Below are 55,949 nucleotides of genomic sequence, written 5' to 3' on the forward strand. Positions count from 1 at the left end.
GTGTTCGACGGGAAGTACGTCACCGCCGCGGGGGTGTCCTCCGGGATCGACATGGGCCTGACCCTGCTCGGCCGGATCGCGGGGGACGACTTCGCGCAGGCCGTGCAGCTGATGACCGAGTACGACCCGCAGCCGCCCTACGACGCCGGCTCGCCCGAGAAGGCCCCGGCCGCCCTCGTCGAGATGCTGCGGGGCGGCGGCGCGCCCGGCTGAGGGCCGGCCGTCAGGGGGTCCAGGTGAAGCGCGGAGCGCGGCGCTCCAGGAACGCGGCGACCCCCTCCGCGGTGTCCTCGCTCCCGGCTGCCTGGTCCTCCCAGTACGCGTCCCGGTCGGTCCGGCCGTCCGCGAACTCCTTGGCGGCCGCCTGCGTCAGCGCTGAGCGCGAGGCCAGGATCCGGGTGAACTCGGCGACCCTCTTGTCCAGTTGGCCGGCCGGCAGCAGTTCGTTCAGGAACCCCGCGCGCAGCGCCGTCTCCGCGCCGATCAGTTCCGCGGAGAAGAGGAGGTACTTGGCCCAGGCCGGGCCGACCAGGGAAGCGAGCCTGCGGGTGGAGGATGCGCGGTAGACGATGCCGAGCCTGGCGGGGGTCACCCCGAAGGAGGCCCCCTCCTCGGCGAAGCGCAGGTCGCAGGCGGCCGCGAGCTGGCTGCCGCCACCCACGCAGAAGCCGCGGATCGCCGCCAGCGTGGGCTTGGGGAAGGCGGCCAGAGCCTCCTCCGCGGCCACGGCCAGGTCCCGCGGGTCCGGCGCCCCCGCGGCCCCTGTGGCCCCGGGGGCCGCCGCGTCCCCGGCGGTCCCGGTCAGCGAGGAGATGTCGGCGCCCGCGCAGAAGGTCGGTCCGGCTCCGGTCAGCACGAGCACCCGTACCGCCGGGTCGTCCGCCAGGCCCGTCAGCAGCTCCGGGAGCGCCCGCCACATGGCGGCGGTCATGGCATTGCGCTTGGCGGGGTGCGAGATGACGATCGTGGCCACCCCGTCGGCGACCGTGTGCAGGAGGGTTGCGTCCATGGCTGCGTCCATGCGCCGGATGCTATCCCGGGCGGTCATACCTATGATCAAGGGAGGTCTTCGGGGGTGCGAGGAGGTGGCACGTCCATGGGCGCAGACCGCGCAGACGGTACGAGGGCCAGGGCCGGCGGCCCGGAACCGCAGCGGGACAAGAAGAAGCTCAACCGCAGCTTCGCGCTGATGACGGCGCTCGGGGTGATCCTGGTGCTGGCCGGCCTGGTTGGCCTGGTCTACACGGGCGTGGCCACGCTCACCTCGATGTTCCTCTTCGGCTGGCTGCTGCTGATCGGCGGTGTGGTGGGCCTGCTGCAGGCCGTGCAGTGGCGCAGGAGCAACTACTTCTGGCTCGCCGTCGTCGTCGCCGCGATCAACCTGGCCGCGGGCTTCGTGATCCTGCGCCGCCCCGGGGCGAGCGCCGAGGCACTGACCATGTTCGCCGCGCTGCTCTTCCTCACGGGAGGGGTGTTCCGCCTGGTCGGGGCGCTGGTGGTGCGCGGTGCCAATCTCGGGCTCGCGGCCGTCCAGGGCGCGTTCGGGATCCTGCTGGGCTTCCTGATCCTCTCCAACTGGCCCGGCGACAGTCTGTACGTGATCGGAACCTTCTTCTCCCTCGCCCTGCTGTTCGACGGGCTGAGCCTGGTGGCCATGGGCATGGGCTCCCGTCGCATCCTGGGGTTGGTCAGGGAGGACGGGGCTCCGGCGGGGACCGCCGCGGGGGCTGCCGCAGGGGACGGGGCGGGCGAGGCGGACGTGAAGCGCCGGACAGAAGATCAGGAATAGTCGAACAACTGACTCTGTCATACGCCAGCGGTCAGAAAGTGTCCGATAGACGCTGACTTCTGGTCAGCAGTCCGGCCCGGAGCAGCCCGTTCCCCACTCTTGTCGCGTGGAGACGATCGAGCGTGAAGACGGGGGACGGAAGATGGACGTCAGCGGGAGCGTCCCGCCGGCCAGGGCGGGCGAGGCGGGGGCTCCGGCCGATCCCCTCGCGTACGAGGGCGTGTGGAGGTTCACCGCCCCCGCGGTTGAAGAATCCGTTCCGCAGGCCCGTCGTGCGGTCCGGGACCTGCTCGGGCGCCAGGGGGTGCCGGCCCACCAGGACCTTGTGTACTCCCTGCTCCTGATCGTCTCCGAGCTGGTGACGAACTCGGTCCGGCACGCCGCTCTGCTCTCGCCGGAGGTCGCGGTCGAGGTCGCGATCGGCCGTGCGTGGGTGCGGGTGGCCGTGGAGGACAACCACCCCTACCGCCCCAAGGCCCTCGAGGCCGACTTCGGTCAGACCGGCGGCCGGGGCCTGCTCCTGGTCCGGGAGATCACCCTGGAGGCCGGCGGGGTCTGCGACGTCGAGCACACCTCGACCGGCGGCAAGGTGATCTGGGCGGCCCTGCCGCTCACCGCCCCGCCGGCCGCCGGGTGAGCGGCGGCCGGCGGGGCTGCGGACAGCGGCGGAGCCGAAGAGCGGGACGGCGTACGGGCTACCAGCCCGCCGAGTCGCCGGTCAGCTCGCGGATCGCGGGCCGCGCCGCGTCCAGCACGGTCATGAACCAGGCCGAGAACGGCACTTCGGCGTGCCTCTTCGCCAGCTCCTCGGCGGTGACGAAGGCGGTGGCCTCGACCTCCTCCGGATCCGGCCGCACGACGGTCTGCGCGAGTCCCACGAACAGGTGATTGAACTCCTGCTCCACCAGGCCCGACGCGGGGTCCGGGTGGTTGTAGCGCACCGTCCCCGCCTGCGCGAGCAGCGAGGGCGACAGGCCCAGCTCCTCATGGGTCCGCCGGGCCGCGGCCGCGAACGGCGACTCCCCGGGGTACGGGTGACCGCAACAGGTGTTCGACCAGACGCCGGGGGAGTGGTACTTCCCGAGGGCCCGCTGCTGGAGCAGCAGCCGGCCCTGCTCGTCGAAGAGGAACACGGAGAACGCCCGGTGCAACTGGCCGGGCGCCTGATGCGCGGAGAGCTTCTCCGCCGTGCCGATGGTGTTGCCGGCCTCGTCGACCAGTTCGAGCATGATCGGTTCTTGAGTACCGGTGCCGTTGGACGCGCTGTTCGCGGCGGTGGCTGGTGTGGTCGGCATACCCATCCTTCGCTTCGGACTTCGGCCTTCAGTCTGCCGTACAAAGGAGGCTTGTCCCCACTTCGGAGATCCACGCATGTCCGCCCCCCGTCGCGTGCTACACGACGGGGGGCGGAACACACCACGTGTCACCACGCGCGACCTCGTCCGCGCGTCAGACTCCGAACGGACCCGGGTACGCGATCGTTCCCGTCGGCACCGGACGGGAACCATCCAGCACCAGCGCCATCATGGCCTCGTCGGGGACCTCGAAGGGGGCCCGGATCCCGAAGCGCGACGCCGGCAGGAAGCCGAAGCGCGGATAGTACGCCGGGTGCCCCAGGACGAGGACCAGCGACTCCCCGCGCTCCCGGGCCGCCGCGAGCAGGGCCCGAACGACGGAGCTGCCCGCGCCCGAACGCTGCAGCGCGGGATCGGCCGCCACCGGGGCGAGCGCGAGCGCCGGGGCGCCGCCGACCTCGCACCGGGTCAGCAGGGCGTGCGCCGCCACCGACCCGTCCGGGGCCTCGGCCACGTACGAGAGCCCGGGCAGCCAGGACTCGTCGGCGCGCAGCGCGTCCACGAGGTCGGCCTCCAGCGGAGTCCCGAAGGCCGCCAGGTTGATCTCCCGTACGGCCGCCGCGTCGGCCGCGGTCTCCGGCCGCGCGGGCCAGGCATCGCCGTCCCCGGCGCTCACCGGGCGCAGGACGTAGCCCGTGTACCCGTACTCGTGCCCGTGGCGGGCCCGTACGTCGAGCTCCTCGCGGGTCGCGGCCAGGGCCCGCGCCATCGCCGGGCCGCCGGCCGCGGACAGGGCACGGACCCGCTCGGCGAGCGGGCCGTAGTACTCGGCCCAGTCGGAGTCGGGCAGGTCGTGCACGCCGAGCACCCGGTACCCGGCGGCCTGGGCGGCCGCCAGATTGCCGGCGGTGGTGCGCAGCGCGCAGTGCGGGTCCCAGAAGGCGCGGGCGCCCGCGGACGGCCGGTCGACCGACCACTGGCACTCGGTCAGGACGAGGGTGCCGCCCGGGGCGAGCAGCCGCTTCCACCGCGCGAGCGCGGTGTCGAAGCCGAGGAGGTAGGCGGAGCCCTCCGCCCAGACGAGGTCGAAGGAGCCGTCCTCGAAGCCCTCGCCCGGGAGTGCGCCCATGTCGGCCTCCACGGCGCGGACCCGGTCGGCGAGCCCGCGGGCCCCGGCGGCCGCACGGAGCTCGTCGAGGAAGGGGGCGTGCAGGTCGACGGCGGTCACCTCGGCGCCGGTACCCGCCGCGCCCGCCTCGGCGGCGAGCAGCAGCGCGCTGCGGCCCGGGCCACAGCCCAGGTCGAGGACGCGCGGCCGCTCGGGCAGCGGTCCGCACAGGGACAGCAGGTGGCGGGTGCTCGCGTCGGAGCCCGGAGCCTGCCGGGGCAGACCGTGGTGCAGGGCGAAGAAGGCGTGCGTGAAATCGTCGGCGCCGTCGGTGTCGGAGGCGGCGTCGAAGGAATTGCTGTCGGTCAACGTGAACCCTTGGAACGGGGGCTCCGGCCGACGAGGCCCAGCTGTGTGATCAGGCCCGGCCGGATACCCGGAAGGAATGGGGGATGCACCGGAGTTCGCTGCGCATGGCCGCGACCACTACGACGGTCATCAACCCACCTCATTCCACTCGACACGTTCAGGGGCGTGTCCACCGTAACATCCGGGCCGTTTGTGGTATCGCGCCGTGATCGTCAATGATGATCGGAACCCGGCCCGGAGCCCGGATATTCGGCTTATCAGGGCGTAAACGGGTGGTGAACCCCTGCTTCCATTCATCCGATAGCCTCTGCCGACGTGCCGCCGCCCCATAAGGGCGCGCGTTCGGAATCCGTTACAAGGAGTGAGTTCGTCTGCCGACCGTCATCCTCACCGGCCTGCCGGTCCCCGGATCACCGCTCGCGGACGAGCTGCGCTCCCTCGGCTTCGACGTCCGCCCGGCCGCCGGTGCCCAGGACGCCGCCGCCGCGCTGGCGGGCGTCCCCGCCGACCAGCGGGTGGCCGTCGTGGACAGCGCCTTCGTCGGGCACGTGCACGCGCTGCGCCTCGCGCTGACCGACCCGCGCTTCGACGCCTGCGCCGTCACCGGTGCCCTCGCCGTCCAGGCCGGGGCCCGCGGGGCCCTCGACGAGGCCGCCGCCCGCGCGGCGGCCGACGGCGAAGCCGCCGGCCCGTACGCGGACCGGCTCGCCGCCGCCGTCGAGGCGGCCGGGACCACCGTCCAGCGCCCCGAACTGGGCACGCTCGTCGCCGCCGTCCCCGCCGGCCCGGCGGAGCGCGACGCGGCGAGCGCCGCCGTCGCCGCCGTCGACGACGAGGCCGTACGCCTGCGGACCGCGGTCAAGTCCCGCGACGGCTTCTTCACCACCTTCTGCATCAGCCCGTACTCGCGCTACATCGCCCGCTGGTGCGCGCGCCGCGGCCTGACCCCGAACCAGGTCACCACGGCCTCGCTGATCACCGCGCTCATCGCGGCCGGCTGCGCGGCCACCGGTGAGCGCTGGGGCTACGTGGCGGCCGGTGTGCTGCTGCTCGTCTCCTTCGTGCTGGACTGCACCGACGGGCAGCTCGCCCGCTACTCGCTGCAGTACTCGACGATGGGCGCCTGGCTCGACGCCACCTTCGACCGCGCGAAGGAGTACTCCTTCTACGCGGGCCTCGCGCTCGGCGCGGCCAGGAACGGCGACGACGTCTGGGCCCTGGCCGTCGGCTCCATGATCCTGATGACCTGCCGGCACGTCGTGGACTTCTCCTTCAACGAGGCCAACCACGACGCCACCGCCAACACCAGCCCCACGGCCGCCCTCTCCGACCGGCTCGACAGCGTCGGCTGGACCGTGTGGATCCGCCGGATGATCATCCTGCCGATCGGTGAGCGCTGGGCGATGATCGCGGTGCTGACCGCCTTCACCACCCCCCGGATCGTCTTCTACGCCCTGCTCGTCGGCTGCGCCTTCGGCGCGCTGTACACCACGGCCGGCCGGGTCCTGCGCTCCGTGACGCGCAGGGCCACCCGCACCGACCGGGCGGCCCAGGCTCTGGCCGACCTGGCCGACTCCGGACCGCTCGCCGAGCTCCAGGCCCGGCTGCTGCGCGGCCGCGCCGGGTCCTTCGGCTCCGTGTACGTGGCGGCCCTCGGCACGCTGGTGATGATCGCGGGCGCCGTGTTCCTGCCCTTCGGCGACCCCCGGCTGATCGCCGTCGCGGTGATCTACGTCATGGCGGCCGGGCTCGCCGTCGCCGCCCCGCTGCGGGGCGCGCTGGACTGGCTGATCCCGCCGCTGTTCAGGGCCGCCGAATACGTCACGGTCCTCGCGCTCGCCGCCGAGGCGGACGTCCCCGGGGCCCTCCCGGCGGCATTCGGCCTGATCGCGGCGGTCGCCTACCATCACTACGACACGGTGTACCGCATTCGCGGTGGCACCGGCGCGCCCCCGCACTGGCTGGTGCGGACGATCGGCGGCCACGAAGGCCGGGTCCTGCTGATCACGGTCCTGGCGGCCGTCCTCGCGACGCGCGAAGCGGACTTCCCCGTCGCGCTCACGGCCATGGCCGTGTTCGTGGCACTCGTGGTGCTCGTGGAGAGCATCCGATTCTGGGTCTCCTCCGGAGCACCCGCCGTACATGACGAAGGAGAACCAGCATGATCGGCCTTGTACTCGCTGCCGGTGCCGGACGCCGTCTGCGTCCCTACACCGACACCCTGCCCAAGGCGCTCGTGCCGGTCGGCCCCGAGGGTGACGAGGAGAGCCTCACCGTCCTCGACCTGACCCTGGGCAACTTCGCCGAGGTCGGCCTGACCGAGGTCGCCATCGTCGTCGGCTACCGCAAGGAAGCCGTGTACGCCCGCCGCGAGGCCCTGGAGGCCAAGTACGGCGTCAAGATCACGCTGATCGACAACGACAAGGCCGAGGAGTGGAACAACGCCTACTCCCTGTGGTGCGCGCGTGACGTCCTCAAGCAGGGTGTGATCCTCGCCAACGGCGACACCGTCCACCCGGTCTCGGTCGAGCGCACCCTGCTCGCCGCCCGCGGCAACGGACAGAAGATCATCCTCGCCCTCGACACGGTCAAGAACCTGGCCGACGAGGAGATGAAGGTCGTCACCGCCGACGGTGCGGGTGTCCAGAAGATCACCAAGCTGATGGACCCCGCCGACGCCACCGGCGAGTACATCGGTGTCACCCTCATCGAGCCCGAGGCCGCCGAGCAGCTGGCCGAGGCCCTGAAGACCACCTTCGAGCGCGACCCCGACCTCTACTACGAGGACGGCTACCAGCAGCTCGTCAACGACGGCTTCACCATCGACGTGGCCCCCATCGGCGACGTCAAGTGGGTCGAGATCGACAACCACGACGACCTCGCCAAGGGCCGGACGATCGCATGCCAGTACTGACGAGGCTCATCCCCTCGCCCGTCGTCGTCGACGTCAGTCGCGGGGCGATGGACGACCTGGCCGGCCTCCTGGCCGACCAGCGGATCTCCGCCTCCGGCAAGCTGGCCATCGCGATCAGCGGGGGCTCCGGCGTGGCGCTGCGCGCCAAGCTGGAGCCCGTACTGCCGCACGCCGACTGGTACGCGGTCGTCGACGGCACCATCGACTCCGCGGTCAAGCTGGCCGACGACATAAAGGGCCGCCGCTACGACGCCGTCGTGGGCCTGGGCGGCGGCAAGATCATCGACGTGGCCAAGTACGCCGCGGCGCGGGTCGGGCTGCCCATGGTGGCCGTCGCCACCAACCTCTCGCACGACGGCATCTGCTCGCCGGTGTCCATCCTGGACAACGACAACGGCCGCGGTTCCTACGGTGTGCCGACGCCGATCGCCATGGTGATCGACCTCGACGTGATCAAGGAAGCGCCGGTCCGGTTCATCCGCGCCGGCATCGGCGACGCGATCTCCAACATCTCGGCGATCGCCGACTGGGAGCTCTCGCACCGGATCAACGGCGAGCCCGTCGACGGCCTGGCCGCCGCCATGGCCCGGACCGCCGGCGAGTCCGTGCTGCGCCACCCCGGCGGATGCGGCGACGACGAGTTCCTCACCGTGCTCTCCGAGGCGCTGGTGCTCTCCGGCATCGCCATGTCGATCAGCGGGGACTCCCGCCCCTCGTCCGGCGCCTGCCACGAGATCAGCCACGCCTTCGACCTGCTCCACCCGGGACGCTCCGCGCTCCACGGCGAGCAGGTCGGCATCGGCGCCGCCTTCGCGATGCACCTGCGCGGGGCCGCCGAGCAGTCCGGCCACTTCGTCGAGGTGCTGCGCCGGCACGGTCTGCCGGTCGGCCCCGAGGAGATCGGCTTCAGCATCGACGAGTTCGTCGCGGCCGTCGAGTACGCCCCCCAGACCCGCCCGGGACGCTTCACGATCCTGGAGCACCTCAACCTGTCCGCCGCCGAGATCAGGGACGCTTACGCCGACTATGCCAAGACCATCCGTAGCTGAACTGAGGCCCGTCGTCCACCCCGCGGGCGTCAAGGACCGGGTCAGCGGCGAGCACTGGGGCGGGCGCCTCTACATGCGCGAGATCTCCCTGCGCATCACCCGCGTCCTGGTCACCACCAAGGTCACGCCGAACCAGCTGACCTACCTGATGACCCTCGCCGGCGTCCTCGCCCTCCCGGCGCTGCTGGTACCGGGCGTCTGGGGCGCCGTCCTCGGCGTGATCGCGGTCCAGATGTACCTGCTGCTCGACTGCGTCGACGGTGAGGTCGCCCGCTGGAAGAAGCAGTTCTCGCTCTCCGGCGTGTACCTGGACCGGGTCGGCGCCTACCTGTGCGACGCCGCGGTCCTGGTCGGCTTCGGCCTGCGTGCCGCCGACCTGTGGGGCCCCGGCGGCGCCGACTGGCTGTGGGCCTTCCTGGGCACCCTGGCCGCACTCGGCGCCATCCTGATCAAGGCCGAGACCGACCTGGTCGGCGTCGCCCGTCACCAGGCCGGCAAGCCCGTGGTCAAGGACGCCGCCGCCGAGCCGCGCGCCAAGGGCATGGCGCTCGCCCGCCGGGCCGCCGCCGCGCTCAAGTTCCACCGCCTGATCCTCGGCATCGAGGCCTCGCTGCTCATCCTGGTGCTGGCCGTCGTGGACCAGATGCAGGGCGACCTGTACTGGTCCCGCGTCGGGGTCGCCGTGCTGGCCGCCATCGCGATGCTCCAGACCGTGCTGCACCTGGTGTCCATCCTCGCCTCCAGCAGGCTCAAGTGAGTGCCCCGCTGCGGCTGGGCGCCGTGATCATCACCATGGGCAACCGGCCCGACGAGCTCAAGGCGCTCCTCGACTCGGTGGCCCGCCAGGACGGAGCCCCCGTCGACGTGGTCGTCGTGGGCCAGGGCGTTAAGGTCACCGGTCTGCCCGAGGGCGTCCGCAGCATCGACCTGCCCGAGAACCTGGGCATCCCGGGCGGGCGCAACGTCGGCATCGAGGCCTTCGGCCCCGGTGGCCGCGACGTGGACGTGCTGCTCTTCCTGGACGACGACGGTCTGCTGGAGCGCACCGACACCGCCGAGCTGTGCCGCCAGGCCTTCGCCGAGGACCCCGCGCTCGGGATCATCAGCTTCCGGATCGCCGATCCGGAGACCGGTGAGACCCAGCGCCGGCACGTGCCGCGGCTGCGCGCCTCCGACCCGATGCGCTCCTCCCGCGTGACCACCTTCCTGGGCGGCGCCAACGCTGTCCGCACGACGGTGTTCGAGCAGGTCGGAGCGCTGCCGGGGGAGTTCTTCTACGCGCACGAGGAGACCGATCTGGCCTGGCGGGCGCTCGACGCAGGGTGGCTGATCGACTACCGGTCGGACATGGTGCTGCTGCACCCGACAACTGCCCCCTCCCGGCACGCGGTCTACCACCGTATGGTTGCTCGTAACCGGGTGTGGCTCGCCCGCCGCAACCTGCCCGCCCCGCTGGTTCCGGTCTACCTGGGCGTCTGGCTCCTGCTGACGCTCGTGCGCAGGCCGTCGGCTCCCGCGCTCAAGGCCTGGTTCGGTGGTTTCCGGGAGGGATGGACCACTCCCTGCGGACCCCGCCGCCCGATGAGATGGCGAACGGTCTGGCGGTTGACCCGGCTGGGCCGACCTCCTGTCATCTGACCAGCCCGCGTCTGGGAACATGACGCGATCACGGGCCTCGAGCCACCAGCCTGATGCCCACCTGGCCGCATCTTGAAGACGAAAGTTTCAACTTGTGAGTGACACAACCCACGACGGCGCCCTCGCCACGAGCAGGCCGCTGTCCGACGACGCGGGGCTGAGCCCCGCGGAGCTCGCCAGGAAGTACGGCCTGTCGGTCAGCGGCGCCCGGCCGGGCCTCGGCGAGTACGTGCGGCAGCTCTGGGGCCGGCGCCACTTCATCATGGCCTTCTCCAGGGCCAAGCTGGTCTCGCAGTACAGCCAGGCGAAGCTCGGCCAGGTCTGGCAAGTGGCGACCCCGCTGCTCAACGCGGTCGTCTACTGGCTGATCTTCGGCCTGATCCTCAAAGCGGGCCGGGAGATGCCCAAGGACGTCTACATCCCGTTCCTGGTGGTGGGCATCTTCGTTTTCACCTTCACCCAGAGTTCGCTGATGGCGGGCGTCCGGGCGATCTCGGGCAACCTCGGCCTGGTCCGGGCGCTGCACTTCCCGCGCGCCTCCCTGCCGGTGTCCTTCTCGCTCCAGCAGCTCGGCCAGCTGCTGTACTCGATGATCGTCGTCTTCGTCATCGCCATGTGCTTCGGGAACTACCCGAAGCTCTCCTGGCTCCTGGTGATCCCGACGCTGGCGCTCCAGTTCGTGTTCAACACCGGTCTGGCCATGATCTTCGCGCGGGCGGGTTCCAAGACCCCTGACCTGGCGCAGCTGATGCCGTTCGTGATGCGGACCTGGATGTACGCCTCCGGCGTCATGTTCCCCATCGGGGTCTACCTCAAGGAACAGCCGCAGTGGATCAGCGATCTGCTGCTGTGGAACCCGATCGCGATCTACATGGACCTCATCCGGTTCGCCCTGATCAACGACTACACCGCCGACAACCTGCCCCCGCACGTGTGGGCCTTCGCCGTGGGCTGGGCCGTGGTGATCGGCCTCGGCGGCTTCGTGTACTTCTGGAAGTCCGAGGAGCGTTACGGCCGTGGCTGACAACACCCAGGGGCGCGTCCCCACCGTGATCGCGGACGGCGTCCACATCGTCTACCGGGTCAACACCGGCAGCAGCGGCAAGGGCGCGGCCACCGCCGCGCTCAGCAAGATAGTCCGCCGGAAGAAGGGCGACGCCCCGGGCGTCCGGCGCGTACACGCCGTGCGCGGTGTCTCCTTCACCGCCTACCGCGGCGAGGCGATCGGCCTCATCGGCTCCAACGGCTCCGGCAAGTCCACCCTGCTGCGCGCCATCGCGGGCCTGCTGCCCTGCGAGGAGGGCAAGGTCTACACCGACGGCCAGCCCTCGCTGCTGGGTGTCAACGCGGCCCTGATGAACGACCTCACCGGCGAGCGCAACGTCGTTCTCGGCGGTCTCGCGATGGGCATGAGCCGCGAGCAGATCAAGCAGCGTTACCAGAGCATCGTCGACTTCTCGGGCATCAACGAGAAGGGCGACTTCATCTCCCTGCCGATGCGCACCTATTCCTCGGGTATGGCGGCGCGCCTGCGCTTCTCCATCGCGGCGGCCAAGGACCACGACGTCCTGATGATCGACGAAGCCCTGGCCACCGGTGACCGCAGCTTCCAGGTGCGTTCGGAGGACCGGATCCGCGAACTGCGGCAGAAGGCCGGCACGGTCTTCCTGGTGAGCCACAACAACAAGTCCATCCGTGACACCTGTGACCGGGTGCTGTGGCTGGAGAAGGGCGAGCTCCTGATGGACGGGCCCACCGACGAAGTCGTCTCGGCATACGAGAAGGCCACCAACGGCTGACCTCCGGGTCGCGCGGCGCCCTCTTCCGGCGCTTTTCCGCTTCACCCGAAGGCCCCCGCCGCTCAGCGCGGCGGGGGCCTCAATCGTGTTCTCGCATTTCGCGGCGACATTCGGTGGCGGAGCGAATACCCGGGCGGGCTCCGCGACGTTCTACAGCGTAAGCTGAGGCGGTCCCCAATCGCGGCAAGAGGGGACGATTCCCCGCAGGTGAAGGGTCTTGGGGCAGCCCGGGGAATCCCCCGGCGGCGTGTCCGAAATAGGATGTAATGGGTCGGCAGTGTAGAACGGGAGATGTGACGGCAATGGCTACGGGAATTCTCCGGCCCCCAGGCACGACGGCCGTCCCCGCCCCGGGCGGCGGGCGGTGACCCCGGGGCACGGCATCCGACCCCCGGCCGACACGGTCCACGTGAGTGCCACGCTCGACAAGGCGGCGGCGGAGAACTTCCCCGTCGCCCCCGTGTTCCTGCCCCGTGCCTGGCGCGACGGGCTGACGGCCGTCTACGGGTACGCCCGCCTCGTCGACGACATCGGCGACGGCGACCTCGCCCCCGGCGGACACGACGCCGTACTCCTCGGTCTCGACCCCGCCGCGGTCGACGACCGGCCCGCCATGCTCGACGCCCTCGAAGCCGACCTGATGCGCGTGTTCGGCGCCGCCGGCGGCGCGCCCCGGCACCCGCTGCTGCAGGCCCTGCGGCCCGTCGTCCGCGCCCACGGCCTGACCCCCGAGCCGTTCCTCGCCCTGATCGAGGCCAACCGCCAGGACCAGAAGGTCGCGCGCTACGGGACGTACGCCGACCTGGCCGGCTACTGCGAGCTGTCCGCGAACCCGGTCGGCCGCCTGGTGCTCTCCCTCACCGGCACGAGCACCCCCGAACGGATCCGCCGGTCCGACGCCGTCTGCACCGCCCTGCAGATCGTCGAACACGTCCAGGACGTCGCCGAGGACCTCGGCCGCGACCGGATCTACCTGCCCGCCGAGGACCTGCGCCGCTTCCACGTGACCGAGGCGGAGCTCGCGGCCCCGTCCGCCGGGGCGTCCGTACGCTCCCTGATCGCGTTCGAGGCCGAGCGCGCACGCGAGCTGCTGGACGAGGGCACCCCGCTCGTGGGCAGCGTGCACGGCCGACTCCGGCTGCTGCTCGCGGGCTTCGTCGGAGGGGGGCGTGCGGCTCTGCGAGCCGTCACCGCCGCCGGTTTCGACGTACTCCCCGGCCCGCCCAAGCCCACCAAGAGCGGCCTGCTCCGCGAGGTGGCCGCCGTCCTGCGCACAGCGCCGAGAAAGGGGTGAGCCCGACCGTGGAGGGCCCCACACACGTGTCCGCACCGGTCCAGGCCGCCTACAGCTACTGCGAGGCCGTCACCGGTTCACAGGCACGCAACTTCGCCTACGGCATCCGGCTGCTGCCGACCGACAAGCGGCAGGCGATGTCCGCGCTGTACGCCTTCTCGCGGCGGGTCGACGACATCGGAGACGGCACGCTGGCCCCCGAGGCCAAGTTCGCCCGGCTGGAGGAGACCCGCGCCCTGCTCGGGCGGATCCTCGCCGAGGAGGTCGACGAGGACGACACCGACCCGGTCGCCGTCGCCCTCGCGCACGCCGCGCGCCGCTTCCCGATCCCGCTCGGCGGCCTCGACGAGCTCATCGACGGGGTCCTGATGGACGTCCGCGGCGAGACCTACGAGACCTGGGACGACCTCAGGACCTACTGCCGCTGCGTGGCCGGGGCCATCGGGCGGCTCTCGCTCGGCGTCTTCGGCACGGTGAACGGCCCGGGCCTCGCGGCGGCCGACGCCGCGCGGGCCGGGGAGTACGCCGACACCCTCGGCCTCGCCCTGCAACTCACCAACATCCTCCGGGACGTTCGCGAGGACGCCGGGAACGGGCGCACCTACCTGCCCGCCGAGGACCTCGCCAAGTTCGGCTGCGAGGAAGGCTTCCACAGCGACCGGATGCCCGCCGGCGCCGACTTCGCCGGGCTCGTCCACCACGAAGTCCGCCGCGCCCGCGCCCTGTTCGCCGAGGGCTACCGGCTGCTGCCGATGCTCGACCGGCGCAGCGGCGCCTGCGTGGCCGCCATGGCCGGCATCTACCGGCGCCTGCTGGACCGCATCGAGCGGGAGCCGGAGGCGGTGCTGCGCGGCCGCGTGTCGCTGCCGCCGCACGAGAAGGCGTACGTCGCCGTGCGCGGCCTGTCCGGTCTCGACGCGCGGACCGTCTCCCGCCAGAACACCCGGAGGCGAGCCTGATGGCCACGACCAGCCGCCCTCCGCGGGCGGTGGGCCGTCCCGGCGGGGACCGCGCCCGTGCAACCACCGCGGCGGCCGCCGCGTCTCATCCGGCGGGCTCCGGCCACGAAGTCACCGCGGGGGAGGGCTCATGACCGGATTCGAACAGCACGCCGTCGTCGTGGGCGGCGGACTCGCCGGAGTCACCACCGCCCTCGAACTCGCCGACGCCGGGCTGCGCGTCACCCTCCTGGAGGGCCGCCCCCGGCTCGGCGGCCTGGCCTTCTCCTTCAAGCGCGGCGACCTCGAGGTCGACAACGGCCAGCACGTCTACCTGCGCTGCTGCACCGCCTACCGGTGGTTCCTCGACCGCATCGACGGTGCCGCGCTCGCGCCGCTGCAGGACCGGCTCGACGTCCCCGTCCTGGACGTCGCCCGCCCCGGGGGACCACGCCTGGGCCGGCTGCGCCGCAGCGCCCTGCCCGTGCCCCTGCACCTGGCCGGAGCGCTCGCCCGCTACCCGCACCTCTCCCTCGCCGAACGGCTGAGCGTCGGCCGCGCCGCCCTCGCGCTGCGCCGCCTGGACCCCGCCGACCCGGCGCTGGACGGCGTGGACTTCGCGACCTGGCTCGGCCGCTACGGGCAGTCCGCCCGGACGATCGAGGCCCTCTGGGACCTGGTAGGCATCGCCACCCTGAACGCCACCGCCGAGCAGTCCTCGCTGGGCCTGGCCGCCATGGTCTTCAAGACCGGCCTGCTCTCCGAGAAGGGCGCCGCCGACATCGGCTGGGCCCGGGTACCGCTGGGCGATCTGCACGACACCCTCGCCCGCAAGGCGCTGGACGCGGCCGGTGTGCGCACCGAGCTGCGCGCCCGCGTCACGGACATCTCCCGTATGTCCGAGGGGGCGTGGCGGATCGACACCGAGGAGGAGTCCCTGGAGGCGGGCACCGTCGTCCTCGCCGTCCCGCAGCGCGAGGCGCACGGACTGCTGCCCGCCGACGCACTCCCCGACCGGGACAGACTCCTGGACATCGGCACCGCGCCCATCCTCAACGTCCACGTGGTCTACGACCGCAAGGTGCTCAAGCAGCCCTTCTTCGCGGCCCTGGGCTCCCCGGTCCAGTGGGTCTTCGACCGCACGGAATCCTCCGGACTCCCCGACGGCGGCCAGTACCTGGCCCTGTCCCAGTCCGTCGCCCAGGACGACATCGACGAGCCCGTCTCGGTCCTGCGCGCCAAGTACCTGCCCGAGCTGGAGCGGCTGCTGCCCGCCGCGCGCGACGCGAAGGTACGGGACTTCTTCGTCACCCGGGAGCGGACGGCCACCTTCGCCCCCACCCCCGGCGTCGGCCGGCTGCGCCCCGGGGCGCGCACCGACACGCCGGGGCTCTACCTCGCCGGTGCGTGGACTGCCACGGGCTGGCCCGCGACCATGGAGAGCGCCGTCCGGAGCGGACTGAGTGCGGCCCAGGCCGCACTCGCCGCGCTCGGCCGCCACCGCGAACACCCTCTGCAGGAGGCGGCATGACGAGCACCATCAGCAGCACCGGCACCACCAGCACCACGAGCACAGCACGTACAGGAACAAGAGGAGAGCCAGTGAACCCGGGGAATCCGGCTGTCGAGAACACGGATGCCAGTGCGGGCACAGCCGGAAGCGGCGTGGAGAAGGCCGACACCGTCGCCCTCCTGGAACGCGGCCGTACGATGTCCACCCCCGCGCTCCGCGCGGCCGTGGACCGGCTCGCCGCGCCCATGGACACCGTCGCCGCCTACCACTTCGGCTGGATCGACGCCCAGGGCAACGTGGCGGACGGCGACGGCGGCAAGGCCGTGCGCCCCGCCCTCGCGCTGCTCTCCGCGGAGGCCGCGGGCGCCGCGCCGGAGGTCGGGATCCCCGGCGCCGTCGCCGTCGAGCTCGTGCACAACTTCTCCCTGCTCCACGACGACCTGATGGACGGCGACGAGCAGCGCCGCCACCGCGACACCGTGTGGAAGGTGCACGGACCGGCGCAGGCCATCCTGGTCGGCGACGCCCTCTTCGCCCTCGCCAACGAGGTCCTGCTGGAACTCGGCACCGTCGAGGCGGGCCGCGCCACCCGCCGCCTGACCACCGCCAGCCGCAAGCTCATCGACGGCCAGGCCCAGGACATCTCCTACGAGCACCGCGAGCGCGTCAGCGTCGAGGAGTGCCTGGAGATGGAGGGCAACAAGACCGGCGCCCTGCTCGCCTGCGCGGTCTCCATCGGCGCCGTGCTCGGCGGCGCGGACGACCGTACGGCCGACAAGCTGGAGGAGTACGGCTACCACCTCGGCCTCGCCTTCCAGGCCGTCGACGACCTGCTCGGCATCTGGGGCGACCCTGAGTCCACCGGCAAGCAGACCTGGAGCGACCTGCGCCAGCGCAAGAAGTCCCTGCCGGTGGTCGCCGCCCTCGCCGCCGGCGGTGAGGCCTCCGAGCAGCTCGCCGAACTCCTCGCCGCCGACGCGAAGAGCAGCGACTTCGAGAACTTCTCGGAGGAGGAGTTCGCGGCCCGCGCGGCCCTCATCGAGGAGGCCGGCGGCCGCCAGTGGACCGCGGACGAGGCACGCCGCCAGCACGCCGTCGCGATCCGGGCCCTGGACGACGTCGACATGCCGCAGCGGGTGCGCGAGCAGCTCGTGGACCTCGCCGACTTCGTCGTCGTGCGCAAGAGGTGACCGCCACCCGACAGCGGATATGAATCGCGAGTCGCCGGCCGGCGCCGCCACCTGAGCGTGGCGCGCACCGGCCGACGGCAGACCCCAGCACAGCACAGGACACTGTTCTAAGGGGAAGCCATGACAGCGACGACCGACGGCAGCGCCGAGGGCGCCGGCGCCGGCAGCGAATCCACCCCGGGGGCCCAGGGCTTCCCGGCGGGCGCCGGCGTGGGGCGTGCCCGTGGTCCGGCCGCGGAACCGGGTCCGCCCGCCCCGTCCCGTGCGGGCCGGGCAGGCCCGCGGGCCGAGTACGGCCCCCCGGGCACGGCCGGCGCGCACGGCGCCCGCTGCGCCCCGCCGACGGCCGAACCGGTGCCGTCGGCCCCGCCCGCAGGCCGGCAGGGCGTGGCCACGATGACGCCCACGGCGAAGCCCGGCGGCCCGCCCGCGCCGCACACCGGCCGCGGCGGCCACGCCCTCACCGCGGACCTGCCCCGGCCCCCGGACGGCACCCGGCCGGGGGTGTACGAGGCCGCCGCGCGCGCCACCCGCAACCTGCTGGACCGCCAGGACCCCGAGGGCTGGTGGAAGGGCGACCTGGAGACCAACGTCACCATGGACGCGGAGGACCTGCTGCTGCGGCAGTTCCTCGGGATCCTGGACGAGGCCACCACCCAGGCCGCCGCCCTCTTCATCCGCGGCGAACAGCGCCAGGACGGCACCTGGGCCACCTTCCACGGCGGACCGCCCGAACTGTCCGCCACCATCGAGGCCTACGTCGCGCTGCGCCTCGCCGGGGACGCGCCCGACGCCCCGCACATGAGCCGTGCCTCGGCCTGGATCCGGGCCCACGGCGGGATCGCCGCCGCCCGCGTCTTCACCCGGATCTGGCTGGCCCTCTTCGGCTGGTGGAACTGGGACCACCTGCCCGAACTCCCGCCCGAGCTGGTCTTCCTGCCGCCCTGGGTGCCCCTGAACATCTACGACTTCGGCTGCTGGGCCCGCCAGACCATCGTCCCGCTGACCGTGGTCTCCGCCCTGCGCCCGGTCCGCCCGGCCCCCTTCACCCTCGACGAGCTGCACACCGACGCCCGCACGCCCCACCCCGCCCGCAGGCTCGCCCCGCTGACCAGCTGGGACGGTGCCTTCCAGCGGATGGACAAGGCCCTGCACGTCTACCGGCGGTTCGCCCCGCGCCGGCTGCGCAGGGCCGCGATGGCCACCGCCGGCCGCTGGATCGTCGAACGCCAGGAGAACGACGGCTGCTGGGGCGGGATCCAGCCGCCCGCCGTGTACTCGGTCATCGCCCTGCACCTGCTCGGCTACGACCTCGGGCATCCGGTGATGCGCGCCGGACTGGAGTCCCTGGAGCGGTTCGCCGTATGGCGCGCGGACGGCGCCCGGATGATCGAGGCCTGTCAGTCCCCGGTGTGGGACACCTGCCTCGCCGCGATCGCCCTGGCCGACGCGGGCCTGCGCCCCGACCACCCGGCGCTGGTCAAGGCGGCCGACTGGATGCTCGGCGAGGAGATCGTCCGCACGGGCGACTGGGCCGTGCGCCGGCCCGGTCTCGCCCCCGGCGGCTGGGCGTTCGAGTTCCACAACGACACCTACCCCGACATCGACGACACGGCCGAGGTGGTCCTCGCCCTGCGCCGGATCAAGCACCCGGACCCGGCCCGGGTCGAGGCGGCCATCGCCCGCGGGGTGTCCTGGAACCTCGGCATGCAGTCGAGGAACGGGGCGTGGGGCGCCTTCGACGCCGACAACACCAGCCCCCTGCCGAACAAGCTGCCCTTCTGCGACTTCGGCGAGGTCATCGACCCGCCCTCGGCCGACGTCACCGCCCACGTGGTGGAGATGCTCGCCTTCGAGGGCCGCGCGGGAGACGCCCGGACCCGGCGCGGCATCGCCTGGCTGCTGCAGGAACAGGAGGCGAGCGGCAGCTGGTTCGGCCGCTGGGGCACCAACTACGTCTACGGCACCGGTTCGGTGGTCCCGGCCCTCGCCGCCGCCGGGATCCCCCCGGGGCACCCCGCGATCCGGCGGGCCGTGCGCTGGCTGGAATCCGTACAGAACGAGGACGGCGGGTGGGGCGAGGACCAGCGCTCCTACAAGGACCCGTCCTGGGCCGGGAAGGGCGCCTCCACCGCCTCGCAGACCGCCTGGGCGCTGATGGCCCTGCTGTCGGCAGGTGAGCGCGAGGGCAAGGCCGTGGAGCGGGGCATCGCCCACCTGGTGGAGACCCAGCGGGAGGACGGCACCTGGGACGAGCCGTACTTCACCGGCACCGGCTTCCCCTGGGACTTCTCCATCAACTACCACCTGTACCGGCAGGTGTTCCCGCTCACCGCCCTCGGCCGCTACCTGTACGGGGAACCGTTCGCCCCTGCCGCGGCGCACCCGGCAGCGGCCGGGGAGGCGTGATGCCCGCCGCCGACCGGGACCGGGACCGCGGCCCCGACCCGCTGCTGGTGGCCTGCGCGCTGCGCATCGAGCAGGCGGCGCTGCGCAGCACCTGCCGCGGCCCCGGACGCGGCCCGGCCGGCGGGCACGTCCTGCTGCGCACCGGGATGGGCCCGCGCGCGGCCGAGCGGGCCGTCGGCCGGGCACTGGACCGGCCGGGAATGGGCCTCGCCGCCGTCCTCGCCACCGGGTTCTGCGCCGGACTCGTCCCCGGCATGCACCCGGGGGACCTCGTCGTCGCCGAGGAGACCCGGGACCCGCTGGGGACCGTCACCTGCACCGGCAGCGCCCTGCTCGCCGAGGCGCTGGCCCGGGCCGTACCGGGCCGGACCGTCCACCGCGGCACGCTGACCGGGTCCGACCACGTCGTCCGCGGCCAGGAGCGCGCGCACCTGCGCGCCACCGGCGCCATCGCGGTCGACATGGAGTCCGCGGCCACCCTGTGGACCGCCAGCCGGGGCCGCGGCCGTCCGGTTGCGGCCGTCCGGGTGATCGTGGACGCTCCGGAGCACGAGCTCGTCCGTATCGGCACGGTACGCGGGGGAATATCGGCCTTCCGTGTCCTGCGTGCCGTACTGCCCGCGTTTCATGAATGGCACCGTTCGTTGCTGCTCCCCAGGAGGTGAGCCAGATGGCCATGCCGCTGCGCCAGTCCATCAGGGTCGGGACGTATCTTCTCGAACAGAAGCTCCGCAAGCGCGAGAAGTTCCCGCTGATCGTCGAACTGGAACCGCTCTACGCCTGCAACCTGGCCTGTGAGGGGTGCGGGAAGATCCAGCATCCGGCCGGGGTGCTCAAGCAGCGCATGCCGGTCGCCCAGGCGGTCGGCGCCGTGCTGGAGTCCGGTGCGCCCATGGTGTCCATCGCGGGCGGCGAGCCCTTGATGCACCCGCAGATCCACGAGATCGTCCGGCAGTTGGTGGCGAGGCGGAAGTACGTGTTCCTCTGCACCAACGCGATGCTGCTGCGGAAGAAGATCGAGAAGTTCACCCCCTCCCCGTATTTCGCCTTCGCCGTGCACATCGACGGCCTGCGCGAGCGCCACGACGAGTCGGTGGCCAAGGAAGGCGTCTTCGACGAGGCGGTCGCCGCCATCAAGGAGGCGAAGAGGCGCGGCTTCCGGGTGACCACCAACTCCACCTTCTTCAACACCGACACCCCGCAGACGATCATCGAGGTGCTCAACTACCTCAATGACGACCTCCAGGTCGACGAAATGATGATCTCGCCCGCCTATGCCTACGAAAAGGCCCCCGACCAGGAGCACTTCCTGGGCGTCGAACAGACCCGGGAACTGTTCAGGAAGGCCTTCGCGGGCGGCAACCGGCGGCGCTGGCGGCTCAACCACTCCCCGCTCTTCCTGGACTTCCTGGAAGGAAAGGCCGATTTCCCCTGCACGGCCTGGGCCATTCCGAATTACTCACTCTTCGGCTGGCAACGCCCCTGCTATCTGATGAGCGACGGCTACGTACCGACGTACCGCGAGCTGATCAACGACACCGACTGGGACAAGTACGGCCGCGGAAAGGACCCGCGCTGCGCGAACTGCATGGCGCACTGCGGATACGAGCCCACCGCCGTCCTCGCCACCATGGGCTCCCTCAAGGAGTCCCTGCGCGCGGCCCGCGAGACGGTCGCCAGCAACCGGGACAAGTCGGCATGACCGGGCGGCCACGGGAGGAAGGGGGCGGCCGGGGCTTCGACCTCGGCGCCCTGCTGGCCGAGCGCGGCGCCGAGCGCTACGAGCTGCACGCCCGGCACCTGAACCACCAGCTGCCCCGCATGCTGCACACCATCGGCTTCGACAAGGTCTACGAGCGGGCCCAAGGGGCCCACTTCTGGGACGCGGAGGGCAACGACTACCTGGACATGCTGGCCGGGTTCGGGGTGATGGGCCTGGGCCGGCACCACCCGGTCGTCCGCCGCGCCCTGCACGACGTCCTGGACGCCCAGCTCGCCGACCTGACCCGGTTCGACTGCCAGCCGCTGCCCGGTCTGCTGGCCGAGAAACTGCTCTCGTACAGCCCGCACCTGGACCGGGTCTTCTTCGGCAACAGCGGCACCGAGGCGGTGGAGACGGCCCTGAAGTTCGCCCGGTACGCCACCGGGCGCCCCAGGATCCTCTACTGCGACCACGCCTTCCACGGGCTCACCGCGGGCTCCCTCTCGGTGAACGGGGAGGGCGGCTTCCGCGACGGCTTCGCACCGCTGCTCCCCGACACGAGGATCGCGCTCGGGGACCTCGCGGCGCTGGAGCGCGAGCTCGGGCGCGGGGACGTGGCCGCCTTCGTCGTGGAGCCGATCCAGGGCAAGGGGGTCCTGGCCGCCCCGCCCGGATTCCTGCTCGCCGCACAGGAGATGCTGCACCGGCGGGGGGCGCTGCTGATCGCGGACGAGGTGCAGACCGGCCTCGGACGTACCGGGGACTTCTACGCCTACCAGCACGAGCCGGGCGTGGAACCGGACCTGGTGTGCGTGGCGAAGGCGCTGTCGGGCGGCTACGTGCCGGTCGGCGCCACCCTGGGCAAGGACTGGATCTTCAAGAAGGTCTACTCGTCCATGGACCGGGTGCTCGTGCACTCCGCCAGCTTCGGTTCCAACGCCCAGGCCATGGCGGCGGGCCTCGCGGTGCTGTCCGTCATGGAGGACGAGGAGGTCGTGGCCAACGCACGGGCCATGGGCGACCTGCTGCGCGGACGGCTCGCCGTGCTGGTGGGGGAGTACGAGCTGCTGCACGAGGTGCGGGGGCGCGGGCTGATGATCGGCATCGAGTTCGGCCGGCCGTCCTCGCTGGGCCTGCGCAGCCGGTGGACCATGCTGCAGGCGGCCCGAAAGGGGCTCTTCGCGCAGATGGTCGTGGTGCCGCTGCTGCAGAAGCACCGGATCCTCACCCAGGTCTCCGGGGACCACCTGGAGGTGATCAAACTGATCCCGCCGCTGATCGTCGACGAGGCGGACGTGGACCGGTTCGTCGGGGCCTTCCGCGAGGTCATGGACGAGGCGCACGGCGGGTCCGGGCTGATCTGGGACTTCGGCAGGACGCTGGTGAAGCAGGCCGTCGCCACGCGCTGACGGCCCGCCCACCCCGTGGGGAACCGGCCCCCGCCGCGTCAGACCAGCAGCCGGTCCCGCAGCCGGTCGAGGGTCTCGGGCGTCAGCCCGAGGCCCTCCGCCAGGTAGCGGTCCACCCCGCCCCAGAGCTCGTCGATGGTGTCGAATGCGGCCACCAGGTACTCGGCGCGGGCGTCGAAGAGCGGCGCGAGCAGCTCCATCACCTCGGGGGAGCGGGCGCCCTCCGACTCGTCGGTGCGGCGCACGCGGTAGCGGCGGTGCGGGGCGTTGGACTCCAGGTAGTCCGCCACGATCGCCTCCCGCTCGACGCCCAGCGCGAGCAGGGTGACGGCGATCGACAGGCCGGCCCGGTCCTTGCCGGCCGCGCAGTGCATCAGTGCGGGGACGCTGTCCTCGGCGAGGGCGTGCACGACCCGGCTGTGCTCGGCGGTGCGCTGCCGGATGATCCCGCGGTACGAGTTCGACATCCGGGCGGCGGCCCTGCCCTCGCCCAGTAGCTCGCGCAGCTGCGCGAGGTCGCCGTCGCGGACCAGCCGCCAGAACTCCCGCCCGTCGGCCGGGTCGGAGAGCGGGATGTTGACGTTCCGGACGCCGGACAGTTCGACGTCGGGCCCCTCGAGCGCGTGGTCGGCGGCGTTGCGGAAGTCGAAGATGGTGTGGAGACCGAGCGAGGCGAGGAACTCTGTATCGCTTTCGGTGGCATGTGCGAGATGTCCGCTTCGGAACAGTCGTCCCGGCCTGACCGTTCGTCCGTCAGAGGTAGGCAATCCGCCCACATCGCGGAAATTGCGCACTCCGGACAGCTCCGGCTCCTGTATCTGCTGGGTCAAAGCAACTCCTCCGCCATATCCTGGGCCTTCTGTCCGAATTGCACTGCTTGGCGCCAACTTGCCATATCCGGAGGCGAGATCGGGCACGTCCCCGTGAGCCAGATCATACGGTGACCGTGAGTGCCTGATCACTAAAGGCGAATGGCCCCGTCGGGGCGGTCGTTGGGGGTGCGGAATGGACGGAGTGTGACGGTAATTCCGGCGGTCCCTCACTCCTGTTATTCCGTCAGGGAATTCACGGCTTGTTCCGTGCGTCCGCAAGGGATTACCTTCGCGATCGATCCGGGTGGACCGCCAAATCCTGCCGCCTCCCGGAAACCGCATCCGACCTATTCGCGCGGCAGGAGCGGGGGAACCAGGTAAGCCGCCGACCCGGAGATCATTTCGCCGGGACGGCTCGGGGTGAAGTCGTGCGTGTCCCGTACACGTACGGCCGGACATCTCCAGTCCGAACCCGACAGCTCACCTCGCAGGCGCCGGAGAGGAATTCGTCATGCCTGCAAAGGGTAAGCACCGCCGTCCCAAGTCCCTTTCCCTTTCCCGCGGTTTCGCCGTCGCCGGAACCGGTGGCGCGGCCCTCGCTCTGCCGCTGATCGGTGCCGCCGGCGCCCAGGCGGCCGGCGCCCCGGCCACCGCGGCCGCGGCGACCCCCGCGGTGGCCCCGCAGGCCCCCGCCGCCCCGCAGGCCCCGGTCGCCGCCGTGCAGGCCGCGCCGACCGTCTACACCGTCGTGCCGGGCGACTACCTCTCCAAGATCGCCGCCGAGCGCCACCTGTCCGGCGGCTGGGAGCGGCTCTACGCCGACAACCGCGAGGCCGTCGGGGCCAACCCGTCGCTGATCCACCCGGGCCTGAAGCTGACCCTCGGCGGTCCCGGCGAAGCGGCTCCGGCCGAGGCCGAGGCCGAGGCCGAGGCCGAGGCCGCCCCGGCCCCCGAGGCCGACGCGAAGCCGGTCCGCGAGCGGCCCCGGGCGGCCGCCCCCGCGCAGCGGGAGTCCGCCGCCGAGCCCCGGGCCGAGGTGCAGGCCGAGCCCCGGGCCGAGGCTCCGGCCGCCGCGCCGCAGTCCGCGGGCGGCTTCGTGGCCCCGGTCGGCGGCGGCATCTCCACCCAGTACAAGGTCGCGGGCGCCATGTGGTCCTCCGGCTACCACACCGGCGTCGACTTCATCGCCGCCATGGGCACCACCGTCAAGGCCGTCGGTGCGGGCACCGTGGTCTCGGCCGGCTGGAGCGGCTCGTACGGCAACGAGATCGTGATCCGGCACGCGGACGGCAAGTACTCCCAGTACGCCCACCTGTCCCAGCTCTCCGTCTCCTCCGGCCAGAGCGTCACCGCCGGGCAGGCCATCGGCCTCTCCGGCTCCACCGGCAACTCGACCGGCCCGCACCTCCACTTCGAGATCCGTACGACCCCGTCCTACGGCTCGGACATGGACCCGATCGCCTACCTCCGCTCCAAGGGCGCGAGCCTCTGACGGCACCCGCCGCAGGAGCACCGACACGCGTGGGGCCGGGACCCGAGGGGGGTCCCGGCCCCACGTGTACTTATTCCTTATCCCCCGCGTGGTATAGATCACGGTCCGTCAACCCCTCATTACGTTGGCGTAGGTTGGTTACGGGAGTGAAGTATGGGTTCTCGTGGCAGCGACGACGACGAAACTCAAGACCATCGGCTCGTACGCGGCGATCGGGGACAGCTTCACCGAGGGCGTGGGGGACCCGGGACCCGGGGATTCATTTCTCGGCTGGGCGGACCGGCTCGCCGTGCTCCTGGCCGATCAGCGCGAAGAGCATGACTTCCGGTATGCGAATCTGGCGGTGCGGGGGAAGCTCCTCGACCAGATCGTGGCCGACCAGCTCCCCAGAGCCAAGGCCCTCGCGCCGGACCTGGTGACCTTCTGCGCGGGCGGCAACGACATCATCCGTCCCGGGACCGACCCGGACGACGTGGCGGAGCGGTTCGAGGCGGCCGTGGCCGACCTCACCGGGGCCGTGGGCCAGGTCATGATCACCACGGGCTTCGACACCCGGGGCGTACCGGTGCTCAAGCACCTGCGCGGCAAGGTGGCGACGTACAGCGCGCACGTCCGCGCCATCGCCGACCGCTACGACTGCCCGGTGCTCGACCTCTGGTCGCTGAAGTCCGTACAGGACCGGCGCGCCTGGGACACGGACCGGCTGCACCTCTCGCCCGAGGGGCACACGCGGGTCGCGCTGCGCGCCGCGCAGGTGCTCGGGCTCGACGTGCCGGCCGACCCCGACCAGCCGTGGCCCCCGGAGCGGCCGCGCGGCTCGGTGGACGTGACCCGGGACAACATCCAGTGGGCACGCGAGCACCTCGTGCCGTGGATCGGCCGGCGGCTGCGCGGGGAGTCCTCCGGGGACCACGTGGAGGCGAAGCGTCCGGACCTGCTGCCTCTGTAGCAGGCACGGGAGCCGGAAGCGGAATCCTTCGGGGCCGGTGTGCGTTGGGATGGTCGTAGAGCGACGACCGTCCTGACCCCATCCTCCCTGGAGGCGCTTTGACCGGCTCCCGTCCCCTGCGTCCGCGGCTCCGTGCCCTGCGGCCCGAAGCCTTCGGCGCGGACCCGTCCGGTGCCCGGCTGGAGCGGATCCGCCGCTCGCCGAACTTCGCCGACGGCGTCTTCCAGAACCCGGTCGGGGCCCGGAACAGGCCCTCGGGGTCGATGGCCGAGTTCGCCAAGATCTACTTCCACCGGGAGCAGCGGGTGCGGCGCAGCCCCGCCGCGCCCATCCCGGTCCACCCGACGACCCTCGCGGACCTGGCGAAGCCGCCCGTGAGCGGGCTCCGGCTGACCTGGATGGGGCACTCCAGCGTGCTCGCGGAGATCGACGGGCGCCGGGTGCTGTTCGACCCGGTGTGGGGCGAGCGGTGCTCCCCCTTCCCCTTCGCCGGCCCCAAGCGGCTGCACCCCGTACCGGTCCCGCTGGCCTCGCTGGGCACGGTCGACGTCGTGGTCATCTCGCACGACCACTACGACCACCTCGACCTGCCGACGATCAAGGCGCTGGCCGGTACGGACACGGTCTTCGCCGTCCCGCTGGGCGTCGGCGCGCACCTGGAGCGCTGGGGCGTACCGGCCGGCCGGCTGCGCGAGCTGGACTGGAACGAGAGCACCGAGATCGCCGGCCTCTCGCTCACGGCCACCCCCGCCCGGCACTTCTGCGGCCGCGGCCTGCGCAACCAGCAGCACACCCTGTGGGCGTCCTGGGTCGTCGCGGGCGACGAGCACCGGATCTTCCACAGCGGGGACACCGGCTACTTCCCGGGCTTCGAGGAGATCGGCGCCGCGCACGGGCCCTTCGACGCCACCATGATCCAGATCGGCGCCTACTCGGAGTACTGGCCCGACATCCACATGACGCCCGAGGAAGGCATGCGCGCCCACCTCGACCTCCAGGGCGGCACCCCCCGCGGCACCATGCTCCCCATCCACTGGGGCACCTTCAACCTGGCCCTGCACCCGTGGGACGAGCCGGGCGAGGGCACGCTGGCCGCATCCGAGGGCGCGGGCGCCGCCATCGCGCTCCCCATCCCGGGGCAGCCCTTCGAGCCCGGCTCGGCGGACGCGCCCACCGCACCGTGGTGGCGGCCCTTCGTCGCCGGAGCGGCGGCCGGCGGCCCCCCGGGCGGCCGTGCGTCCGTGCCGCCGCTCGGGGCGGGCGCGGCGGCTCCTGCCCGGGTGAAGGCCGCGGCCGTCGACGGTCAGGAGAAGTCGGAGTCCGTCGGCTCGTAACGCACGGGATCCGGGCGGGAACCGGCCGTCGCCGGCCCGGCCGCCCCCGGACACACGGAAGGGCCCCCGCCGGACGTACCCGCGGGGGTCCTCCGGGTCCGGAGCCCGCAGGGCGATGGCGACGACGCTCCGGCGACCGCCGCCACCGGGCGAGAGGTCGTCGCCGGGGCGGTGCTCGGGGTCCGACCGGCGCAATCGGGCTGCTGTACGAGCGCTCCACCGGGAGCGGGAAGCACCCCCGCGAAGTTGGCCAACTGGCGGTCCGGGGTGCTGCGATGGGGTCTAGCGTGGGTATCCGGTGATCAACACCGGGCCCCGGGAACGCTGGGGGCCGGGCCCCACGTACCGAGGACGCCCACATGTCCGGACTCCGCACCGCCCGCCATGCCCCGTCGAGACAGGCCACCACCGGTCCCGCCCGGCAGATAAGGCCCCAGCTGGTGCGCGCCGCCCTGCTGCCCACGCTCGCCGCCGGGCTCAGCGGCGCCGCCGCGGTCATCTTCACCCTGCAGCTCGGCGGGGGAGCAGGCGACCGCGACGCCCGGCTGTGGCCGGTGCTCACCGGCTGCGCCCTCCTCGTGGTCGGCGCCCTCGCCGCCGCCCTGCTCGGGGCCCAGCGCGCCGCCAAGGCCGTACGGGACCGGTGCGAGGCGCTGCGCCGTTCCAGCGTGCGCGGCCGGGGCGAACTGCGCACGGCCGCCGACCGGCTGGAACGGGGCGAGACCCCGCCCCGCCCGGTGCGCGGAGGACCGAGCTCGCCGCTGCCCGGCGCGGATCCGGCCGGGATGGACGAGTTCTGGCTGCTCTCCCAGGAGCTGAGGGGTGCCCGGGAACAGGCGCACACGACCCTCCTGCGGCTGGCCGGACCGGCCGCCCCGACCGACAGCGAGCGCAAGGTCGAGGTCTTCGTCAACCTGGCGCGCCGGCTCCAGTCCCTCGTGCACCGCGAGATCTCGCTGCTCGACGACCTGGAGGACACGGTCGAGGACCCGGACCTGCTCAAGGAGCTCTTCCACGTAGACCACCTCGCCACCCGCATCCGCCGGCACGCGGAGAACCTCGCCGTACTGGGCGGCGCCGCGTCCCGCCGGCAGTGGACCCGGCCCATCGACCTCAGCGAGGTGCTCCGCTCCTCGGTCGCGGAGGTCGAGCAGTACACCCGGGTCAAGGTCGTGCCCCCGGTCGGCGGCAGCGTCCGCGGGCACGCCGTCGCGGACGTGGTGCACCTGCTCGCCGAACTCGTCGAGAACGCCACGGTCTTCTCCGCCCCCGACACCGATGTGGTGCTGCGCGCCGAGCGGGTCACCGCCGGGATCGCCGTCGAGGTGGAGGACCGGGGACTCGGCATGCCGGCCGAGGAACAGCACCGGATGAACGCCCTGCTCGCCGACCCGGACCAGATCAGCGTCCGGCACCTGCTGGCGGACGGCCGGATCGGCCTGTTCGTGGTGTCGGCGCTGGCCCGCCGGCACGGGATCGCCGTCGAGCTCAAGTCCAACATCTACGGCGGCGTGCTCGCCGTGCTGGTGCTGCCGCAGGAACTGCTGGGTGCGGAGGCACCCGGTGCGGCCGACGCCGCTGGCGGCTCACGCGCCACCTCGTGGGGTACCGGGCAGGGCTCGGCCGTGCCGCCGCCGCTGGAGCCCGTACGGGTGCCCCTGCCGACGCCCCCGCCGGAAACCCGGCGCGCAGCCGGGGGCCCGGTGGCCGCGGCCCCCGGCGCCCCCGAGCCGCACCCCGTGCACGACCCCGTCCCCGTGCCCGCCGCCACCACCGGTACGCGGCCGGGACCCGGAGCGGCGAGCCCGTCCGAACCGGCCTCCCGGCCCGTGCCCCGGCCCCGGCCCGAGCACCGGCCCCAGCCCCGTCCCGCGACCCTGCCCGCACCCCGGTCCGGGTCCGCGGAGACGGACGGGCCCGGAGCGGTCGCCTGGTCGGCGCCGGCCGCCGATCCCCGGGTCGGTCCCGTGCCGGGTCCACCGGACGGGGCGGTGGCCTGGTCGGCGCCCGCACCCGAACCGGCACTCGCCGCCGATCCCGTACCCGGCGCGCCCGCCGGGGGCGACCGGCCGCGGCTGCCCCGGCGCCGCGCCCAGGAGCACCTCGCGCCCCAGCTGCGCGAGGCCCCCGCCCCCCGGCGGGCCCCGGACCCCGAGCAGCCGGTGCACGACCCCGGCCTGATGGCCGCCTTCCAACGGGGCTTCGGCCTGGCCCAGTCGGAGAACCAGGTATGACCCCGACCCCTCACCCCAGCAGCAAGGAGCGCACCCCCATGGGCGGCGAAGTGGCGACGCAGACCGGCGTCCGGCTCTCTGACCTCGACTGGCTGCTCAGCGGCCTGGTGCAGCGCGTGCCGTACACGCGGAGCGCCGTACTCCTCACCGCCGACGGGCTCGTGACCTGCGTGCACGGGATGGACGCCGACAGCGCCGACCACATGGCCGCCCTCGCCTCCGGGCTGTACTCCCTGGGCCGCAGCGCCGGAGCCCGCTTCGCGGCCGGCGCCGAGGTGCGGCAGGTCGTGGTCGAACTCGACAGCGCGCTCGTCTTTGTCTCCGCTGCCGGATCCGGAACCTGCCTGGCCGTCCTCGCCGACCGGGAGGCCGATGCCGGCGTGCTCGGCTACGAGATGGCGATGCTGGTCAAGAGCGTACGTCCGTACCTCGCGGCCCCGCCGCGGCGGCCCGTCGCCGACGCGGAGCGATGAGGACCCGCGGGACGGGGGCGTACGCGAAGGGGCGGGACACGCCGTGGCTCGACGACACGGCGGGCCGCGTGATGCGCCCGTACACCGCCAGCGGGGGGCGGACCAGGCCGGGCTTCGCGCTCGACCTGCTCTCGCTGGTGAGCGCGACCGGGGTGCGGCCGCACGTCCCGCTCGGGGCGGAGCACGCGCTCGCCCTGCGGATGTGCGCGGGCGCCACCACCGTCACCGTCGCCGAGGTGGCCGGGCAGCTGCGGCTGCCCGCCGTCGTGGTGAAGGTGCTGCTGTCCGATCTGATGGAACACGGGGCCGTCATGGCGCAGGCGCCGCGGTTCCCGGGCGGGAGTTCGTTCGCCGCCGACGACCGGTCCCTGCTCCTGGCGGTGCTCGATGGCCTGCGCAAACGACTGTGACACCCCGGCCCCTGCCCCTGCCGGGGCCGGGGCTCCGCCCGCGACCCTGAAGATCCTGGTCGCGGGCGGGTTCGGGGCGGGCAAGACCACGTTCGTGGGCGCGGTGAGCGAGATCGAGCCGCTGAGCACGGAGGAGCTGGTCAGCGGACTCGGCGCGGGCCGCGACCCGCTGCACGGCGTCCGGGAGAAGACCACGACGACCGTCGCGCTCGACTTCGGCCGGATCACCCTGGACGAGCGCCACGTGCTCTACCTCTTCGGTACCCCGGGCCAGCACCGCTTCTGGTTCCTCTGGGAGGAGCTGTGCGCGGGCGCGCTCGGGGCGGTGGTGCTCGCCGACACCCGCCGCCTGGCCGACTGCTTCCCCGCCGTGGACTTCTTCGAGCGGCGCGGAATCGGCTTCATCGTCGCCGTCAACGAGTTCGACGGCGCCCACCGCTACGGGCCCGACGAGGTCCGCGAGGCGGTCGGGATCGGGCCCGAGGTGCCCGTCGTCCGGTGCGACGCGCGCCTGGCGAGCTCCGGGACGGGGGCGCTGGCCGCCCTCGTCCGGCACCTGCTCTGCATGTCCACGGCCAGCTCTTCGTCTTCGGAGTCGGGGGAACCGCCATGACGTACTACGAATCGAACGGACACCTGCTGCTCACGCCGGTGGACCGGGAGGCACCCGCACGTGCCGTCCGGCTCCGCGAGCTGGGCCTGGGGGAGCGTACGGACGCCGAACTGGACGCCTTCGCGAGGCGCGCCGCCGACGCGCTCGGAGCGCCGTACGCGGGGGTGAACTTCATCGGCGAGGAACGGCAGTTCTTCGCCGGACTGCACCACGCCGCCGAGGCCCCGGCGAGCGGGTACCCGGCGCGGGTGCTGGCCCTCGACCACGGCTACTGCCCGCACGTCGTGGTGCGGCGGCGGGCGCTGGTACTGGAGGACGTGCGGGACTTCGCGCGCTTCGCCGGCAACGCGGTGGTGGACGGCAGCGGGGTGCGCTCCTACGCGGGCGCGCCGCTCACGGACCGGCGCGGGATCGTCCTGGGCACGGTGTGCGCGGCGGACGTGGTGCCCCGGAAGTGGGGGACGGAGGGACTCGCCACCGTGAAGGCGCTCGCGGCGGACCTGGTGGCGCTGGTGCACGAGCGGGAGGACCGGCGCGGGTGAGCGGCTCTGTCGGTGGCCGGGGCTACGGTCGTCGGACAAGGGTGTACCGGTGGCTGGAGAGGGGAATCGGGGATGGCCACGACCGCGCAGGACGTCCGCCTGATCGCGCTGTCGCTTCCGGACAGCAGCGAGAAGCCCGCCTGGGGGATGCCGACCTTCCGGGTGGGCGGAAAGATCTTCGTCTCGCTCGCCGACGACGACGCCTCGATCGGGGTGAAGTGCCCCAAGGAGGAGCGGGCCGAGCTGATCGCGGCGGAGCCCGGGAAGTTCTTCCTGCGGGCGGGCCACGACGACAACTACGCCTGGATCCGGGTCCGGCTCGCGGCCGTGCGCGACGCGGCCGAGCTGCGCTCCATCCTGACCGATTCGTGGCTCCAGGCGGCTCCCAAGCGCCTGATCGCCGCGCATCCCGAGCTGACCGGGGACGCGGGCTGAGGGCGGCGGAACGGCCGCGCGGACCCGGAGAGGGAAAGGTGCGCGCAACCACCCCACGAAGTGCGGTATCGTTCTCCTGCGCGTTCAACCAGGGGAAACCCCAGGTCAGCGCGCATCGGGACGTGGCGCAGCTTGGTAGCGCACTTGACTGGGGGTCAAGGGGTCGCAGGTTCAAATCCTGTCGTCCCGACTCGTGAGAGTCGTGAATCGAAGGGCCGCTCCGGAGCAATCCGGAGCGGCCCTTCGATCGTTTTCCGACCTCCCGGGGTGTTTCGCCCGAGGTCAGGCGGTCATGCCCGTATCGGCCTCCCGTTGCATGCCCGCGCACAGCGCCCAGACCACGAACAGGTTGACGGCGATCAGGATCACGGCCCACCAGGGGTAGTACGGCAGCCACAGGAAGTTGGCGATCGCGCCGAGGCCGGCGATGGCCACGCCGAAGAAGCGCGCCCACAGGGCTCCGGTGAACACGGCGCAGCCGGCCAGGACCAGGACGATGCCCAGGATCAGGTGGACCCAGCCCCAGCCGGTCACGCTCCACTGGAACACGTAGTGCCGCGTCACGACGAACAGGTCGTCCCTGGCGAGGGCCGCGATCCCTTCGAAGATCGCCATTGCGCCCGCGAAGACCATCAGGGCGCCTGCCGTGATGGTCGTACCCGATGTGGGTGCGGTCCAGGAACTGGGCTGCGATTGACTGGTCCGGGCCCTGCCGGCGTCACTGGCCATGTCGGTCTCCTCGGTGGCAGAGCCGACCCGGCGCGCCGGAGTCGGCGTTCCCCCGATTCAGCGTGGCACGGTCACCCTCCGTCGGCACTCCGGCCGCAGGAAGGGCTGGTTCCGGAGGGATCCGGAACCAGCCCCCTGGTCGCCGGGGGCGCGGGCTGGCGCGGTCCCGCCAGGGCGGGGTGCGGGGCCCGGGAACCCGGCGGGCGGGCGGGACACTCGCGGTGCGGCCGGGCCGCGGCGGCCGGCCGCCGGGACAGGTTTGCGCTGATCATCGCCGCCGCCCGGGCCACGGACCCGCCGAGGGAGGCGATCTGCCCGGCGTCCGGACTGGTCGCCGCCACGGCGGCGATCACCTGCCCGGACGCGGAGAGTACCGGCGCCGACACGCACGAGAGGGAGCTCACGCACTCCCCGTACTGGAAGGCCACTCCCCGCTCCCTCGCCTGAGCGACCTCACGGGCCCACGAGGCCGCCGCCCGCCCCTCGGGCGGCTCCGCCGGCGGGGCGGAGACCGCCAGGATCAGCTCGGCCGCGCTCCCGGGCGGCAGCACGACCCCCGCCCTCAGCGGAAAGACGTCGTCCGCCTCGCCGCGCAGACCCGCGACGACGATGGTCTGCCCCGCCTCCGCGACCGACAGGCTGAGGGTCAGCCGGCCGTTCGCCGAGGCGAGCTCACGCAGCGGCCGGGCCGATGCCGCGCACAGCGCCCGCGCCGGATGCCAGGCCTGCCCCAGACGGAAGGCCCTCGCCCCGAGCCGGTAGCGGCCGGAGCGGCTCTGCACCGCACCCAGTGCCACCAGCTGGCCCAGCAGCCGGTGGGCGGTGGCCTTCGGTAACTCGGCGTCCGTCGCGAGGCGGGTCAGGCCCACCTCCTCGCCCTCCGCGAGCACCTCCATCAACGCGAACGCACCTTCCAGTACGCCCCGCCCCTCTGCGCCGGATCTGGCCATGGGCGGTCCCCCTTTCACATCTGGCCCCATCGGTCGGACGGAACCAGAACTCCCCGTTCGCACCGGATCGCCGGAGGTATCGGCGACGCCTTCCCCCGTTCACCGGTCCGTTGAATGGACCAGATCATTGCCCGTGCGATCGCGTCGCGCCATTGTGTTCTCGTCCAAGTGACGGAACGTTACGGCGACTTCGCGGGAGCCCGAGGGACCGTCCGCCCGGAACGAACAAGGAGGATCCGATGAGCGCGATCAAGACGAGCGCCAAGCAGTTCAAGTACGTCATGGGCGCCATGACGGCGGTCTTCTTCGCCAACTGTTCCGCCAGCTGACGAAGAAGCAGTGAGGGGTGGGGGCGGCGCGTCGCTCCCACCCCTCCGCCACATCCCAGGGAGGCATGAGTGCTGGAGACCGGTGTCCGCCAGGTACGGGTGGCCATGGCGATGGTGTTCGGCCGGCGGCTGAACGTACGGGCCGTCGAGCGACTGGTCGCCGACGCCCTCCTCACACTGGAGGAGTTCGGTTCGCTGGGCGACGACGTGGACGAACTGGCCGACGGACCGTTCGCCGATCCCGACGAGCGCCGGGACCTGCAGAACCGCGCGCTCCAGCGGACCGTGCGCCGACTGGCCGGGCAATCCCCCTTCTACCGCGAGCGGCTCGCCGGCATCGACCTCGACGGCCTGACCGCCGAGACGCTCACCAGGATCCCGGTGACCCGCAAGGCCGACCTCGTCGAACGCCCCGCCGACTTCCTGTGCGGCACCCCCTACCTGGCGACCCAGACGACCGGGACCACCGGCCGCCCCGTGCAGATCTGGCTCTCCCGCTACGAGATGGAACTCTGGCCCGCGCTGATCGCGCTGTCCCTGGTGCTGCGCGGCGACCTCGGGCCCGGCGACCGCATGCAGATCAACCTCAGCTCCCGGGCGACGGCCGCCGTGCAGGAGGACGTCGAGGTGTGCCGGCTCGCCAACGCCTCGTGCCACGTCGTGGGACAGATCCCGCCGGACGAGTCCGTCGAGCACCTGCTCGGCCGGGGCGGCGCGGCCCGGCCCACCATCCTGACCGGCAATCCCAGCTACCTCGGCCAGATGGTCACCGCCGCCCGGCACCGCGGCTACGGGCCCGGCGACTTCGCGCTGCGCGCGATCTATGCGGGCGGGGAGATGCTCTCGCGGCGCCTGTCGGACGCCCTGCGCGAGACCTTCGGTGCCCCCACCGTCGGCGACGCCTTCGGCATGACCGAGCTGCTGCCGGTCAGCGGCCGCACCTGCGGCCGGCGGCACCTCCACATCGACCCCAACATGGGGTACACCGAGGTGCTCGACCTGGCGACCGGCGAGCCCGCCGCCCCCGGCCGGCTCGGCGAACTGACGATCACCCCCTACTTCCCCTACCGGGACTGCATGCCGGTCCTGCGGTACAACACCGGTGACGTGGTCCGCACCCTCGAGGGCGAACCGGACTGCGAACTGGCCGCGGTGCCCGCGGTCTCCCACATCCTCGGCAAGGCGGGCGCCCTGCACCGCACCATCGACGGCATCGTGACCCCGCGCGACCTCGTGGAGGCGCTGGACGGCACGCCCGGCCTGCCGTTCCCGCTGCGCCACCGGGCGGAGGTCGGGTCCGACGGTCTGCTCCACGTGGAGGTCGCCTCCAAGGAGGTCACCGAGGCCGAGGTGACCGAGCGGCTGCGGGCCGAGGGCATCCCCGCCCGCGTCACGGTGCTGCCGGTGGACGGGGAGGAGGCCGCGCGCCTCTTCCCGCTCCGCTGCGACCTGTCGGAGCACACCTTCACCCGGAGCCACACATGAGCGTCTTCTTCCAGCTCGCGGTCACCATGGTCCTCGCGGTCGGGGTGTGCGCCGGCGCGGTCGCCTACTTCCGGGCCGTACGCACGCCGAGGCCGCCCGTCGGCGTCTTCAACGGCAGGGACATCTTCATGATGATGGGCTTCGTCCTGGCGCTGCCGTACATCTACCTGGCACTGCCCGGAGCGGTCCTTCCGGTGGTGCTCGCCCTCGTCTTCGCGGGCGGGCTGTCCGTCGGATACCAGCCCGTGATCGGCAACGGCCGGCTGCGCTGGTCCCTGATCGCCGTACTGATCGCGAGCGTCCTCCTGACGCACCTGGCGTTCGGCGAGACCGCGCCGCCGTACTGGGTGGCGAACAGCGCCGTCGTCGCGCTGATCGTCGTCTCCGCCACGAACCTCAACGTGCAGGGCGGCATGCGGCTGAGGAACGTCGCGTGGTTCCTGCTGGCGCTCACCGCCTACGACGCCTTCTTCGCCTGGGTCGTACCGCTGACCCAGCAGTTGTCCGACGCCGTCCAGGGGTATCCGTACGCCCCCGCCGCGGGCCTGCGCATCGGCGAGGACCTGGGGGCGGTGGTCGGCATGGGCGACCTGCTGGCGTACGCCCTGTTCACCACCACCGCCTACAAGGCGTACGGGAAGCCGGGGCTGCGGACCGGGATCGCGCTGGTCACCCTCTTCGGCGCGGTGGCCCCGGTCGCCGCGCTGCACCTCCTGGCCGCGGTCACCGGCCACGCGCCGACCCTCGTCCCGGCCCAGGTGTTCTTCGGTCCGGCGGCCTTCCTCGGCTACCGCTACCTGCGCCGCGGCGGCCCGGAGCGGCGGATGGCCGACGTGCCCTTCCGCGGGACCGGCCGCCCCCGGGGGACCGCCGCCCGGCCGGACGCGGCGCGCGGAGCGGCCGCCGAACCCGTGGGCTGAGCGGGCCCCGGCCCGCGGATGCCACTAGCCTGGGACTGCGGTACTCCAGCACGATCGGAGGGCCGGAGTCATGACCCGCGCCGACTGGCTTCTGGAACACGGTGAACGCGGCAACCCCGCGACGCGCCTGGACCGGCGCCGCCCCGACGGCACGGCCTGGTCCACGGGCAACCGGGTACGGCCCCTGGTCCACGGCGCCGTCTACTTCGCGGAACTCCTCGAGGCCGTCCGTGCGATGGGTCCCGGCGATCTGCTGCTGTTCACCGACTGGCGCGGGGATCCGGACGAGCGGCTGGACGGACCGGGTACGGAAATCGGCTCCGTCCTGTGCCGGGCGGCCGAGCGCGGCGTCGTCGTCAAGGGCCTGCTGTGGCGTTCCCACCTGGACGGCCTTCACTTCAGCCAAGAGGAGAACCTCCACCTCGGCAAGGAGCTCGCGCGGGCCGGCGGTGAGTGCCTGCTCGACATGAGGGTGCGGCCCGGGGGCTCCCACCATCAGAAACTGGTCGTGCTGCGCCACCGCGACCGCCCGGAGCTGGACGTCGCCTTCGTCGGCGGGATCGACCTCTGTCGCAACCGCAACGACGACGCCTCGCACCGCGGTGACCGCCAGTCGCTGCCCCTGGCCGCCGCCTACGGGCCGCACCCGCCGTGGCACGACGTCCAGCTCGCCCTGCGCGGGCCGGTCGTCGGCGACGTCGAGGCCGTCTTCCGCGAGCGCTGGGAGGACCCGGCCCCGCTCAGCCGGAGCCCGCTCACCCGCCTGCGGGAGCTGATGCACAACGAGGACGTCACCGCGGACCGGCTGCCACCGCAGACACCCGATCCGCGGTCCTGCGGCACGCACACCGTCCAGCTGCTGCGGACCTATCCGAACCGTCTGCTGTACGGCTATCCCTTCGCCCCGGACGGCGAGCGCAGCATCGCCCGCGGCTACACCAAGGCGCTGCGGCGGGCCCGGGCGCTGATCTACCTGGAGGACCAGTACCTGTGGTCCCCCCGGGTGGTGGACTGCTTCGCCCGGGCGCTGACCAGGCAGCCGGGGCTGCGGCTGATCGGGGTCGTCCCCTCCGTCCCGGAGCAGGCCGGCCGGCTCACGCTGCCCATGAACCTGATCGGACGGATCAACGCCCTGGCCGAACTGCACCGGGCGGGCGGCGACCGGGTCGCGGTGTACGGGCTGGAGAACCCGGCGGGAACACCGGTCTACGTCCACGCCAAGGTGTGCGTGATCGACGACGTGTGGGCCTCGGTCGGCTCCGACAACATCAACCTCCGTTCGTGGACCCACGATTCCGAGCTGAGCTGCGCCGTGTACGACGAGCACCCGGACCCGAGGCGGCCGGCCGATCCGGGAGGGCTGGGGGACGGCGCACGCGCCTTCGCCCGGGAGCTGCGCCTGGAGCTCATGGGCGAGCACACCGGGACCGGGGCGGCGGACGGGCTGTGCGACCCGGTCTCCGCCTTCCACGCCTTCGCCGCGAGCGCGCGGGCCCTGGACGCCTGGCACGCGGGCGGCCGGCCCGGCCCCCGGCCACCCGGCAGGCTGCGCCGGTACGTGCCGCCGGACCTGACCGTGACGCAGCGGGTGCTCGCGGCGCCCCTGCATCACCTGCTGGTCGACCCGGACGGCCGCCCGCTCGGGATGAGGTTCCGCGGCAGGTTCTGAGGCACGATCTCTCGGCAAACCATTGAAAAAACGTACAAATTGATGTCACATAGTGCCCGTTCCCGACACGGTGGGTACCGCTTAAGTGACCAAAATGGCGGCGGGTTAGCATATGAGCACCGCCTAGCTCGAAAGATAATCCTGTGACTGTCAATGAGGACTCGTTCACCAGCTGGAAGAACCGCGAGGAGATCGCGGAGTCGATGATCCCGATCATCGGGAAGCTGCACCGGGAGCGGGACGTCACGATCCTGCTCCACAGCCGCTCCCTGGTGAACAAGTCGGTGGTCAGCATCCTCAAGACCCACCGCTTCGCCCGGCAGATAGCCGGTGAGGAGCTCTCGGTCACCGAGACGCTGCCGTTCCTGCAGGTGCTCACCACGCTCGACCTGGGCCCGTCCCAGATCGACATCGGCATGCTCGCCGCGGACTACAAGAGCGACGACCGCGGCCTGTCCGTGGCCGAGTTCACCGCCGAGGCCGTCGCCGGTGCCACCGGCGCCAACAAGCTCGAGCGCGGCGACGGCCGCGACGTCGTCCTGTACGGCTTCGGCCGCATCGGCCGCCTCGTCGCCCGCCTGCTGATCGAGAAGGCCGGCTCGGGCAACGGCCTGCGCCTGCGCGCCGTCGTCGTCCGCCGGGGTGGTGACCAGGACATCGTCAAGCGCGCCTCGCTGCTGCGCCGCGACTCGATCCACGGCCAGTTCCAGGGCACGATCACCGTCGACGAGGCGAACAGCACGATCATCGCCAACGGCAACGCCATCAAGGTGATCTACGCGAACGACCCGTCCGAGGTGGACTACACCGAGCACGGCATCAAGGACGCCATCCTCATCGACAACACGGGCAAGTGGCGTGACCGCGAGGGTCTGTCCAAGCACCTGCGCCCCGGTATCGACAAGGTCGTGCTGACCGCCCCGGGCAAGGGCGACGTCCCGAACATCGTGCACGGCGTCAACCACGACACCATCAAGCCGGACGAGCAGATCCTGTCCTGCGCCTCCTGCACCACCAACGCGATCGTCCCGCCGCTCAAGGCCATGGACGACGAGTACGGTGTCCTGCGCGGTCACGTGGAGACCGTACACTCGTTCACGAACGACCAGAACCTGCTGGACAACTACCACAAGGCCGACCGTCGTGGCCGTTCCGCGCCGCTGAACATGGTCATCACCGAGACCGGTGCCGCCTCCGCCGTCGCCAAGGCGCTGCCCGAGCTCAAGGCGCCGATCACCGGCAGCTCGATCCGCGTCCCCGTCCCGGACGTCTCGATCGCCATCCTGAGCCTGCGCCTGGGCCGCGAGACCACCCGCGAAGAGGTCCTCGACTACCTCCGCGACGTCTCGCTGCACTCGCCGCTCAAGCGCCAGATCGACTTCACCACGGCTCCCGACGCGGTCTCCATGGACTTCGTCGGTTCGCGCCACGCCTCGATCGTCGACGCGGGCGCCACCAAGGTGGACGGCGACAACGCGATCCTCTACCTGTGGTACGACAACGAGTTCGGCTACTCCTGCCAGGTCATCCGTGTGGTCCAGCACGTGTCCGGCGTCGAGTACCCGACCTACCCGGTGCCGGCGGTCTGATCCGTCGCACCACCGCTGCACCGTTCGACCGGCTGATCCGACAGGCGGGGCGGCGGTGGGCGGGCCCCCGATGCCGACCGGCACCGGGACGCCCGGCCCATCGCCGCCCCGCCTGTCGTGCGCCCGGCCCCTGCGGCGCCACGAGATGCCGGGCCACGGCAGGTCCTCCACCGCCGCAGCCCGATCGGGAACGAACCGAGCGGCCGGGGGCCCCGCACACTCAGGCGCTCGCCCGCGCGGGTCGGCGCAGCAGGTAGCCGGCCGCGGCCGTGACCAGGACCGCCATGCAGGCGATGAACACCAGCCCGGCGCCCTCCAGGCCGATCGGGCCCACCAGCAGGCCCACCCCGATCACCGGCAGCGAGATGCCCGTGTACGCCACCACGAACAGCATCGAGATCACCGCCGCGCGCCGGTCCGGCGGCGAGGCCGCGGCCACCGCGGCCAGCGCCCCGCGGAACGCCAGGCCCTGCCCGGCCCCGCCGACCACGGCGCTCGCCACCACCAGCGCCAGCAGGTCCCACCACAGTGCGCCCGCGAGCAGCGCCAGCCCGGCGAGCAGCCCCGCGCAGCCCAGCGGCAGCGACCGGCCCACCCCGACCCGGCCGACCGCCAGTTGCCCGGCGGTCGAGGCGAAGAAGGCCAGCGCGACGATCAGCCCGCTCACCGCGCGGTTGTGCACGTCGAGGGACTGCGCGAGGAAGGCGGGGCTGACCGAGGTGAACACCCCGAACAGAGCGAAGCCCACGAAGGCGGCGATGGCCGCCGGCACGAACACCGACCGCACCTGCGGAGGCAGGCCGGGCCGCTGCGGCCGCACCGTACGCAGCGGCTGCCGGTCGCGCACGGTCTCCGGGAGCCCTGCCAGGACCACGGCCGACACGGCCACCAGCGCGAGGTGAACGGCGAACGGCAGGTACAGCGGCCAGGCGGCGTACTGCGCGAGCACTCCGGCGAGCAGCGGGCCGCAGCCCAGCCCGCCCATGTTGGCGGCCGTCGCCACGAACGTGGCCCGCGCGGCGCCGCCGCTCGGCGCCAGTTCCATCACGTAGGCCGTGGCGGCCCCGGTGAACAGCCCGGCGGACAGCCCCGACAGCAGCCGGCCCGCGTACAGCCAGCCCATGCCGGTGGCGCACAGGAAGCAGACGGCGCTCGCCGCCGAGAAGGCGAGGCCGGCCAGCAGCACGGGCCGCCTGCCGACGGTGTCCGAGGCATTGCCCGCGAGCAGCAGCACGCCGATCACCCCGAAGGCGTACACGGCGTACACGACGGTCACCACCAGTTCGGAGAACCCGAACTTCTCCTGGTAGAGCCCGTACAGGGGGGTGGGCAGCGTGGTGCCCGCCATGCACACGGCGAACACCGCCCCGCCGAGCAAGCACTGGCGCCACCGTAGGCGATCACCGTCCATGCCGCCGACGGTAACCCGGCCCCGGCGGCCCGGCGCGGCGGCGGCCGGGTCCGCCGGTCAGGGGCGGCCCGCGTGGAGTTCCAGCGGGCCGGCGCCCGTGGCGCGGGCGGTCAGGCAGGCGGTGATCTGGCGCCGAAGGGCGGGTTTGACCAGGCCGGGGAGCTCCTCGGGGGTGACGGTGCGCCACTGGAGCAGCTCGGCCCGGTCCAGCCGGATCCGGGCGAGGGTGCGGGCGTCGAGGACGCCGCCGTCGTAGAGGAAGCGGATACGGGCCGGACGGCCGGGCTTGTGGGACCAGTTCACGGCGAGCAGCCGGCCCGGGGCGAGGTCGAGCCCGAGTTCCTCCTGGACCTCCCGCCGGGCGGCGGCGCGCGGGATCTCGCCGAGGTCGCTGTCGATGCCGCCGCCGGGCAGGTTCCAGCGGTCGGACCTGCCGTACGCGGGCTGCACCAGCAGGATCCGGCCGTCGGAGCCGGTGAACAGCACGCTCGCCGCGGTCACCGCCTTGGGGCGGCTGGCCCGGTGGCTGGCCGGATCGAGGGTGCCCGAGTGCTCCAGGGCCAGCCGCCGGGCCGGGTCCAGCCCGGCCGGGGAGCCCGGCTGGGGCACCCCGTCGACGAGGTGGGCGAAGGACCCGGTGTGCAGGGCGGCCAGCGCGGCGCGCAACCGGGGCGCGAGCCGGGCGGGCAGCAGCGCGCAGGCCGCCTCCGGCGGGAGCCAGCGCGCCTCGGCCGGATCCCCGGCGGGCAAGGCGATCGCCGCGGCCGTCTCCGGCGGGAGCGGGCCGACGAGGTGGACGTGCGCGATCTCGGAGCGGCCGGGCGGGCCCGGCGGGCCCGGCGGCCGGGAGTCCACCGCCAGCAGCCGGCCGGCGGGAACGGCCAGGCCCAGCCGGTCCCGCAGCGCCCGGGCGAGCCCTTCCTCGGGGGCCTCGGTTGCGTGGACCGCGCCGCCCGGCAGCTCCGGGTCCGTCCGGCCCGGGGCGGTCAGTACGAGGACCTGCCCGCGCGTGTCGAGGACGACCCCGGTGGCGGCCACGAGCGGGGAGGGACGGTCGGGCACGGCAGGCTCCTGTGGATCGGGTCGGCGGCACCAGCACTATGTCCCGGCCCCGGCGGGCACCCGGCGCCGACATGCGGACACGACCTGGGCCGTCTCTTTCGGATCTTGTCGGCCGAGCCCGCGGCGTCCGGTGCCGTGCCCGGCAAGGCGGAGGTGCGCACCGTGTACTGGACGTACTCGGGCGCCCCGACAACGCGGCCGGGTGCGGTGCCGGACGCCGCGGGCCCGGCAGGATCCGGAAGGGACGGCCTAGGCGCGGGCCAGGAGCAGGCCGCCCATGGTGACCATGGTCGCAGCGACGAGCCCGTCCAGGACCCGCCAGGCGGCCGGGCGGGCGAGCAGGCCGCTCAGCAGCCGGGCCCCGTAGCCCAGACCGGCGAACCAGGTCAGGCTGGCGAGCACGGCCCCGATGGCGAAGGCCCAGCGCAGGTCGCCGCGGTCGGCGGCGAGGGAGCCGAGGAGCAGCACGGTGTCCAGGTAGACGTGCGGGTTGAGCCAGGTCATGGCCAGGGCGGTCAGGACGGCCCGGCGGGCGGACCCGCTCGTCGCGCCCTCCGTGGTGAGGGCGGCGCCGGGGGCGGGCCGCAGTACCCGGCGCGCCGCCAGGACTCCGTAGCAGATCAGGAACCCGCCCCCGGCCAGCCCGACCGCCGTCAGGGCGGCCGGCCAGGCGGTGACGAAGGCGCCGACACCGGCGACGCCGAGGCCGATGAGGACCGCGTCGGAGACGGCGCAGATGGCGACCACGGCCAGGACCGCGTGGCGGCGCGCGCCCTGGCGGAGGACGAAGGCGTTCTGCGCGCCGATGGCGACGATGAGGGAGAGTCCGCTGCCGAAGCCGGCCAGGGCCGCGGTGACGATGCCGTAGTTCATGCCGTCGACGGTAGGCAGCGGGGGTCGATTCAGTACAGCTAAAGATTTTTACGTACCATTAGCGCTCGTGATGGATGAGCTTCCGCTGGACCAGGTGCGCACGCTGCTCGCCGTGGTGGACGAGGGCACCTTCGACGCGGCGGCGGCCGCCCTGCACGTGACCCCCTCCGCGGTCAGCCAGCGGGTCAAGGCGCTGGAGCAGCGGACCGGGCGGGTGCTGCTGATGCGGACGAAGCCGGTGCGGGCGACCGAGTCCGGGGAGGTGGTGGTCCGCTTCGCCCGGCAGCTGGCGCGCCTGGAGCTCGACGCGCGGGCCGAGCTGGGGATGGCCGCCGGGACGGGCCCGGTGCGGCTGCCGATCGCGGTGAACGCGGACTCCCTCGCGACCTGGTTCCTGCCCGCGCTCGCGCGGGTGCCGCAGGACCCGCCGGTGTGCATCGAACTCCACCGCGAGGACGAGTCCCACACCACGGCGCTGCTGCGGGAAGGGCAGGTGATGGCGGCGGTGACCTCCTCGCCCGACCCGGTGGCCGGGTGCAGCGTACGGATGCTCGGGCTGGTCCGGTACCTGCCGACGGCGAGCCCGGCCTTCGCGGCCCGCTATCTGACGGGGGAGCCGGAACGGGACCTGCGCGAGGCGCCGACGATCGTGTTCGACCGGAAGGACGACCTCCAGGACGCCTTCGTCCGTGCGCTGACGGGGGACCCGGCGGCCGGGGCGGGGCCGCTGCGGCACTACATACCGACGTCGGAGGGATTCCGCGACGCGGTGGTCGCGGGGCTCGGGTGGGGTCTGGTGCCGGAGCAGCAGTCGAGACCACTGGTGCGGACAGGGCAGCTGGTGCTGCTGGAGCCGCTGCGGCCCATGGACGTTCCCCTGTACTGGCAGCAGTGGAGGCTCGACTCGCCCGCACTGTCGATGGTCGCCGAAGTCATCGCGGCGGCGGCCCGGGAGTCGCTCCGGCACCCCACTCCCTGATCCGGCCCGATCGGCAGGACACCACCTAAGCTGCGCCCATGGAGTCCTACACGATCGGCCAGGCGGCCCGGCTGCTCGGCGTCAGCGTCGACACGGCCCGGCGCTGGGCGGATGCCGAACGGTTCCCCACTCACCGCGAGGGCACCCGGCGGATGGTGGACGGGCCCGACCTGGCCGCCTTCTGCGTGGAGGCGGCACAGGAGGGCACCGAGGGCGAGGAGACCCCGTACACCTCGGCCCGCAACGCCTTCCCCGGCATCGTCACCGGGGTGAAGCTGGGCACGGTCGACGCGCAGGTGGAGATCCAGGCCGGGCCGCACCGGATCGTGTCGCTGCTCACTCGGGAGGCGGTGGAGGAGCTCGGGCTGGAGGTGGGCGCCCGCGCCACGGCCCGCGTGAAGTCGACCAGCGTGTTCATCGACCGGGTCTGACGCGGGCGGCGCGGTCCCCCCGGGCCGGTGAGCCCGGACGCGGGTGTTCCGGTGGCGATGGCAGACTGGCCGCTGATCCGCCGAAGGGGAGTACGCCGTTGTCCATGTTCAGCAATCTGCGCCGGGTCGTGCGGCGCAGCTACCGGCGGGCCGTCGACCTCAGCCACCCGGCCCGCTCCCCGCTCGGCAGTGCGGTGGTCAACTGCATCGTCTACCGCGACGGCGTACGGCAGGAGGACTGCGCCGAGGTGGAGGAGGCGCTGCGCCGGGTCCGCAAGACGGGTGACGGCTTCGTCTGGATCGGCCTGCACGAGCCTGCGAGGTCGGAGCTGGCCGGGCTGGCCGAGCTGTTCGGCCTGCACCCGCTCGCGGTCGAGGACGCCGTCAACGCGCACCAGCGTCCCAAGGTGGAGCGCTACGACGACACGCTGTTCTCCGTCTTCAAGACCGTGCGCTACGTGGAGCACGAGGAACTGACCGCGACCAGCGAGGTGGTGGAGACCGGCGAGCTGATGGCCTTCACCGGCCAGGACTTCATCATCACCATCCGGCACGGCGGCCGCGGCACGCTCGGCCCGGTCCGCGAGGAGCTGGAGGCCAGCCCGGACCAACTGGCCAACGGACCCGCGGCAGTTCTGCACGCCATGGCCGACCACGTGGTCGACGACTACGTGGCCGTGACGGACGCGGTGCAGAACGACATCGACGCCGTCGAGACCGCGGTGTTCAGCGAGGCCGGCGGCCGCGGCGACGCGGGGCGGATCTACCAGCTCAAGCGGGAACTCCTGGAGCTGCGGCGGGCGGTGGCGCCGCTCGGCCGCCCGCTGCAGCAGCTGGCCATGCAGCCGATACCGGTCATCCCGCCGGAGACGCGGGCGTACTTCCGGAACGTGGCGGACCATCTGACCCGGGCCACGGAGCAGATCGGCGCCTACGACAACCTCCTCGACTCCATCCTTCAGGCCCACTTGGCGCAGGTGACCGTCGCCCAGAACGAGGACATGCGCAAGATCACGGCATGGGCGGCGATCGTCGCCGTCCCGACCATGGTCTGCGGGGTGTACGGCATGAACTTCGACCACATGCCCGAACTGCACTGGACCTACGGCTATCCGCTGGTCCTCGGCGTCATGGCACTCGCCTGCTTCGTCATCCACCGGGGCTTCAGGCGCAACGGCTGGCTCTGACCGGACGCGGCCATTCCCTGGAGTGCGCCCGGGTATTGAGCTGCCGTCAGCTCTGGTAGTAAAGTTTCCTAACGAAGCTGGGACGCCTCAACTACCAGATGGAGGCCTTGTGTTCACCCCCCGCCGCAAGATGCTGGCGATCGGCGCACTGCTCGGCAGCGCGCTGATCGCCGCCCCCGTCGCCGCCCACGCCACCACGGCCCCCGCCCCCACGGCGCAGACCGTGGCGGCAGCGGCCGCAGGACTCGACGATCCGGCGAAGAAGGAGATCGCCATGAAGATCGTCTCCAGTGCGGAGAACTCCTCGCTGGACTGGAAGGCGCAGTACAAGTACATCGAGGACATAGACGACGGCCGCGGTTACACGGCCGGCATCATCGGCTTCTGTTCCGGCACCGGCGACATGCTCGACCTCGTCGAGTACTACACGCAGATCAAGCCGGGCAACGTCCTCGCCAAGTACCTCCCCGCCCTGCGCCGGGTCGACGGCAGCGACTCGCACTCCGGCCTCGATCCGAACTTCACCAAGGACTGGGCGAAGGCGGCCCAGGACGCGGACTTCAGGAAGGCCCAGGATCACGAGCGCGACCGGGTCTACTTCAACCCGGCCGTGAACCAGGGCAAGGCCGACGGGGTCGGCGTACTGGGCCAGTTCATCTACTACGACGCCATCGTCATGCACGGCGACGGCGGCGACTCCACCAGCTTCCGCAACATCCGCAAGCGCGCCCTGTCCAAGGCCAAGCCCCCGTCCCAGGGCGGCAACGAGACCGCTTACCTCAACGCCTTCCTCGACGCCCGGGTCTGGGCGATGAAGCAGGAGGAGGCGCACAGCGACACCAGCCGGGTCGACACCGCGCAGCGGGTCTTCCTGAAGAAGGGCAACCTGAACCTCAACACGCCGCTCGACTGGAAGGTCTACGGGGACTCCTTCCACATCGGCTGACGGCGGGCCGCGGGTCGCGGGCCGGGTCGGGGGCCCTCCTCCCCGTCCCGGCCCGCGGTGTCGCGGGGCGATAACGATGTGGGTAACGATCAGATCAGCCACGGGGGCGTCAAGTGGGCCTCTGGTGCGGACGTTTCGGACGTTCAGGGACATGGCGCTGCGACTGTGTCCCGAAGTCGTAACTCCGGTGCCGGAAATCGGGCGGTCCGGCCGATTTGGCCTCTGCGTAAGTGGCTTGACCGCGACGTAAGGGGGGCATAAGTTCTGCCCCGGCTTGCTCCAGCAGGACGGGCCCGAACGATCGTCCTCTGGGGGGACCCTCATGAACCACTACACCGACGTCCTGAAGAAGTACGCCGTCTTCTCCGGCCGCGCGCGCCGCCAGGAGTACTGGATGTTCTTCCTCTTCAACGTGCTCGCCCTGATCCTCCTGCTGGTCCTCGACGGCGTGCTGGGCACCGCCCCGCTGCTCTACAGCGTCTACGCGCTCGCCGTCCTCCTGCCGAGCCTGGGTGTCGCCATCCGCCGCCTGCACGACACCGGCAAGTCCGGCTGGTGGATCCTCGTCGGCCTGGTGCCCTTCGTCGGCTTCATCTGGTTCATCGTCCTGATGGCCTCCGCCGGTCAGCAGCAGCCGAACCAGTACGGCCCGGACCCGAAGGCCTACGGCGTCTGATCTGCCGTACGGCCTGATCAAGGCCTGAATGCCTGAGCGCCGCCCCCGGCCGGGAACAGCCGGGGGCGGCGCTTCCGCCTTTTCCGGGGCCCGCCGGGGTCCGCGTGACACGCGTCTCCCGGACTGGCGGCAGGGGGCTGTCCAGAGCGGCCCGATCACGAGATATCTTGATGTCGAGCAATGTTGCAGACGAGAGACGCAGACTGTGGAGCGGAGCATCCGGTGACTGACTCGACCATCATCTACACGCACACTGACGAGGCCCCGGCCCTCGCGACGTATTCCTTCCTGCCTGTGATCCAGGCGTACGCGTCGACTGCCGGTGTGAATGTCGAGACCCGTGACATCTCCCTGGCCGGTCGGATCATCGCCGTCTTCCCGGAGTACCTCCAGGAGAGCCAGCGGATCGCCGACGCCCTCGCCGAGCTCGGCGAGCTGGCGAAGACCCCGGAAGCCAACATCATCAAGCTTCCGAACATCTCGGCCTCGATCCCGCAGCTCAAGGCCGCGGTCGCCGAGCTCCAGGGCCAGGGCTACGCCCTCCCGGACTACCCGGACGACCCGAAGACGGACGAGGAGCGCGACATCCGCGCCCGCTACGACAAGGTCAAGGGCAGCGCCGTCAACCCGGTCCTGCGCGAGGGCAACTCCGACCGCCGCGCCCCCGCCTCGGTCAAGAACTACGCCAAGACGCACCCGCACCGCATGGGCGCCTGGACCACCGAGTCGAAGACGAACGTCGCCACCATGGGCGAGAACGACTTCCGCTCCACCGAGAAGTCCACCGTGATCGCCGAGGCCGGCAGCCTGCGCATCGAGCACGTCGCCGCCGACGGCGCCACCACCGTGCTGCGCGAGTCCGTACCGGTCCTCGCCGGTGAGGTCGTGGACGCGTCCGTCCTGCACGTCGACGCGCTGCGCACCTTCCTGAACGACCAGATCGAGCGTGCCAAGGCCGAGGACGTGCTGTTCTCCGTGCACCTCAAGGCCACGATGATGAAGGTCTCCGACCCGATCATCTTCGGCCACGTGGTCCGCGCCTTCCTGCCGAAGACCTTCGCCCGCTACGGCGAGACCCTGGCCGCCGCCGGCCTGTCGCCCAACGACGGCCTCGGCGCCATCCTGAACGGCCTGGGCGCGCTGTCCGACGGCGACGCGATCAAGGCCTCGATCGACGCCGAGATCGCCGAGGGCCCGGCCCTCGCGATGGTCGACTCCGACAAGGGCATCACCAACCTGCACGTGCCGTCCGACGTCATCGTCGACGCCTCGATGCCGGCCATGATCCGCACCTCCGGCCACATGTGGGGCCCGGACGGCGCCGAGGCCGACACCCTCGCCGTCCTCCCGGACAGCAGCTACGCCGGTGTCTACCAGGTCGTCGTCGACGACTGCCGCACCCACGGCGCCTTCGACCCGTCCACCATGGGTTCGGTCCCGAACGTCGGCCTCATGGCGCAGAAGGCCGAGGAGTACGGCAGCCACGACAAGACCTTCGAGATCGCCACCGCGGGCACCGTCCGCGTCGTCGACGCCGCGGGCAACGCGCTCATCGAGCAGGAGGTCGCCGCCGGCGACATCTTCCGCGCCTGCCAGACCAAGGACCTGCCGATCCAGGACTGGGTCAAGCTCGCCGTCACCCGTGCCCGCGCCACCGGCGTCCCGGCCGTCTTCTGGCTGGACGAGAACCGCGCCCACGACGCGCAGCTGATCGCCAAGGTCAAGACGTACCTCGCCGAGCACGACACCGAGGGCCTGACCATCAAGATCCTCTCCCCGGTCGAGGCCACCGCCTTCTCCCTGGAGCGCATCCGCCGCGGCGAGGACACCATCTCGGTGACCGGCAACGTGCTGCGCGACTACCTGACCGACCTCTTCCCGATCCTGGAGCTGGGCACCAGCGCCAAGATGCTGTCGGTCGTTCCGCTGATGAACGGCGGCGGCCTCTTCGAGACGGGCGCCGGCGGCTCCGCCCCGAAGCACGTCCAGCAGCTGGTCAAGGAGAACTACCTGCGCTGGGACAGCCTGGGCGAGTTCTTCGCGCTGGCCGCCAGCTTCGAGCACCTCGCGACCACCACCGGCAACGCCCGCGCCCAGGTGCTGGCCGACACCCTGGACCGCGCGACCGGCACCTTCCTCAACGAGGACAAGTCGCCGAGCCGCAAGCTGGGCGGCATCGACAACCGCGGCAGCCACTTCTACCTCGCCACCTACTGGGCGCAGGAGCTGGCCAAGCAGACCGACGACGCCGAGCTGGCCAAGGCCTTCGAGCCGGTCGCCAAGGAGCTGACGGAGCAGGAGGAGACCATCGTCGCCGAGCTCGTCGCGGTGCAGGGCTCCCCGGCCGACATCGGCGGCTACTACCAGCCCGACGCCACGAAGGCCGCGGCGATCATGCGTCCGTCCGCGACCCTCAACCAGGCGCTCGCCCTCCTGGGCTGATGCCGACAGCCGTACCCACGCGTCCCTGACGACGTGACCCGCCCCGCCCCGGCCGGCCCCGCGCCCGGCCGGGGCGGAGCCGTATCCGCAGCCGTATCCGCAACCGGGCGGCCGCGTCCGGGCGGCCGCGCCCGGGGCGTGGCCCGAAAGGGGACGAGGGCGTCATGGGGCTCCTGGCCGAGGACGGGGCCCTGCGCTAGCGTTCGGGGTCGGTGTGCCGGGGGTGTGCCGGGGTTTCGCCGACAACGTTCTGGGGGTTCTGTGGCGCGTCGTTCCGACACGTCCTGCGGCGGCACCGGCTGCCTGGGACTGCTGCTCGTGCTGTTCGTCCTGCCCACCGTCGGCTATCTGCTGGCGGTGCCGCTGGCGCTGCCCGATCTGCTGGCCGAGCAGTCACCGCCGCAGCAGCTGCACGGCTTCGGCCAGTACCTGATCGTCTACGCCGTCCCGGCCCTCGTCGCCCTGCTGCTGGCCCTGTTCGCCTCGCGCCGCCGCCGGACCGGTGCGTGGTGGCTGGTACCGGCCCGGGCGGCGGCCCTCCTCGCGCTCGTCGCCGCGGCGCTGTGGTGGACGGAGAGCAGGGTCGGGGAGTACCCGGTGTGGAACGTCCGGGCCACGGCCGAGAGCATGGCCGCCGGACTGGTGGCGCTCGCCTTCGTGGTGGCGGTCCGCCGCTGGGACGCCTCCCGCGGCGGCCCGCGCGTCACCGGCGCCGCCCACCTTCCGGCGCCGGGGGAGATCTGGCTGGCCATGGTCCCGCTGCGGGAGGACCCGGCGCGCCGGCTGCGCCACTACTGCGTGGTGCTGGCCGTCCATCCCGGCCACGCGGAGGTCGCCCAGATCACCACCAAGGACAAGGACGGCCGCGCCGACCACATCCGGATGCCCAACGACGGCTGGGACAAGGCCTCCGGGCGCGCGCACTGGGTGGAGTTCGGCCGTCCGCCGCGCCGGGTCGAATACGGGATGTTCCTCAAGTCGCGTCCGCAGGGGCGCTGCCCGGCCCCGGTGTGGCGGCAACTCAGCCGGCAGCTGGGCTGACATCGGCGGCTACCCGGCAGCCGATCTTCAAGAGCCCTCGCGCCGGAGCGGGCGGAGCGGAGCCGGTGGATCAGAGCCGGTGGATCCGCTCCTGTTCGAAGGCCAGCGGGGAGCGCCCGGCGGCCAGGATCCGCAGCCCCGGCGCCACGGCCAGCAGGTTCCGCAGCCAGGCCAGCGCGTCCGGGCCGAGCTGCTCCGCGCCGTCCAGGACGAGCAGCATGTCCCGTTCGGCCAGCCACCAGGCGGTGTTCGCCGTCCCGCGGGCCGGTGCCGGCATCCCGGGTACGCAGCCCAGCTCGGCCGTCAGCTCGCGGACTCCGTAACCGCCGTGCTGCGGGTTCATGGCGACGACGGCCACCCCGTCGTAGAAGTTGGACGCGATCCGCCGCGCGATCTCCCGTACCAGCAGGCTCCGCGGCTCGCGGAAGGCTCCCGCCACGGTCAGGACGCGCCCCCGCCGGACGGCGGTCAGCAGCCGCGACATTTCGGCGGACGTCGCCGGCAGCGTTCCGGCTAACCGTGTTTCCCTCATCGACCCGGCTTCCCCCATGGCCCCGGATTCCCTCATCGGCACGATGCCCCCATTGCATGCGTGACCAAGTGCGGCAGGAGGGTTTTTTCGAGCCGCGTGACGACGATTATGCGCCACTTGCGCCGTAAGGCTAGGGGAATGTCGCATTCCGAAGAATGCGTTCGCTGCGCCCCAGGTGGGGACGTTGCGCGGGCCACCGGACGGGCGGCGTAGTTCCCGTGGTCCGTGTGACGTACGCACCCGAACTCCGGCTCCTGGGAACGGTTGTCCGGACGCCGGGATTGGGCTCTACTGCTGTGCAGCCCCTCGTAGGGCATATTCGCGGGAGGGACCAGAATGACAGCGGACCGGCGAACGGACCGGCGAGCACAGCATCGTGCCGGCAGGCGGGCACCGCGCGCGGGCCGGGTGACCGGACCCGTGTCGCACCGGCGCCGGCCGGCCTTCCGGGGGCGCAGGCCGCTGCTCGCCACGCTGCTCTCCGTCTTCCTCCTGGTCGGCGTCTGCGCGGCCACCGGAATCGCCTGGGACCCCCGCGACGCTGGTTCCGTGCAGGAGGCCTCGGCCCCCGCCGGGGGCCTCCCGGCGGCCACCGGGACCCCCGGCGCTCCCGCCGCACCCGGCGGGGCCGCCCCCTCACCCGGCGAACCCGCGGCGCCCACGAAGGGCTCGGCGGCCAAGGGCAACCCCAAGGAGGCGGTGGACTCCGGGGCCGAACGCCCCACCGGCGCCCTGCCCTTCGACATGCCCTCGCAGGCCGCCCTGCGCTCCGGCGCGGCGGGCAAGAAGCTGGTGTTCGCCCACTACTTCACCCCCTACCCGCTCTCCCTCGACAACGCAGCCGCGGACCGGGACTACTACACCCGCAACTACCTCGACCCCGACGGCGAGAGCGGGAAGCACGGCCGGTACGGCGGCCTGCTGCGCGACCGGCCGCTGCCCGTGACCCCGAAGAGCGGCGACTGGGAGTACGCCAACCTCCAGCAGGAGGTGCGCACGGCCCGCGCGGCGGGCATCGACGGCTTCACCCTCGACCTGCTCTCCCTCTCCGGCAAGAACTGGGACCGCTGCAACCTGCTGATGGCGGCCGCCCGTTCGGTGGACCCGGCCTTCAAGATCATGCTGATGCCGGACATGACCTCGCTGAAGACCGACGACCCCGCGGTGCTCGCCGAGGCGATCGCCACGCTCGCCGACGCCTCCGCCGCGCACCGGCTCCCCGACGGCCGCCTCGTGGTCTCCCCCTTCAAGGCGGAGGAGAAGAGCGTCGCCTGGTGGACCGAGGTCATCGCCCGGCTGAAGTCCGACCATGGCATCCGCACGGCCTTCGTCCCGCTCTTCCTCGACTTCGGCGCCCACAGCGGCGCCTTCGCCCCGATCAGCCACGGCTTCTCCGAATGGGGCAGCCGCAGTTACGTCGGCCAGGAGAGCTCCACGCGCGACGTCCAGCGGGCCCACGACATGGGCAAGATCTGGATGCAGCCGGTGTCGGTCCAGGACGCGCGCCCCAACCAGGGCATCTACGACGAGGCGGGCAACACCGCCACCCTGCGCTCGACCTGGACGCACGCCATCGAGGACGGCGCCGACTGGGTACAGCTGACCACCTGGAACGACTACTCGGAGGGCAGCCAGTTCGCCCCCTCCCTGCACAACGGCCACGCGTACCTGGACCTGACCTCGTACTACCTGACCAGGTTCAAGACGGGCAGCTGGCCGAAGATCGTCCGGGACACCCTCTACCTCTCCGCGCGCACGCAGTTCGCGGACGCCGACCCGACCGGCGACCAGTCGCTGGTGATGTCGCTGCGCAAGGGGAGCGCCCCGCCCCGGGACAAGGTGGAGGTGCTCAGCTTCCTCACCGGGGCCGCTTCCGTCCGGACGGCCGTCGGCACCGCGGAGGGCAGTCACGAGGCCCCCGCCGGCATCCATGCGCAGCTGTTGCCGCTGAAGGCGGGCACCAGCTCGGCGCAGGTCGTCCGGGACGGGAAGGCCGGTGTGAAGGTGGACCTGCCGTACCGGGTGGACCACAAGGTGGAGGTGCAGGACCTCCAGTACTACGCGGCCACCAGCGGCCGCGGCTCCTAGGCCGTCGGGGCGAATCCGGGCTGGTCGAGCAGGCGCAGCCGGCTGCCGTCGGGCCGGCGCCGCACAGAACCTCCGGCCGGCGATCGCCCCGCAGGCCGGTGCCGCCGACGCGGTGGCCGACCTCGCCGCGCGCGGACTGGGCGTCGCAGTCCTCAGCGAGTCCATGGCCGGGGCCCACCGCGACCGGCTCACCGCCCGCGCCATCGACGACGTCGACATCCCCGCCCTGCCCTGCCTGGTCCGGCGCCCCGCGCCCGGCCCCGCCGTGCGCGAGCTGCTCGCGTACGGGCGCCGCGCCTCCGGCGGTCTACCGGAGCCGGCGGCGGCAGGAGATGATCCGCAGGACAGCCGCGCCGCACCCCCGGAGGAGCAGTGACCGAGCCGATACGTCCCGCCGGATCCGCCCAGGAGTTCCCCGGCGGCCCCGCCCTGTTCCGACTCGACCCCCGCGTCACCCACCTGAACCACGGCTCCTTCGGCGCGGTTCCCGTCCCCGTCCAGGAGGCCCAGGCCGCGCTCCGCGCCGAGGTCCACGGCGACCCCGACGCCTTCTTCATCGCCGTCCCGGACCGGCTCGCCCAGGCCCGCACCCGGATCGCCGCACACCTCGGCGCCGACCCCGACGGCATCGCCTTCATCGCCAACGCCACCGAGGGCGCCAACCTCGCCCTGGACGCCGTTCCGCTGGCCGACGGCGACGAGATCCTGGTCACCGACCACGGCTACGGCACCGTCGTCGCGGCCGCCGCCCGCCGCGCCCCGGTCACCACCGTGGCCCTGGACCCCCACCTGCCCGACGAGGACGCCGTACGCGAGAGCGTGCTGGCCGCGCTGACCCCCCGTACACGGGTGGCCGTACTCGACCACGTCAGCTCGCCCACCGCACGGATCATCGCCTCCCCCCGGCTCCTCGCGGACCTGCGCGAACGCGGGGTCACCACCGTCGTCGACGGCGCCCACACCCTGGGCATGCTCGCCGACCCCCTCGCGGGCGGCGCAGACTTCTGGTTCGGCAACCTCCACAAATGGGGCTACGCGCCCTCCGGCAGCGCGGTCCTGGCCGTTGCCCCGCAGCACCGCCACCGGATCAGGGCCCTCGTACCGTCCTGGGAGGACCAGCACGGATTCCCGCGGTCCGTCGAGAACCGCGCCACCGCCGACTACACCGGCTGGCTCGCCGCGCCCGAGGGCCTGGACCTGCTCGAACGCCTCGACGCGGCCAAGGTCCGGGCCCACAACAGCACGCTGGCCGCCCACGGAGCGGCCCTGCTCGCCGAGCTCCCCGGCCTCACCCCGCTCCCGCACGGCGAGGCCCTCGCCATGCGCACCCTGCGCCTGCCGCCCGGGGTCGCCGACACCCCGGAGCAGGCCCGCGACCTGCGCGAGCGGATCGCGGCCGAGCAGCGCATCCGGGTGCTGATCTGGCCCTGGCCGGGCGGCGGCGGCATCCGCGTCTGCGGCCAGATCTACAACCGGCCCGAGGAGTACGAACGCCTCGCCGCCGTCCTCCCGGCCTACCTCAGCCGCGCCTGAGCAGGTACGTGTCCATGATCCAGCCCTTGCGGGCGCGGGCCTCGGTGCGCAGCTCCTCGATGCGCCCGGCGACCTCCGCGAGCTTGCCCGAGACCAGGATCTCGTCCGGAGTGCCCACATAGGCCCCCCAGTAGATGAAGAGGTCCTGGTCCAGGTGGGCGGTGAACGCGTGCCGCGCGTCCAGCATCACCACCACGTCGTCCACGTCCTGCGGCCAGCCCTCGGCCAGCCGGCGGCCGGTGGTGATCTGGACCGGGCGCCCGACCCGGTTCAGATTGGTCCGGTGCCGCGCCAGCAGCGCCGAGATGCTGCTGATGCCGGGCACGACCTCGTGCTCGAAGACCACCCGGCCGCGCTCCAGCACCTCGTCGAGGATCGCGAGCGTGGAGTCGTAGAGGGAGGGATCGCCCCAGACCAGGAACGCCCCGGTCTCGCCGTCCGCCAGATCCTCCGCGACGAAGCGCTCGAAGAGCTCGGCCCGCGCGCTGCGCCAGCCGTCCACCGTCGGGGTGTAGTCGGCGGGCGTTCGGTCCCGGTCCGGGTCGCGGCCCTCCACCAGCCGGTGGCCGGGGCGGGCGTGCGCGTCGAGCATCGCGCGCCGCAACCCGGTCAGATCCGCCTTCTCCTCGCCCTTCTCCAGGATGAGGAATGCGTCCGCCGCGCCGATCGCCCTGACCGCCTGGAGGGTCAGGTGGTCCGGGTCGCCCGCGCCTATGCCGATCACTGAGAACTTCTTCACCCGGCTATTGTGCCCACCATGCGAGCCGCCCTGTTCGTCACCTGCGTCAACGACGCGTTCTACCCGCGGACCGGCATCGCCGTCGTACGCCTCCTGGAGCGGCTCGGGGTCGGCGTGGACTTCCCGGCGGCCCAGAGCTGCTGCGGTCAGCCGCAGTACAACACCGGCTACCGGTACGAGACCGAACCGCTGATGCGGCGCACCGCACTGGCCTTCGCGGGACACGAGTACGTGGTCACCCCCTCCGGATCCTGCGCCGCGATGCTCCGCGAGCACTACCCGCGCATCGGCCGGAAGGCGGCCGCCGAGGGCCGCGGCAGCGAGCTCGCCGAGGCGGCCGCCGCGCTCGCGCCGCGCGTGTACGAGCTGACCGAGTTCCTGGTCGACGTCCTCGGGGTGACCGACGTCGGCGCGTACTTCCCGCACACCGTCACCTACCACCCCTCCTGTCACGGTCTGCGCGGCCTGGGGCTCGGGGACCGGCCGCGGCGGCTGCTGGCCGAGGTCAAGGGCCTGGACCTGGTCGAGCTGCCGGGCGCCGAGGAATGCTGCGGCTTCGGCGGCACATTCGCCGTCAAGAACCCGGACGTCTCGACCGCCATGGGCACCGACAAGATCACGGCGGCGG

At 72.5% G+C, this 55,949-nt stretch carries 54 protein-coding genes, 1 tRNA gene and 1 riboswitch (2 of these 56 cut by a window edge); of the genes, 43 read left to right on the forward strand and 12 right to left on the reverse strand.

Going from position 1 to position 55,949, the window contains the following annotated elements; all coding sequences use genetic code 11:
• Positions 1–213: the 3' portion of a DJ-1/PfpI family protein gene (locus ACXNSR_RS31785; protein WP_458638794.1), read on the forward strand. 417 nt of this gene lie to the left of the window's left edge; 213 of the gene's 630 nt are visible here — the last part of the coding sequence; its start codon lies beyond the left edge, outside the window; the stop codon is at positions 211–213.
• A 10-nt stretch (positions 214–223) separates the two neighbouring features.
• Here ACXNSR_RS31785 and ACXNSR_RS31790 read toward each other — a convergent pair whose 3' ends face one another.
• Positions 224–1,009, reverse strand: coding sequence for an enoyl-CoA hydratase/isomerase family protein (locus tag ACXNSR_RS31790; protein ID WP_458643450.1), 786 nt, complete (start codon positions 1,007–1,009; stop codon positions 224–226).
• 87 nt (positions 1,010–1,096) lie between these two features.
• On the opposite strand from ACXNSR_RS31790, the gene ACXNSR_RS31795 reads away from it, so the two are divergent.
• Both ACXNSR_RS31795 and ACXNSR_RS31800 read left to right on the forward strand, forming a co-directional pair.
• Positions 1,097–1,789, forward strand: a complete 693-nt coding sequence (locus ACXNSR_RS31795) for an HdeD family acid-resistance protein (protein ID WP_458638795.1) — start codon at positions 1,097–1,099, stop codon at positions 1,787–1,789.
• A 142-nt stretch (positions 1,790–1,931) separates the two neighbouring features.
• Entirely contained in the window at positions 1,932–2,426 is a 495-nt protein-coding gene (locus ACXNSR_RS31800) for an ATP-binding protein (protein ID WP_458643451.1), read from the forward strand.
• Positions 2,427–2,484: 58 nt separating this feature from the next.
• Here ACXNSR_RS31800 and idi read toward each other — a convergent pair whose 3' ends face one another.
• The 3 genes from idi to ACXNSR_RS31815 form a co-directional block, all read right to left on the reverse strand.
• Positions 2,485–3,084 (reverse strand): isopentenyl-diphosphate Delta-isomerase, encoded by a 600-nt coding sequence (gene idi / locus ACXNSR_RS31805; RefSeq protein ID WP_458638796.1) that lies wholly within the window; start codon positions 3,082–3,084, stop codon positions 2,485–2,487.
• Positions 3,085–3,238: 154 nt separating this feature from the next.
• A complete protein-coding gene (locus ACXNSR_RS31810; protein WP_458638797.1) occupies positions 3,239–4,561 on the reverse strand; it encodes a GNAT family N-acetyltransferase in 1,323 nt (440 codons plus the stop codon).
• Between the two features lie 410 nt (positions 4,562–4,971).
• Positions 4,972–5,109: a hypothetical protein gene (locus tag ACXNSR_RS31815; RefSeq protein ID WP_458638798.1), complete on the reverse strand. Its 138-nt coding sequence runs from the start codon at positions 5,107–5,109 to the stop codon at positions 4,972–4,974.
• Here ACXNSR_RS31815 and ACXNSR_RS31820 point away from each other — a divergent pair.
• The 15 genes from ACXNSR_RS31820 to ACXNSR_RS31890 all read left to right on the forward strand — a co-directional run bounded on the left by ACXNSR_RS31820 (position 5,086) and on the right by ACXNSR_RS31890 (position 22,416).
• The gene (locus ACXNSR_RS31820) at positions 5,086–6,726 is read left to right on the forward strand and encodes a DUF5941 domain-containing protein (RefSeq protein ID WP_458638799.1); all 1,641 of its coding nucleotides are present in this window, start codon (positions 5,086–5,088) and stop codon (positions 6,724–6,726) included. The two genes, ACXNSR_RS31815 and ACXNSR_RS31820, sit on opposite strands and share 24 nt — an antisense overlap.
• Positions 6,723–7,475 carry a phosphocholine cytidylyltransferase family protein gene (locus tag ACXNSR_RS31825; protein ID WP_458638800.1) on the forward strand — a complete coding sequence of 251 codons (753 nt, stop codon included), beginning with the start codon at positions 6,723–6,725 and terminating at the stop codon, positions 7,473–7,475. The genes ACXNSR_RS31820 and ACXNSR_RS31825 overlap by 4 nt, the downstream gene beginning before the upstream one ends.
• On the forward strand, positions 7,463–8,524 hold the full coding sequence (locus ACXNSR_RS31830; protein ID WP_458638801.1) for an iron-containing alcohol dehydrogenase family protein: 1,062 nt from the start codon (positions 7,463–7,465) through the stop codon (positions 8,522–8,524). Before ACXNSR_RS31825 ends, ACXNSR_RS31830 begins: the two co-directional genes overlap by 13 nt.
• A complete protein-coding gene (locus ACXNSR_RS31835; RefSeq protein ID WP_458638802.1) occupies positions 8,502–9,281 on the forward strand; it encodes a CDP-alcohol phosphatidyltransferase family protein in 780 nt (259 codons plus the stop codon). The genes ACXNSR_RS31830 and ACXNSR_RS31835 overlap by 23 nt, the downstream gene beginning before the upstream one ends.
• Positions 9,282–9,316: 35 nt before the next feature.
• Positions 9,317–10,162 (forward strand): glycosyltransferase family 2 protein, encoded by an 846-nt coding sequence (locus ACXNSR_RS31840; RefSeq protein WP_458643452.1) that lies wholly within the window; start codon positions 9,317–9,319, stop codon positions 10,160–10,162.
• A gap of 94 nt (positions 10,163–10,256) precedes the next feature.
• The gene (locus ACXNSR_RS31845) at positions 10,257–11,186 is read left to right on the forward strand and encodes an ABC transporter permease (RefSeq protein ID WP_458638803.1); all 930 of its coding nucleotides are present in this window, start codon (positions 10,257–10,259) and stop codon (positions 11,184–11,186) included.
• The gene (locus ACXNSR_RS31850; protein ID WP_329097437.1) at positions 11,179–11,961 is read left to right on the forward strand and encodes an ABC transporter ATP-binding protein; all 783 of its coding nucleotides are present in this window, start codon (positions 11,179–11,181) and stop codon (positions 11,959–11,961) included. Before ACXNSR_RS31845 ends, ACXNSR_RS31850 begins: the two co-directional genes overlap by 8 nt.
• A 409-nt stretch (positions 11,962–12,370) precedes the next feature.
• The gene (hpnC, locus tag ACXNSR_RS31855) at positions 12,371–13,255 is read left to right on the forward strand and encodes a squalene synthase HpnC (protein ID WP_458638804.1); all 885 of its coding nucleotides are present in this window, start codon (positions 12,371–12,373) and stop codon (positions 13,253–13,255) included.
• The gene (gene hpnD / locus ACXNSR_RS31860) at positions 13,252–14,214 is read left to right on the forward strand and encodes a presqualene diphosphate synthase HpnD (protein WP_458638805.1); all 963 of its coding nucleotides are present in this window, start codon (positions 13,252–13,254) and stop codon (positions 14,212–14,214) included. Before hpnC ends, hpnD begins: the two co-directional genes overlap by 4 nt.
• A 130-nt stretch (positions 14,215–14,344) precedes the next feature.
• Positions 14,345–15,724, forward strand: a complete 1,380-nt coding sequence (gene hpnE, locus ACXNSR_RS31865; RefSeq protein ID WP_458638806.1) for a hydroxysqualene dehydroxylase HpnE — start codon at positions 14,345–14,347, stop codon at positions 15,722–15,724.
• On the forward strand, positions 15,721–16,896 hold the full coding sequence (locus ACXNSR_RS31870) for a polyprenyl synthetase family protein (RefSeq protein ID WP_458638807.1): 1,176 nt from the start codon (positions 15,721–15,723) through the stop codon (positions 16,894–16,896). Before hpnE ends, ACXNSR_RS31870 begins: the two co-directional genes overlap by 4 nt.
• A 120-nt stretch (positions 16,897–17,016) precedes the next feature.
• The gene (gene shc / locus ACXNSR_RS31875; RefSeq protein ID WP_458638808.1) at positions 17,017–19,305 is read left to right on the forward strand and encodes a squalene--hopene cyclase; all 2,289 of its coding nucleotides are present in this window, start codon (positions 17,017–17,019) and stop codon (positions 19,303–19,305) included.
• Entirely contained in the window at positions 19,305–19,970 is a 666-nt protein-coding gene (locus ACXNSR_RS31880; RefSeq protein WP_458638809.1) for a phosphorylase family protein, read from the forward strand. The genes shc and ACXNSR_RS31880 overlap by 1 nt, the downstream gene beginning before the upstream one ends.
• A 5-nt stretch (positions 19,971–19,975) precedes the next feature.
• Entirely contained in the window at positions 19,976–21,007 is a 1,032-nt protein-coding gene (gene hpnH / locus ACXNSR_RS31885) for an adenosyl-hopene transferase HpnH (RefSeq protein WP_458638810.1), read from the forward strand.
• Positions 21,004–22,416 (forward strand): aspartate aminotransferase family protein, encoded by a 1,413-nt coding sequence (locus tag ACXNSR_RS31890; RefSeq protein WP_458638811.1) that lies wholly within the window; start codon positions 21,004–21,006, stop codon positions 22,414–22,416. Before hpnH ends, ACXNSR_RS31890 begins: the two co-directional genes overlap by 4 nt.
• A 38-nt stretch (positions 22,417–22,454) precedes the next feature.
• Here the strand turns inward: ACXNSR_RS31890 and ACXNSR_RS31895 are convergent, their stop codons facing one another.
• Positions 22,455–23,246, reverse strand: coding sequence for a tyrosine-protein phosphatase (locus tag ACXNSR_RS31895; protein WP_458638812.1), 792 nt, complete (start codon positions 23,244–23,246; stop codon positions 22,455–22,457).
• A 315-nt stretch (positions 23,247–23,561) separates the two neighbouring features.
• A riboswitch (cyclic di-AMP (ydaO/yuaA leader) is annotated at positions 23,562–23,737 on the forward strand.
• 2 nt (positions 23,738–23,739) lie between these two features.
• On the opposite strand from ACXNSR_RS31895, the gene ACXNSR_RS31900 reads away from it, so the two are divergent.
• The 10 genes from ACXNSR_RS31900 (at position 23,740) to ACXNSR_RS31945 (ending at position 31,900) form a co-directional block, all read left to right on the forward strand.
• Positions 23,740–24,720: a LysM peptidoglycan-binding domain-containing M23 family metallopeptidase gene (locus ACXNSR_RS31900; RefSeq protein WP_458638813.1), complete on the forward strand. Its 981-nt coding sequence runs from the start codon at positions 23,740–23,742 to the stop codon at positions 24,718–24,720.
• Between the two features lie 163 nt (positions 24,721–24,883).
• Positions 24,884–25,669 carry an SGNH/GDSL hydrolase family protein gene (locus ACXNSR_RS31905; protein ID WP_458638814.1) on the forward strand — a complete coding sequence of 262 codons (786 nt, stop codon included), beginning with the start codon at positions 24,884–24,886 and terminating at the stop codon, positions 25,667–25,669.
• Positions 25,670–25,767: 98 nt separating this feature from the next.
• A complete protein-coding gene (locus ACXNSR_RS31910; RefSeq protein WP_458638815.1) occupies positions 25,768–27,003 on the forward strand; it encodes an MBL fold metallo-hydrolase in 1,236 nt (411 codons plus the stop codon).
• A gap of 359 nt (positions 27,004–27,362) precedes the next feature.
• Positions 27,363–29,237, forward strand: a complete 1,875-nt coding sequence (locus ACXNSR_RS31915; protein ID WP_458638816.1) for a sensor histidine kinase — start codon at positions 27,363–27,365, stop codon at positions 29,235–29,237.
• 38 nt (positions 29,238–29,275) lie between these two features.
• Positions 29,276–29,710, forward strand: coding sequence for a roadblock/LC7 domain-containing protein (locus ACXNSR_RS31920; protein ID WP_458643453.1), 435 nt, complete (start codon positions 29,276–29,278; stop codon positions 29,708–29,710).
• Positions 29,707–30,120: a DUF742 domain-containing protein gene (locus ACXNSR_RS31925; RefSeq protein ID WP_458638817.1), complete on the forward strand. Its 414-nt coding sequence runs from the start codon at positions 29,707–29,709 to the stop codon at positions 30,118–30,120. Before ACXNSR_RS31920 ends, ACXNSR_RS31925 begins: the two co-directional genes overlap by 4 nt.
• Positions 30,098–30,733, forward strand: coding sequence for a GTP-binding protein (locus ACXNSR_RS31930; protein ID WP_458638818.1), 636 nt, complete (start codon positions 30,098–30,100; stop codon positions 30,731–30,733). Before ACXNSR_RS31925 ends, ACXNSR_RS31930 begins: the two co-directional genes overlap by 23 nt.
• Positions 30,730–31,275 (forward strand): GAF domain-containing protein, encoded by a 546-nt coding sequence (locus ACXNSR_RS31935; RefSeq protein WP_458638819.1) that lies wholly within the window; start codon positions 30,730–30,732, stop codon positions 31,273–31,275. The genes ACXNSR_RS31930 and ACXNSR_RS31935 overlap by 4 nt, the downstream gene beginning before the upstream one ends.
• 72 nt (positions 31,276–31,347) lie before the next feature.
• Positions 31,348–31,710 carry an MmcQ/YjbR family DNA-binding protein gene (locus tag ACXNSR_RS31940; protein WP_458638820.1) on the forward strand — a complete coding sequence of 121 codons (363 nt, stop codon included), beginning with the start codon at positions 31,348–31,350 and terminating at the stop codon, positions 31,708–31,710.
• Between the two features lie 116 nt (positions 31,711–31,826).
• Positions 31,827–31,900, forward strand: a tRNA-Pro gene (locus ACXNSR_RS31945).
• Positions 31,901–31,992: 92 nt separating this feature from the next.
• Here the strand turns inward: ACXNSR_RS31945 and ACXNSR_RS31950 are convergent.
• Both ACXNSR_RS31950 and ACXNSR_RS31955 read right to left on the reverse strand, forming a co-directional pair.
• On the reverse strand, positions 31,993–32,439 hold the full coding sequence (locus tag ACXNSR_RS31950; protein WP_458638821.1) for a DUF7144 family membrane protein: 447 nt from the start codon (positions 32,437–32,439) through the stop codon (positions 31,993–31,995).
• A gap of 71 nt (positions 32,440–32,510) precedes the next feature.
• The gene (locus ACXNSR_RS31955) at positions 32,511–33,389 is read right to left on the reverse strand and encodes an IclR family transcriptional regulator (protein WP_458638822.1); all 879 of its coding nucleotides are present in this window, start codon (positions 33,387–33,389) and stop codon (positions 32,511–32,513) included.
• Positions 33,390–33,787: 398 nt separating this feature from the next.
• Here ACXNSR_RS31955 and ACXNSR_RS31960 point away from each other — a divergent pair, with 398 nt between their 5' ends.
• From ACXNSR_RS31960 to ACXNSR_RS31975, 4 genes are all read left to right on the forward strand, one after another.
• Positions 33,788–35,203, forward strand: coding sequence for a phenylacetate--CoA ligase family protein (locus ACXNSR_RS31960; protein ID WP_458638823.1), 1,416 nt, complete (start codon positions 33,788–33,790; stop codon positions 35,201–35,203).
• Positions 35,200–36,123 carry a hypothetical protein gene (locus ACXNSR_RS31965; RefSeq protein WP_458638824.1) on the forward strand — a complete coding sequence of 308 codons (924 nt, stop codon included), beginning with the start codon at positions 35,200–35,202 and terminating at the stop codon, positions 36,121–36,123. The genes ACXNSR_RS31960 and ACXNSR_RS31965 overlap by 4 nt, the downstream gene beginning before the upstream one ends.
• Before the next feature lie 70 nt (positions 36,124–36,193).
• Positions 36,194–37,792 carry a phospholipase D family protein gene (locus ACXNSR_RS31970; protein ID WP_458638825.1) on the forward strand — a complete coding sequence of 533 codons (1,599 nt, stop codon included), beginning with the start codon at positions 36,194–36,196 and terminating at the stop codon, positions 37,790–37,792.
• 143 nt (positions 37,793–37,935) lie between these two features.
• Positions 37,936–39,381 carry a glyceraldehyde-3-phosphate dehydrogenase gene (locus ACXNSR_RS31975; protein ID WP_458638826.1) on the forward strand — a complete coding sequence of 482 codons (1,446 nt, stop codon included), beginning with the start codon at positions 37,936–37,938 and terminating at the stop codon, positions 39,379–39,381.
• A gap of 220 nt (positions 39,382–39,601) precedes the next feature.
• Here ACXNSR_RS31975 and ACXNSR_RS31980 read toward each other — a convergent pair whose 3' ends face one another.
• From ACXNSR_RS31980 to ACXNSR_RS31990, 3 genes are all read right to left on the reverse strand, one after another.
• Positions 39,602–40,792: an MFS transporter gene (locus ACXNSR_RS31980; protein WP_458638827.1), complete on the reverse strand. Its 1,191-nt coding sequence runs from the start codon at positions 40,790–40,792 to the stop codon at positions 39,602–39,604.
• Between the two features lie 57 nt (positions 40,793–40,849).
• Positions 40,850–41,854, reverse strand: coding sequence for an NUDIX hydrolase (locus ACXNSR_RS31985; RefSeq protein WP_458638828.1), 1,005 nt, complete (start codon positions 41,852–41,854; stop codon positions 40,850–40,852).
• A gap of 249 nt (positions 41,855–42,103) precedes the next feature.
• Positions 42,104–42,727 (reverse strand): LysE/ArgO family amino acid transporter, encoded by a 624-nt coding sequence (locus tag ACXNSR_RS31990; RefSeq protein WP_458638829.1) that lies wholly within the window; start codon positions 42,725–42,727, stop codon positions 42,104–42,106.
• Between the two features lie 70 nt (positions 42,728–42,797).
• Between ACXNSR_RS31990 and ACXNSR_RS31995 the strand changes: the two genes are divergently transcribed.
• From ACXNSR_RS31995 to ACXNSR_RS32025, 7 genes are all read left to right on the forward strand, one after another.
• Positions 42,798–43,706 (forward strand): LysR family transcriptional regulator ArgP, encoded by a 909-nt coding sequence (locus tag ACXNSR_RS31995; RefSeq protein WP_458643454.1) that lies wholly within the window; start codon positions 42,798–42,800, stop codon positions 43,704–43,706.
• 38 nt (positions 43,707–43,744) lie between these two features.
• Positions 43,745–44,137, forward strand: a complete 393-nt coding sequence (locus ACXNSR_RS32000) for a TOBE domain-containing protein (RefSeq protein WP_458638830.1) — start codon at positions 43,745–43,747, stop codon at positions 44,135–44,137.
• Positions 44,138–44,241: 104 nt separating this feature from the next.
• Positions 44,242–45,324, forward strand: coding sequence for a magnesium/cobalt transporter CorA (gene corA, locus ACXNSR_RS32005; protein ID WP_458638831.1), 1,083 nt, complete (start codon positions 44,242–44,244; stop codon positions 45,322–45,324).
• A gap of 130 nt (positions 45,325–45,454) precedes the next feature.
• The gene (locus ACXNSR_RS32010; protein WP_458643455.1) at positions 45,455–46,270 is read left to right on the forward strand and encodes a chitosanase; all 816 of its coding nucleotides are present in this window, start codon (positions 45,455–45,457) and stop codon (positions 46,268–46,270) included.
• Positions 46,271–46,592: 322 nt separating this feature from the next.
• Positions 46,593–46,946, forward strand: a complete 354-nt coding sequence (locus ACXNSR_RS32015) for a DUF805 domain-containing protein (protein WP_458638832.1) — start codon at positions 46,593–46,595, stop codon at positions 46,944–46,946.
• 222 nt (positions 46,947–47,168) lie between these two features.
• Positions 47,169–49,388, forward strand: a complete 2,220-nt coding sequence (locus ACXNSR_RS32020) for an NADP-dependent isocitrate dehydrogenase (RefSeq protein ID WP_458638833.1) — start codon at positions 47,169–47,171, stop codon at positions 49,386–49,388.
• Between the two features lie 261 nt (positions 49,389–49,649).
• Positions 49,650–50,429: a hypothetical protein gene (locus ACXNSR_RS32025; RefSeq protein WP_458638834.1), complete on the forward strand. Its 780-nt coding sequence runs from the start codon at positions 49,650–49,652 to the stop codon at positions 50,427–50,429.
• A gap of 70 nt (positions 50,430–50,499) precedes the next feature.
• Here the strand turns inward: ACXNSR_RS32025 and ACXNSR_RS32030 are convergent, their stop codons facing one another.
• Positions 50,500–50,913: a hypothetical protein gene (locus tag ACXNSR_RS32030; protein WP_458638835.1), complete on the reverse strand. Its 414-nt coding sequence runs from the start codon at positions 50,911–50,913 to the stop codon at positions 50,500–50,502.
• A gap of 468 nt (positions 50,914–51,381) precedes the next feature.
• On the opposite strand from ACXNSR_RS32030, the gene ACXNSR_RS32035 reads away from it, so the two are divergent.
• From ACXNSR_RS32035 to ACXNSR_RS32045, 3 genes are read left to right on the forward strand one after another with little or no spacing between them, the layout of a single operon-like run.
• Positions 51,382–53,049: a glycoside hydrolase family 71 protein gene (locus tag ACXNSR_RS32035; RefSeq protein ID WP_458638836.1), complete on the forward strand. Its 1,668-nt coding sequence runs from the start codon at positions 51,382–51,384 to the stop codon at positions 53,047–53,049.
• A 13-nt stretch (positions 53,050–53,062) separates the two neighbouring features.
• Complete coding sequence (locus tag ACXNSR_RS32040; protein ID WP_458643456.1) at positions 53,063–53,425, forward strand: LysR substrate-binding domain-containing protein; 363 nt, start codon at positions 53,063–53,065, stop codon at positions 53,423–53,425.
• Positions 53,422–54,582 carry an aminotransferase class V-fold PLP-dependent enzyme gene (locus tag ACXNSR_RS32045; RefSeq protein WP_458638837.1) on the forward strand — a complete coding sequence of 387 codons (1,161 nt, stop codon included), beginning with the start codon at positions 53,422–53,424 and terminating at the stop codon, positions 54,580–54,582. The genes ACXNSR_RS32040 and ACXNSR_RS32045 overlap by 4 nt, the downstream gene beginning before the upstream one ends.
• Here ACXNSR_RS32045 and cobF read toward each other — a convergent pair.
• Positions 54,569–55,321: a precorrin-6A synthase (deacetylating) gene (gene cobF / locus ACXNSR_RS32050; protein WP_458638838.1), complete on the reverse strand. Its 753-nt coding sequence runs from the start codon at positions 55,319–55,321 to the stop codon at positions 54,569–54,571. The two genes, ACXNSR_RS32045 and cobF, sit on opposite strands and share 14 nt — an antisense overlap.
• Before the next feature lie 18 nt (positions 55,322–55,339).
• Here cobF and ACXNSR_RS32055 point away from each other — a divergent pair, with 18 nt between their 5' ends.
• Positions 55,340–55,949, forward strand: the 5' portion of a protein-coding gene (locus ACXNSR_RS32055) for a (Fe-S)-binding protein (RefSeq protein ID WP_458638839.1). Its footprint extends 146 nt past the window's final position; 610 of the gene's 756 nt are visible here — the first part of the coding sequence; the start codon lies at positions 55,340–55,342; the stop codon falls past the right edge of the window.

It is taken from the genome of Streptomyces sp. NC-S4 (genome assembly GCF_054353315.1).

What these genes read in the sequence shown, in the direction of transcription:
- ACXNSR_RS31790 (WP_458643450.1), bottom strand. Translation starts at nt 1,009, where the DNA reads ATGGACGCAACCCTCCTGCACACGGTCGCCGACGGGGTGGCCACGATC.
- ACXNSR_RS31795 (WP_458638795.1), top strand. Translation starts at nt 1,097, where the DNA reads ATGGGCGCAGACCGCGCAGACGGTACGAGGGCCAGGGCCGGCGGCCCG.
- ACXNSR_RS31800 (WP_458643451.1), top strand. Translation starts at nt 1,932, where the DNA reads ATGGACGTCAGCGGGAGCGTCCCGCCGGCCAGGGCGGGCGAGGCGGGG.
- idi (WP_458638796.1), bottom strand. Translation starts at nt 3,084, where the DNA reads ATGCCGACCACACCAGCCACCGCCGCGAACAGCGCGTCCAACGGCACC.
- ACXNSR_RS31825 (WP_458638800.1), top strand. Translation starts at nt 6,723, where the DNA reads ATGATCGGCCTTGTACTCGCTGCCGGTGCCGGACGCCGTCTGCGTCCC.
- ACXNSR_RS31830 (WP_458638801.1), top strand. Translation starts at nt 7,463, where the DNA reads ATGCCAGTACTGACGAGGCTCATCCCCTCGCCCGTCGTCGTCGACGTC.
- ACXNSR_RS31835 (WP_458638802.1), top strand. Translation starts at nt 8,502, where the DNA reads ATGCCAAGACCATCCGTAGCTGAACTGAGGCCCGTCGTCCACCCCGCG.
- ACXNSR_RS31840 (WP_458643452.1), top strand. Translation starts at nt 9,317, where the DNA reads ATGGGCAACCGGCCCGACGAGCTCAAGGCGCTCCTCGACTCGGTGGCC.
- hpnE (WP_458638806.1), top strand. Translation starts at nt 14,345, where the DNA reads ATGACCGGATTCGAACAGCACGCCGTCGTCGTGGGCGGCGGACTCGCC.
- ACXNSR_RS31870 (WP_458638807.1), top strand. Translation starts at nt 15,721, where the DNA reads ATGACGAGCACCATCAGCAGCACCGGCACCACCAGCACCACGAGCACA.
- shc (WP_458638808.1), top strand. Translation starts at nt 17,017, where the DNA reads ATGACAGCGACGACCGACGGCAGCGCCGAGGGCGCCGGCGCCGGCAGC.
- ACXNSR_RS31880 (WP_458638809.1), top strand. Translation starts at nt 19,305, where the DNA reads ATGCCCGCCGCCGACCGGGACCGGGACCGCGGCCCCGACCCGCTGCTG.
- hpnH (WP_458638810.1), top strand. Translation starts at nt 19,976, where the DNA reads ATGGCCATGCCGCTGCGCCAGTCCATCAGGGTCGGGACGTATCTTCTC.
- ACXNSR_RS31890 (WP_458638811.1), top strand. Translation starts at nt 21,004, where the DNA reads ATGACCGGGCGGCCACGGGAGGAAGGGGGCGGCCGGGGCTTCGACCTC.
- ACXNSR_RS31900 (WP_458638813.1), top strand. Translation starts at nt 23,740, where the DNA reads ATGCCTGCAAAGGGTAAGCACCGCCGTCCCAAGTCCCTTTCCCTTTCC.
- ACXNSR_RS31915 (WP_458638816.1), top strand. Translation starts at nt 27,363, where the DNA reads ATGTCCGGACTCCGCACCGCCCGCCATGCCCCGTCGAGACAGGCCACC.
- ACXNSR_RS31920 (WP_458643453.1), top strand. Translation starts at nt 29,276, where the DNA reads ATGGGCGGCGAAGTGGCGACGCAGACCGGCGTCCGGCTCTCTGACCTC.
- ACXNSR_RS31925 (WP_458638817.1), top strand. Translation starts at nt 29,707, where the DNA reads ATGAGGACCCGCGGGACGGGGGCGTACGCGAAGGGGCGGGACACGCCG.
- ACXNSR_RS31930 (WP_458638818.1), top strand. Translation starts at nt 30,098, where the DNA reads ATGGCCTGCGCAAACGACTGTGACACCCCGGCCCCTGCCCCTGCCGGG.
- ACXNSR_RS31935 (WP_458638819.1), top strand. Translation starts at nt 30,730, where the DNA reads ATGACGTACTACGAATCGAACGGACACCTGCTGCTCACGCCGGTGGAC.
- ACXNSR_RS31940 (WP_458638820.1), top strand. Translation starts at nt 31,348, where the DNA reads ATGGCCACGACCGCGCAGGACGTCCGCCTGATCGCGCTGTCGCTTCCG.
- ACXNSR_RS31950 (WP_458638821.1), bottom strand. Translation starts at nt 32,439, where the DNA reads ATGGCCAGTGACGCCGGCAGGGCCCGGACCAGTCAATCGCAGCCCAGT.
- ACXNSR_RS31955 (WP_458638822.1), bottom strand. Translation starts at nt 33,389, where the DNA reads ATGGCCAGATCCGGCGCAGAGGGGCGGGGCGTACTGGAAGGTGCGTTC.
- ACXNSR_RS31965 (WP_458638824.1), top strand. Translation starts at nt 35,200, where the DNA reads ATGAGCGTCTTCTTCCAGCTCGCGGTCACCATGGTCCTCGCGGTCGGG.
- ACXNSR_RS31970 (WP_458638825.1), top strand. Translation starts at nt 36,194, where the DNA reads ATGACCCGCGCCGACTGGCTTCTGGAACACGGTGAACGCGGCAACCCC.
- ACXNSR_RS31980 (WP_458638827.1), bottom strand. Translation starts at nt 40,792, where the DNA reads ATGGACGGTGATCGCCTACGGTGGCGCCAGTGCTTGCTCGGCGGGGCG.
- ACXNSR_RS31990 (WP_458638829.1), bottom strand. Translation starts at nt 42,727, where the DNA reads ATGAACTACGGCATCGTCACCGCGGCCCTGGCCGGCTTCGGCAGCGGA.
- ACXNSR_RS31995 (WP_458643454.1), top strand. Translation starts at nt 42,798, where the DNA reads ATGGATGAGCTTCCGCTGGACCAGGTGCGCACGCTGCTCGCCGTGGTG.
- ACXNSR_RS32000 (WP_458638830.1), top strand. Translation starts at nt 43,745, where the DNA reads ATGGAGTCCTACACGATCGGCCAGGCGGCCCGGCTGCTCGGCGTCAGC.
- corA (WP_458638831.1), top strand. Translation starts at nt 44,242, where the DNA reads ATGTTCAGCAATCTGCGCCGGGTCGTGCGGCGCAGCTACCGGCGGGCC.
- ACXNSR_RS32010 (WP_458643455.1), top strand. Translation starts at nt 45,455, where the DNA reads ATGCTGGCGATCGGCGCACTGCTCGGCAGCGCGCTGATCGCCGCCCCC.
- ACXNSR_RS32015 (WP_458638832.1), top strand. Translation starts at nt 46,593, where the DNA reads ATGAACCACTACACCGACGTCCTGAAGAAGTACGCCGTCTTCTCCGGC.
- ACXNSR_RS32030 (WP_458638835.1), bottom strand. Translation starts at nt 50,913, where the DNA reads ATGTCGCGGCTGCTGACCGCCGTCCGGCGGGGGCGCGTCCTGACCGTG.